48 protein-coding genes and 3 tRNA genes (1 of these 51 cut by a window edge) are annotated in these 55,534 nt (G+C 73.0%); 26 read left to right on the top strand and 25 right to left on the bottom strand.

Annotated elements, in window-relative coordinates:
* Nucleotides 1-121: 121 nt before the first annotated feature.
* From QSJ97_RS13305 to QSJ97_RS13315, 3 genes are all read left to right on the top strand, one after another.
* Nucleotides 122-1,543: an MBOAT family O-acyltransferase gene (locus tag QSJ97_RS13305; RefSeq protein ID WP_285672266.1), complete on the top strand. Its 1,422-nt coding sequence runs from the start codon at nucleotides 122-124 to the stop codon at nucleotides 1,541-1,543.
* Nucleotides 1,544-1,546: 3 nt separating this feature from the next.
* Entirely contained in the window at nucleotides 1,547-2,833 is a 1,287-nt protein-coding gene (locus QSJ97_RS13310; protein WP_285672267.1) for a hypothetical protein, read from the top strand.
* A 97-nt stretch (nucleotides 2,834-2,930) separates the two neighbouring features.
* Nucleotides 2,931-3,761: a universal stress protein gene (locus QSJ97_RS13315; protein WP_285672268.1), complete on the top strand. Its 831-nt coding sequence runs from the start codon at nucleotides 2,931-2,933 to the stop codon at nucleotides 3,759-3,761.
* Here the strand turns inward: QSJ97_RS13315 and QSJ97_RS13320 are convergent.
* From QSJ97_RS13320 to QSJ97_RS13330, 3 genes are all read right to left on the bottom strand, one after another.
* A complete protein-coding gene (locus tag QSJ97_RS13320; protein ID WP_285672269.1) occupies nucleotides 3,758-4,495 on the bottom strand; it encodes a glutathione S-transferase family protein in 738 nt (245 codons plus the stop codon). The two genes, QSJ97_RS13315 and QSJ97_RS13320, sit on opposite strands and share 4 nt — an antisense overlap.
* Nucleotides 4,492-5,703 carry a CaiB/BaiF CoA transferase family protein gene (locus QSJ97_RS13325; RefSeq protein WP_285672270.1) on the bottom strand — a complete coding sequence of 404 codons (1,212 nt, stop codon included), beginning with the start codon at nucleotides 5,701-5,703 and terminating at the stop codon, nucleotides 4,492-4,494. The genes QSJ97_RS13320 and QSJ97_RS13325 overlap by 4 nt, the downstream gene beginning before the upstream one ends.
* A gap of 90 nt (nucleotides 5,704-5,793) precedes the next feature.
* Nucleotides 5,794-8,112 (bottom strand): adenosylcobalamin-dependent ribonucleoside-diphosphate reductase, encoded by a 2,319-nt coding sequence (locus QSJ97_RS13330; protein ID WP_285672271.1) that lies wholly within the window; start codon nucleotides 8,110-8,112, stop codon nucleotides 5,794-5,796.
* Nucleotides 8,113-8,612: 500 nt separating this feature from the next.
* On the opposite strand from QSJ97_RS13330, the gene QSJ97_RS13335 reads away from it, so the two are divergent.
* On the top strand, nucleotides 8,613-11,039 hold the full coding sequence (locus QSJ97_RS13335; RefSeq protein WP_285672272.1) for a YjbH domain-containing protein: 2,427 nt from the start codon (nucleotides 8,613-8,615) through the stop codon (nucleotides 11,037-11,039).
* Nucleotides 11,036-11,728 carry a YjbF family lipoprotein gene (locus QSJ97_RS13340; protein WP_285672273.1) on the top strand — a complete coding sequence of 231 codons (693 nt, stop codon included), beginning with the start codon at nucleotides 11,036-11,038 and terminating at the stop codon, nucleotides 11,726-11,728. The genes QSJ97_RS13335 and QSJ97_RS13340 overlap by 4 nt, the downstream gene beginning before the upstream one ends.
* A 45-nt stretch (nucleotides 11,729-11,773) precedes the next feature.
* On the opposite strand, the gene QSJ97_RS13345 is transcribed toward QSJ97_RS13340, so the two are convergent.
* On the bottom strand, nucleotides 11,774-12,085 hold the full coding sequence (locus QSJ97_RS13345) for a hypothetical protein (protein ID WP_285672274.1): 312 nt from the start codon (nucleotides 12,083-12,085) through the stop codon (nucleotides 11,774-11,776).
* Between the two features lie 48 nt (nucleotides 12,086-12,133).
* Nucleotides 12,134-13,153 carry a pseudouridine synthase gene (locus QSJ97_RS13350; RefSeq protein WP_285672275.1) on the bottom strand — a complete coding sequence of 340 codons (1,020 nt, stop codon included), beginning with the start codon at nucleotides 13,151-13,153 and terminating at the stop codon, nucleotides 12,134-12,136.
* 156 nt (nucleotides 13,154-13,309) lie between these two features.
* On the opposite strand from QSJ97_RS13350, the gene QSJ97_RS13355 reads away from it, so the two are divergent.
* A complete protein-coding gene (locus QSJ97_RS13355; RefSeq protein WP_285672276.1) occupies nucleotides 13,310-14,302 on the top strand; it encodes a glutathione S-transferase family protein in 993 nt (330 codons plus the stop codon).
* 68 nt (nucleotides 14,303-14,370) lie between these two features.
* On the opposite strand, the gene QSJ97_RS13360 is transcribed toward QSJ97_RS13355, so the two are convergent.
* The 7 genes from QSJ97_RS13360 to QSJ97_RS13390 form a co-directional block, all read right to left on the bottom strand.
* Nucleotides 14,371-14,865, bottom strand: a complete 495-nt coding sequence (locus tag QSJ97_RS13360; protein ID WP_285672277.1) for a hypothetical protein — start codon at nucleotides 14,863-14,865, stop codon at nucleotides 14,371-14,373.
* Nucleotides 14,862-15,548, bottom strand: coding sequence for a DsbA family oxidoreductase (locus tag QSJ97_RS13365; protein WP_285672278.1), 687 nt, complete (start codon nucleotides 15,546-15,548; stop codon nucleotides 14,862-14,864). The genes QSJ97_RS13360 and QSJ97_RS13365 overlap by 4 nt, the downstream gene beginning before the upstream one ends.
* A gap of 119 nt (nucleotides 15,549-15,667) precedes the next feature.
* Nucleotides 15,668-17,224, bottom strand: a complete 1,557-nt coding sequence (locus tag QSJ97_RS13370; protein ID WP_285672279.1) for a class I adenylate-forming enzyme family protein — start codon at nucleotides 17,222-17,224, stop codon at nucleotides 15,668-15,670.
* A 46-nt stretch (nucleotides 17,225-17,270) separates the two neighbouring features.
* Nucleotides 17,271-18,086 carry an SDR family NAD(P)-dependent oxidoreductase gene (locus QSJ97_RS13375; protein ID WP_285672280.1) on the bottom strand — a complete coding sequence of 272 codons (816 nt, stop codon included), beginning with the start codon at nucleotides 18,084-18,086 and terminating at the stop codon, nucleotides 17,271-17,273.
* Nucleotides 18,087-19,619, bottom strand: coding sequence for a class I adenylate-forming enzyme family protein (locus QSJ97_RS13380; protein WP_285672281.1), 1,533 nt, complete (start codon nucleotides 19,617-19,619; stop codon nucleotides 18,087-18,089).
* Between the two features lie 149 nt (nucleotides 19,620-19,768).
* The gene (locus tag QSJ97_RS13385) at nucleotides 19,769-20,908 is read right to left on the bottom strand and encodes a 2'-deoxycytidine 5'-triphosphate deaminase (protein WP_285672282.1); all 1,140 of its coding nucleotides are present in this window, start codon (nucleotides 20,906-20,908) and stop codon (nucleotides 19,769-19,771) included.
* A 119-nt stretch (nucleotides 20,909-21,027) separates the two neighbouring features.
* Nucleotides 21,028-21,104, bottom strand: a tRNA-Pro gene (locus tag QSJ97_RS13390).
* A 441-nt stretch (nucleotides 21,105-21,545) separates the two neighbouring features.
* On the opposite strand from QSJ97_RS13390, the gene QSJ97_RS13395 reads away from it, so the two are divergent.
* Nucleotides 21,546-22,010: a hypothetical protein gene (locus tag QSJ97_RS13395; protein WP_285672283.1), complete on the top strand. Its 465-nt coding sequence runs from the start codon at nucleotides 21,546-21,548 to the stop codon at nucleotides 22,008-22,010.
* Between the two features lie 209 nt (nucleotides 22,011-22,219).
* Here the strand turns inward: QSJ97_RS13395 and QSJ97_RS13400 are convergent, their stop codons facing one another.
* From QSJ97_RS13400 to QSJ97_RS13410, 3 genes are all read right to left on the bottom strand, one after another.
* On the bottom strand, nucleotides 22,220-23,368 hold the full coding sequence (locus QSJ97_RS13400) for a slipin family protein (protein WP_285672284.1): 1,149 nt from the start codon (nucleotides 23,366-23,368) through the stop codon (nucleotides 22,220-22,222).
* A 436-nt stretch (nucleotides 23,369-23,804) separates the two neighbouring features.
* Nucleotides 23,805-23,871, bottom strand: a tRNA-Gln gene (locus tag QSJ97_RS13405).
* Nucleotides 23,872-23,874: 3 nt separating this feature from the next.
* Nucleotides 23,875-23,956, bottom strand: a tRNA-OTHER gene (locus tag QSJ97_RS13410).
* A gap of 434 nt (nucleotides 23,957-24,390) precedes the next feature.
* On the opposite strand from QSJ97_RS13410, the gene QSJ97_RS13415 reads away from it, so the two are divergent.
* A complete protein-coding gene (locus QSJ97_RS13415) occupies nucleotides 24,391-24,594 on the top strand; it encodes a hypothetical protein (protein ID WP_285672285.1) in 204 nt (67 codons plus the stop codon).
* Between the two features lie 98 nt (nucleotides 24,595-24,692).
* Here QSJ97_RS13415 and QSJ97_RS13420 read toward each other — a convergent pair whose 3' ends face one another.
* The 3 genes from QSJ97_RS13420 to QSJ97_RS13430 form a co-directional block, all read right to left on the bottom strand.
* A complete protein-coding gene (locus QSJ97_RS13420; protein ID WP_285672286.1) occupies nucleotides 24,693-25,985 on the bottom strand; it encodes an NAD(P)/FAD-dependent oxidoreductase in 1,293 nt (430 codons plus the stop codon).
* Nucleotides 25,986-26,046: 61 nt separating this feature from the next.
* A complete protein-coding gene (locus QSJ97_RS13425; RefSeq protein WP_285672287.1) occupies nucleotides 26,047-26,523 on the bottom strand; it encodes a GNAT family N-acetyltransferase in 477 nt (158 codons plus the stop codon).
* A gap of 4 nt (nucleotides 26,524-26,527) precedes the next feature.
* A complete protein-coding gene (locus QSJ97_RS13430; RefSeq protein ID WP_285672288.1) occupies nucleotides 26,528-27,919 on the bottom strand; it encodes an aspartate aminotransferase family protein in 1,392 nt (463 codons plus the stop codon).
* A gap of 119 nt (nucleotides 27,920-28,038) precedes the next feature.
* Here QSJ97_RS13430 and speB point away from each other — a divergent pair, with 119 nt between their 5' ends.
* From speB to QSJ97_RS13450, 4 genes are all read left to right on the top strand, one after another.
* Nucleotides 28,039-29,037 carry an agmatinase gene (gene speB, locus QSJ97_RS13435; protein ID WP_285672289.1) on the top strand — a complete coding sequence of 333 codons (999 nt, stop codon included), beginning with the start codon at nucleotides 28,039-28,041 and terminating at the stop codon, nucleotides 29,035-29,037.
* Nucleotides 29,034-30,386 carry a glutamine synthetase family protein gene (locus QSJ97_RS13440; RefSeq protein WP_285672290.1) on the top strand — a complete coding sequence of 451 codons (1,353 nt, stop codon included), beginning with the start codon at nucleotides 29,034-29,036 and terminating at the stop codon, nucleotides 30,384-30,386. The genes speB and QSJ97_RS13440 overlap by 4 nt, the downstream gene beginning before the upstream one ends.
* Nucleotides 30,387-30,631: 245 nt before the next feature.
* The gene (locus QSJ97_RS13445; protein ID WP_285672291.1) at nucleotides 30,632-31,132 is read left to right on the top strand and encodes a ParB/Srx family N-terminal domain-containing protein; all 501 of its coding nucleotides are present in this window, start codon (nucleotides 30,632-30,634) and stop codon (nucleotides 31,130-31,132) included.
* Between the two features lie 189 nt (nucleotides 31,133-31,321).
* Nucleotides 31,322-33,376, top strand: coding sequence for a hypothetical protein (locus QSJ97_RS13450; protein ID WP_285672292.1), 2,055 nt, complete (start codon nucleotides 31,322-31,324; stop codon nucleotides 33,374-33,376).
* A gap of 24 nt (nucleotides 33,377-33,400) precedes the next feature.
* Here QSJ97_RS13450 and QSJ97_RS13455 read toward each other — a convergent pair whose 3' ends face one another.
* Nucleotides 33,401-34,183 carry an IclR family transcriptional regulator gene (locus QSJ97_RS13455; protein ID WP_285672293.1) on the bottom strand — a complete coding sequence of 261 codons (783 nt, stop codon included), beginning with the start codon at nucleotides 34,181-34,183 and terminating at the stop codon, nucleotides 33,401-33,403.
* 343 nt (nucleotides 34,184-34,526) lie between these two features.
* Here QSJ97_RS13455 and QSJ97_RS13460 point away from each other — a divergent pair, with 343 nt between their 5' ends.
* From QSJ97_RS13460 to QSJ97_RS13510, 11 genes are all read left to right on the top strand, one after another.
* The gene (locus QSJ97_RS13460) at nucleotides 34,527-36,062 is read left to right on the top strand and encodes a 3-hydroxyacyl-CoA dehydrogenase (RefSeq protein WP_285672294.1); all 1,536 of its coding nucleotides are present in this window, start codon (nucleotides 34,527-34,529) and stop codon (nucleotides 36,060-36,062) included.
* A 24-nt stretch (nucleotides 36,063-36,086) separates the two neighbouring features.
* Entirely contained in the window at nucleotides 36,087-36,782 is a 696-nt protein-coding gene (locus QSJ97_RS13465) for an SDR family NAD(P)-dependent oxidoreductase (RefSeq protein WP_285672295.1), read from the top strand.
* Nucleotides 36,779-38,869, top strand: coding sequence for an acetate--CoA ligase family protein (locus tag QSJ97_RS13470; RefSeq protein ID WP_285672296.1), 2,091 nt, complete (start codon nucleotides 36,779-36,781; stop codon nucleotides 38,867-38,869). The genes QSJ97_RS13465 and QSJ97_RS13470 overlap by 4 nt, the downstream gene beginning before the upstream one ends.
* Nucleotides 38,866-39,861 carry an NAD(P)H-dependent flavin oxidoreductase gene (locus QSJ97_RS13475; RefSeq protein ID WP_285672297.1) on the top strand — a complete coding sequence of 332 codons (996 nt, stop codon included), beginning with the start codon at nucleotides 38,866-38,868 and terminating at the stop codon, nucleotides 39,859-39,861. The genes QSJ97_RS13470 and QSJ97_RS13475 overlap by 4 nt, the downstream gene beginning before the upstream one ends.
* Nucleotides 39,858-40,244, top strand: a complete 387-nt coding sequence (locus tag QSJ97_RS13480) for a Zn-ribbon domain-containing OB-fold protein (protein ID WP_285672298.1) — start codon at nucleotides 39,858-39,860, stop codon at nucleotides 40,242-40,244. Before QSJ97_RS13475 ends, QSJ97_RS13480 begins: the two co-directional genes overlap by 4 nt.
* Before the next feature lie 3 nt (nucleotides 40,245-40,247).
* Entirely contained in the window at nucleotides 40,248-41,420 is a 1,173-nt protein-coding gene (locus QSJ97_RS13485; protein WP_285672299.1) for an acetyl-CoA acetyltransferase, read from the top strand.
* Nucleotides 41,421-41,431: 11 nt separating this feature from the next.
* Entirely contained in the window at nucleotides 41,432-42,631 is a 1,200-nt protein-coding gene (locus QSJ97_RS13490) for an acyl-CoA dehydrogenase family protein (RefSeq protein WP_285672300.1), read from the top strand.
* Nucleotides 42,632-42,642: 11 nt separating this feature from the next.
* Nucleotides 42,643-43,770 (top strand): acyl-CoA dehydrogenase family protein, encoded by a 1,128-nt coding sequence (locus QSJ97_RS13495; RefSeq protein WP_285672301.1) that lies wholly within the window; start codon nucleotides 42,643-42,645, stop codon nucleotides 43,768-43,770.
* A gap of 20 nt (nucleotides 43,771-43,790) precedes the next feature.
* Complete coding sequence (locus QSJ97_RS13500) at nucleotides 43,791-44,744, top strand: ABC transporter transmembrane domain-containing protein (RefSeq protein ID WP_285672302.1); 954 nt, start codon at nucleotides 43,791-43,793, stop codon at nucleotides 44,742-44,744.
* 143 nt (nucleotides 44,745-44,887) lie between these two features.
* Nucleotides 44,888-46,252 (top strand): glutamine synthetase family protein, encoded by a 1,365-nt coding sequence (locus QSJ97_RS13505; RefSeq protein ID WP_285672303.1) that lies wholly within the window; start codon nucleotides 44,888-44,890, stop codon nucleotides 46,250-46,252.
* Nucleotides 46,253-46,273: 21 nt separating this feature from the next.
* Complete coding sequence (locus QSJ97_RS13510) at nucleotides 46,274-47,017, top strand: sulfotransferase-like domain-containing protein (RefSeq protein ID WP_285672304.1); 744 nt, start codon at nucleotides 46,274-46,276, stop codon at nucleotides 47,015-47,017.
* Here the strand turns inward: QSJ97_RS13510 and QSJ97_RS13515 are convergent.
* The gene (locus QSJ97_RS13515; RefSeq protein WP_285672305.1) at nucleotides 47,009-47,965 is read right to left on the bottom strand and encodes an aminotransferase class IV; all 957 of its coding nucleotides are present in this window, start codon (nucleotides 47,963-47,965) and stop codon (nucleotides 47,009-47,011) included. The two genes, QSJ97_RS13510 and QSJ97_RS13515, sit on opposite strands and share 9 nt — an antisense overlap.
* Nucleotides 47,966-48,121: 156 nt before the next feature.
* On the opposite strand from QSJ97_RS13515, the gene QSJ97_RS13520 reads away from it, so the two are divergent.
* Nucleotides 48,122-49,312: an APC family permease gene (locus QSJ97_RS13520; RefSeq protein ID WP_285672306.1), complete on the top strand. Its 1,191-nt coding sequence runs from the start codon at nucleotides 48,122-48,124 to the stop codon at nucleotides 49,310-49,312.
* Between the two features lie 5 nt (nucleotides 49,313-49,317).
* On the opposite strand, the gene QSJ97_RS13525 is transcribed toward QSJ97_RS13520, so the two are convergent.
* The 3 genes from QSJ97_RS13525 to QSJ97_RS13535 form a co-directional block, all read right to left on the bottom strand.
* Nucleotides 49,318-50,925 (bottom strand): MFS transporter, encoded by a 1,608-nt coding sequence (locus QSJ97_RS13525; protein ID WP_285672307.1) that lies wholly within the window; start codon nucleotides 50,923-50,925, stop codon nucleotides 49,318-49,320.
* 148 nt (nucleotides 50,926-51,073) lie between these two features.
* Nucleotides 51,074-51,484, bottom strand: a complete 411-nt coding sequence (locus tag QSJ97_RS13530; RefSeq protein ID WP_285672308.1) for a universal stress protein — start codon at nucleotides 51,482-51,484, stop codon at nucleotides 51,074-51,076.
* A 139-nt stretch (nucleotides 51,485-51,623) separates the two neighbouring features.
* Nucleotides 51,624-52,220, bottom strand: coding sequence for a TetR/AcrR family transcriptional regulator (locus QSJ97_RS13535; protein WP_285672309.1), 597 nt, complete (start codon nucleotides 52,218-52,220; stop codon nucleotides 51,624-51,626).
* 89 nt (nucleotides 52,221-52,309) lie between these two features.
* Between QSJ97_RS13535 and QSJ97_RS13540 the strand changes: the two genes are divergently transcribed.
* Nucleotides 52,310-53,149, top strand: a complete 840-nt coding sequence (locus QSJ97_RS13540; protein ID WP_285672310.1) for an NAD(P)H-binding protein — start codon at nucleotides 52,310-52,312, stop codon at nucleotides 53,147-53,149.
* A 21-nt stretch (nucleotides 53,150-53,170) separates the two neighbouring features.
* Nucleotides 53,171-53,590 carry a DUF4345 family protein gene (locus QSJ97_RS13545; RefSeq protein ID WP_285672311.1) on the top strand — a complete coding sequence of 140 codons (420 nt, stop codon included), beginning with the start codon at nucleotides 53,171-53,173 and terminating at the stop codon, nucleotides 53,588-53,590.
* Here the strand turns inward: QSJ97_RS13545 and QSJ97_RS13550 are convergent.
* Entirely contained in the window at nucleotides 53,547-55,097 is a 1,551-nt protein-coding gene (locus QSJ97_RS13550) for a TRAP transporter large permease (RefSeq protein WP_285672312.1), read from the bottom strand. The genes QSJ97_RS13545 and QSJ97_RS13550 overlap by 44 nt on opposite strands.
* Nucleotides 55,094-55,534, bottom strand: the 3' portion of a protein-coding gene (locus tag QSJ97_RS13555; protein ID WP_285672313.1) for a TRAP transporter small permease subunit. It continues 63 nt past the right edge of the window; only the last 441 of its 504 coding nucleotides appear in the window; its start codon lies off the right edge, out of view; it ends in the stop codon at nucleotides 55,094-55,096. The genes QSJ97_RS13550 and QSJ97_RS13555 overlap by 4 nt, the downstream gene beginning before the upstream one ends.

Raw genomic sequence — 55,534 nt, forward strand, 5'->3', positions numbered from 1 at the left:
CCGCCACCGGCCCCCGGCACCGGCCCTGTCCCGGCCCCCGGCCAGTCCGATTGACAGCCCCTGCCGCCGTCACTAGAAGCGGATTTCGACGCGCGTTATGCCCGCCCCCGGGAGGGCCCGCATGGTCTTTTCCAGCATCGAGTTCCTCTTCCTCTTCCTGCCGGCCTTCCTCGCGCTCTACTTCCTCGATGCGCGGCTGGCGAACCCGGTGCTGCTGGTCTTCTCGCTGCTGTTCTACTTCATGGGCGAGGGCATCTTCCTGCTCGTCATGCTCGCCTCGATCGCGATGAACGCCGCCGCCGGGCGGCTGATCGCCGGGGCGCTGGAGGCCGGCCGCCGGCCCCGCGCGCAGCTCTGGCTCGGCCTTGCCATCGCCGGCAATCTCCTGCTGCTCGGTTACTTCAAGTATCTCGGCTTCGTCGTCGCCGAGGTGCTCGGCATCGAGGGCTCGGCGGCCGAGGGCATCCACCTGCCGCTCGGCATCTCCTTCTTCACCTTCCAGGCGATCAGCTATCTCGTCGATCTCTACCGCGGAGACTGCCGGCCCGAGCGCTCGGCCCTGCGCATCGGGCTCTACATCTCGATGTTCCCGCAGCTCATCGCCGGGCCGATCGTGCGCTTCGCCGCCGTCGCCGAGGCGCTGCAGGCGCGCTCGGTCACGCTCCGCCACCTCTATTTCGCGCTCGCCTTCTTCGCCACCGGCCTCGCCGCCAAGGTGCTGATCGCCGATGCCGTGGCGCCGGTGGCCGACGGGGTCTTCGCCGCCGATCCGCGGCAGCTGCGCGCCGATGCCGCCGCCATCGGCATCCTCGCCTATACCCAGCAGATCTATTTCGACTTCCTCGGCTATTCGCTGATGGCGGTGGGGCTCGGCTTCCTGCTCGGCTTCCGCTTCCCGCGGAACTTCGACCATCCCTATGTCGCGGCCAGCGTCACCGAGTTCTGGCGGCGCTGGCACATCTCGCTCTCGAGCTGGTTCCGCGACTATGTCTACATCCCCCTCGGCGGCAACCGCCGCGGCGCGGCGCGGACCTATCTCAACCTCTGGATCGTCTTCCTGCTGACCGGGCTCTGGCACGGCGCCGCCTGGACCTTCCTCGCCTGGGGCATCTTCCACGGCGCCTTCCTGGTGCTCGAGCGGGCCGGCTGGGGCGCGGTGCTGGCGCGGCTGCCGCTGGCGCTGCGGGTCGGCTACACGCTGCTCGCGGTGATGGCCGGCTGGGTGCTGTTCCGGGCCGAGAGCTTCAGCGGCGCGCTCGGGATGCTGGAGGCGCTCGGGCGCCTCGAGGCGCCGGTCCCGGCGGCGGCGCACCTGACCAACGAGGCGCGGATCACGCTGCTGCTCGGCCTCGCCTTCGCCGGGCCCTGGATCGGCCGGCTGCTGGCCCGCGCGGTGCAGCTGCCGGCCTTCGAGCCCTGGCCGGAGCGGCTCGGCGCGGCCCGGGTCGCGGCCGGGCTCGCGCTCTACACCCTGCTGCTCGGGCTCGCGGCGGTGAAGATCCTCGCGGGCAGCTACAGCCCCTTCATCTATTTCCGGTTCTAGGCGATGGCGCCCCGGCCCGCCCCGCTGCGCGCCACAGCCGCCGTGCGCCGCGCGGGGCTGCTGGTCGCCCTGCTCCTCGCCGCGCCGGTGGCGATCGGTCTCCTGACCACCGAGCCGGAGCGCCGCAGCCGCCAGCTCAAGCGCGTGCTGGCGCCGCTGCCCGCCGCGGCGGACTGGGCGGGCAACCCCCATGCCGCGCTCGGCGGCCTCGCGGATTTCGCCGCCGACCGCATCGCCGGGCTGCTCGCGGCCAGCCGCGGCCTCGCCATGCTGCGCCACGAGGTCTTCGCCGACCCGGCGGCGCTCAACGTGGTGCGCAACGGCGACTTCATCTTCGTGGTGGATCACTACCTCGTCGACGGCCGCCGCGACTTCCGGGCGCTCCGCAATTCCTGCCGGCTGGGCGGCCATGGCGAGCCGTGGATCACCGCGCTGGCCGGCCGCGTCGGCGCCCTCGCCCGCGGCGTCGCCGCGCCGGGCCGCCGGATCGGCTTCCTCGCGGTGCCGACCAAGCCGGTGCTCTACTGGGACCGGCTGCCGCCCAGCGTGCCGCCGGAGCTGCGCCGCGCCTGCCGGCGCTCCGCCGAGCGCCAGCCCTGGGCGGCGGCGCTGCACGATCTCGCCCGCGCCGAGGGCTTCGCCTTCGACTACCCGCTCGAGCGCCTTGCCAAGCACCGCGACGAGGCGGATTTCTACCCCCCCGGCAATTTCCACACCGAGGGGATGTCGGCCCATCTCGCGACCTGGTCGCTGCTGGCGCAGCTCTATCCCGGCGAATACCGCCCCGGCGCCCCGGGCTACCGCACCCGGACCGGCACGGCGGACATGAAGGACTTCCTGCTCTACAGCCGCGAGATCGTCTTTCGCCAGCCCCGCTATGGCCGGCGCGACGCGCACCGCGACGCCGATGCCGAAGCGGCGCTGATCGCCCGTCATCCCGACATCCCGCGGCTGCAGGTCTATCGCCGCGTGCCGGCGGCGATCGGCGGCGACCATTCCGGCCCGCCCCGCCGCGGGCTGGTGATCGGCAACTCCTTCGCCGTGCACACGGTCGCCGATCTGGCCCCCGGCTTCACCGAGACCATCCTGCTGCCGACCAACTTCATGGCGCCGGCAACCGCGCAGCGCCTGTTCGCCGAGATCATCCCGGCGCTCGCCCCGGATGCGATCGTCTTCGTCTTCCACGATGCCGGCTTCAAGCGCGAGCGCAACGCCATCGAGCGGCTCGCCGACGCGCTCCGCGCCGTGCAGGCCGAGGCCGAGGCCGAGGCCCCGGTCGTACAGCCCTGAAACCCCGTTGATGCAGGTCAAGCCGGCGCTCCGGCCGGTTGTGCTAGACTTGCCGCCGGCCCGGGGAGAGCCCCGGCCGCGCCAGGGGAGCATCTCGATGAGCTACAAGTCCTTGCTGACCTACACCGCCCATGGCGGCCAATGGGAGCGCCGCCTCGAGCATTCGCTCGACCTCGCGACGGCGCTGGACGCCCATCTCACCGTGCTGGCCTTCGCCTTCGCCGTCGACCTGCCGCCCTACACGGTGGCCGACCCGGTGGGTGCGGTGCTGGTCCATCCCGACGACACCGCGCGCGAGGATGCCGATGCCCATGCCCGCGAGATCGGCGAGCGGATCGCCCGCGCCGGTGTCCGCGGCGATGCCGAGCCGGTGGTCTGCGCCCGGCCCGCCCTGCCGCGCGAGCTCGGCGACCGGGCCAAGTTTGCCGATCTGGTGGTGCTCGACCGGCCCTATGGCGAGGGCGCGGCGCCGAGCGAGGCCGATGCGCTGGAGGGCGCCCTGTTCGACGGCGACGCCCCGGTGCTGATCTGCCCGGACGGGTTCGACGCGCGCAACCTCGCCGGCCCCGCGCTGATCGCCTGGAACGGCAGCCGCGAGGCGCTGCGCGCGGTGCGCCGCTCGATCCCGCTGCTGCGCCGCGCCACCTCGATCGAGATCGACATCTACGATCCGCCGGCCTACCAGCCCGACCCGGGCGAGCGCATGGCCACGATGCTGGCGCGCCAGGGGCTCGATGTCGAGGTCTCGCTGCAGCGCCGCGGCGGCGACAGCACCGCCGAGGCGATGGCGCGGCGGTCGATGGAGACCGGCGCGAGCCTCATGGTGATGGGCGCCTACAGCCATTCCTGGTTCCGCGAATGGGTGCTCGGCGGCGTCACCCGCGAGGTGCTGGAGACGGTGCCGCTGCCGATCCTGCTGTCGCACTAGTCGGTGGCCGTGCCTCCGGGGCGCGGGCCGAGCAGGTGGTCCGCCCCCTGGTTGTAGAGCAGCGGCGTGTTCCCGGCGTTGCGGCTGCCGCGGTTCTGCCGGTCCTTGAAGAGGTCGATGGCGCGGCGCACGGCGGGGCGCTCCTTGATCCGCCCGCGCCAGGCCGCGACATTGGCAAACCGCTCGAGCGAGACGCCGAGGGGTTTGGCGATGAAGGCCCAGGGAAAGGCGATCATGTCGGCGATGGAATAGTCCCCGAGGATGTATTCCCGCCCCTCGAGCCGGCGCTCGAGCACCGCCAGCGTGCGCTCGTACTCGCCCCGGTAGCGGGCGCGGCCATAATCCTGCCCGTCCGGCGCGTAGTTGACGAAATGGCTGAGCTGGCCGCCCATCGGCCCCTGGTTGCCGACCTGCCAGAACAGCCATTCCATCAGCGCCTTGCGGGCCCGGCGGTCGCTCTCGGGCGGCGCGAAACGGCCGGTCTTCTCCGCGAGATAGAGCAGGATCGCGCCGGATTCGAAGACGCTCACCGGCTCGCTGCCATAGCCCTCCGGCGGGTCCCGGTCGAGGATCGCCGGCATCCGCGCATTCGGGCTGAGCGCGAGGAACTCCGGGCGGAACTGGTCGCCCCCGGCGAGCGACATCAGCCGGGTCTCGTAGGCCAGCCCGGTCTCCTCCAGCATGATGCCGACCTTCCAGCCGTTCGGCGTCGGCGAATAGTGGAACTCGATCATTCGGCCGCCTCCTCCGCCGCGAGGCCCCGCGCCGCGCCGCCGGCCATCAGCGCGGCGATCTCGCCGGCGTCATAGCCCGCCTCGGCCAGCACCGCCGCGGTATCCTCCCCGAGCCGGCGCGCCGGATGGCCGGCCTCGGCCGGGGTCGCGGAGAAGGTCGCGGCCGGCCGGGTCTGGCGCAGGCGCCCGGCCTGCGGATGCTCGATCTCCCGGATCAGCCCGTTCGCCGCGATCTGCGGATGGCGGATCATCTCGGCCCGCGTCAGCACCGGCGCGCAGGGCACGTCCTCGGCCTCGAGCCGGGCGATCCACTCCGCCGTGCCGCGCTTCTCCAGCTCCGACTGGGTGAGCTCGAGCCGCGCCGGCTTGTTCTCCTCGCGCAGCGCCACCGTGGCGAAACGCGGGTCCTCGAGCCAGTCCGGCCGCCCGACCGCGCGGCAGAGGCCGCGCCAGTCCCGGTCCGCATAGGCCGAGACCGCGAGATGCCCGTCGGCGCTGGCATAGATCAGCTCGACGAAGCTCTGGGCCTGGATATCCGGCGTCTCGTCGCCGACGAAGGTGTGCCCGGTCATGTCCGAGGACCAGAGGAAGGCGACCACCGTGTCGAGCATCGAGAGCCGCACATGGGTGCCCTCGCCGGTCCGCGCCCGGGCCAGCAGCGCCGCGGTGATCGCCTGCGCCGCCTGGATCGCGGTCAGCTTGTCCGGCAGGATGGTGCGGATCAGCCGGGGGCGCAGATCGTCCGAGCCGCCCTGCACCGTGGCCAGCCCCGAGAGCGCCTGGATCAGCGGGTCGTAGACCGGCTTGTGCACCCAGGGCCCCTCGTGCCCGAAGCCGGAGATCGAGGCATAGACGAGATCCGGCCGCACCGCGCGCAGCGCCGCCTCGCCGAGGCCGATGCGCTCCGCCACGCCGGGGCGGAAGTTCTGCACCACGACATCCGCGCCGGCCACCAGCCGCTTCGCCGCCTCGACCGCCTCCGGGCGCTTGAGGTCCAGCGCCACCGAGCGCTTGCCGCGGTTGTTGTTGAGGAAGGAGGCGGAGAAGCCGCCGCGCCGCCCGGCCACCTTGCGCGCATGGTCGCCGCCGTCGGGGCGCTCGATCTTGATCACCTCGGCGCCCTGGTCGGCAAGGATCATCGTGGCCAGCGGCCCCGAGATCATGCTCGTCAGATCCACCACGCGAATGCCGCTCAAAGGCCCTGCCATGCGTCCCTCCTCTGCCATGACAGGAACCTAGGCCGCGCCGCGCCGCGGCCCAAGCCCCCGCCGCTCACAAGGCCGCGGGGGCGCGCCGGTTCAGGCGCATTTCGAGAAGCCGCAGTCGAGGCAGACGGCGCAGCCCTCCTGCATCGCCGTGTTGTAGCTGCCGCAGCTCGGGCAGGTGGTCGGCACGCCGCCGCCGGCGCCGGCGCCGCCGCCGCCGAGCGTCACCGTCTCCACCGAGGCGCCCGCCGCCCCGGCCGCGATGCCGCCCTCGCCCTGGCCGATGAAGCCGATCTCGCGCATGTGCTGCTCGATCGCCCCGCCGATCGCGGCGAGGATCGAGGGCACGTACTTGCCCTTCATCCAGGCGCCGCCGCGCGGGTCGAACACCGCCTTCAGCTCCTCCACGACGAAGGAGACGTCGCCGCCGCGCCGGAACACCGCCGAGATCATCCGGGTCAGCGCCACGGTCCAGGCATAGTGCTCCATGTTCTTGGAATTGATGAAGATCTCGAAGGGCAGCCGGCGCCCGCCGAGCTCGATATCGTTCATCGTGACATAGATCGCATGGGGGCTGTCGGGCCATTTCAGCTTGTAGGTCAGCCCCGGCAGCGCCTCCGGCCGCTCGAGCGGATCGGCGAGCCGCACCACGTCGCCCTCCGCCGCCGCGCCGGCCGGGGCGGCAGCGGCCGGAGCGGGCGCCTCCGCCTCCTGCGCTTCCGCCACCGCCAGCACCGCGCCGGTGACCCGGTTGGGCCGGTAGGTGGTGCAGCCCTTGCAGCCCCGGGCATAGGCCTCGGCATAGACCTCCTTGAAGGCCTCGAAGGAAATCTCCTCCGGCACGTTCACGGTCTTGGAGATCGAGCTGTCGACATGGGCCTGCGCCGCCGCCTGCATCGCCACATGATCGGCCGGGGCGAGATCCTGCGCGGTGACGAAGGCCTCCGGCAGCGGCGCATCGCCGTTCTGCCGCCGCCATTCGGCCAGCGCATAATCCTCCACCGTCTCCTCGATGCGGCTGCCATCGGGCTGGATCACCTTGCGGGTGTAGGAGAGCGCGAAGACCGGCTCGATGCCCGAGGAGACATTGCCGGCGAGCAGGCTGATCGTGCCGGTCGGCGCGATCGAGGTCAGCAGCGCGTTGCGGATGCCGTGCTCGGCGATCTCGGCGCGGATGTCGTCGGGCAGCGCGCGGATCATCGGGCGCGCCAGGTACTCGTCGCGGTCGAACAGCGGGAAGGCCCCCTTCTCCGCCGCCAGCCGGGCCGAGGCGCGGTAGGCGGCATGGGAGATCGCCGCGAGCCAGGCCCCGGTCTGCGCCACGGCTTCCGCCGAGCCATAGCGCAGCCCGCAGAAGATCAGCGCGTCGGCGAGCCCGGTGACGCCGAGCCCGATGCGCCGCTTGGCCCGCGCCTCCGCCGCCTGCGCCTCCAGCGCGAAGCGGCTGGCATCGACCACGTTGTCCATCATCCGGACCGCCGTGGCGGTCAGCTCCTCGAGCTCGTCCGCATCGATTTCCGCGTTGTCGGAGAACGGGTTGCGCACCAGCGCCGCGAGGTTGACCGAGCCGAGCAGGCAGGCGCCATAGGGCGGCAGCGGCTGCTCGCCGCAGGGGTTGGTGGCGGCGATGGTCTCGCAATAGCCGAGATTGTTCTGCGCGTTGATCCGGTCGATGAAGATCACCCCGGGCTCGGCATAGTCATAGGTCGCGCGCATGATCCGGTCCCACAGCGCGCGGGCCGGAAGCGTGCGGTAGGTGCGGCCCTCGAAGCGCAGCGCCCAGGGGGTGTCGGCCTCCACCGCGGCCATGAAATCGTCGGTCACCAGCACCGAGAGGTTGAACATGCGCAGGCGCGCGCTGTCCTGCTTGGCGGCGATGAAATCCTCGATATCCGGATGGTCGCAGCGCATCGTGGCCATCATCGCGCCGCGCCGCGAGCCGGCGGACATGATGGTGCGGCACATCGCGTCCCAGACATCCATGAAGGAGAGCGGGCCCGAGGCATCCGCCCCCACCCCGTTCACCGGCGCGCCGCGCGGCCGGATCGTGGAGAAGTCGTAGCCGATGCCGCCGCCCTGCTGCATGGTGAGGGCGGCCTCCTTCAGGCTCTCGAAGATGCCGCCCATGCTGTCCGGGATGGTGCCCATCACGAAGCAGTTGAACAGCGTCACCGCGCGCCCGGTCCCGGCCCCGGCGAGGATGCGGCCGGCGGGCAGGAAGCGGTGCCCGGCCAGGGCCTTCGCGAAGGCCGGCGCCCAGGTCTCCGGCGCCGCCTCCGGGGCCGCGAGCGCCGCCGCGACGCGCCGATGGGTGGCGTCCAGCGTCGCATCCACCGGGCGGCCGTCGGCATCCTTCAGACGGTATTTCATGTCCCAGATCGCCTCGGCGATCGGAGCGTGGAATTCGGTCATGTCGCCTCCCGAGGTTAAGGAACATATCAGGAACATCTGGCCGGGTCAAGCAGGATGGCCCGCAGACAACGTATAGTGGCAGAGCATCGGCACCGCCACAAGATGCGCGGTGCACGGCGAGATCCGGGCAGCCGGCACCGCGGCAGCCGCCGCACCGGGCTCGCCGCGGGCCGGCCGGCATGGCGGCGTCTCCTTCAGGCTTCCTTAACCATGATCCGCTATCCCTCGGCAGGTGGCGGAGACGGGCGGCGCGCCCCGGCGGCAACCATGGAGCAGGATGGGAGGAGCGACAGCGATCTGAAAGCAGCCCCGGGGCACCTCGCGGCCGGTGCGGGCCGGGCCGGCCGGCGGCCCCGCCTCCCCCGCACCAGCGCGGCAAAGCGCTGGACGGGGATTCGCCGCCTGAGTAAACTCGGCGCGAGGCAGGAGGGCAGATGGCAGGCGAGCACGGAACCAACCGTCGCCTTGCTCCGTTGGCGTGGGCGCTGGCGGGGGCTGCGTTGGCATGCGTTCCGGCAACCGCACCCGCCGAGGTGCCGCTGCCGCCCGAGCGGCCGAGCCACAACCTCTTCGGCGTCACCGGGCTGATCGACACGCCCACCGCCCAGATGCAGCCCGATGCGCAGATCTCGCTGACCTCCTCCTATTTCGGGGGGTTCTACCGCAACACCGTCTCCTTCCAGGTGCTGCCCTTCCTCGAGGGCGCCTTCCGCTACAGCGTGCTCGACGAGTTCTTCCCGGACGACAGCGTCCGCCGAGCGCTCTACGACCGCAGCTTCGACGTGAAGCTGCGCCTCGTCGAGGAGGGCGTCTACTGGCCGAGCGTCGCGGTCGGCCTGCAGGATTTCCTCGGCACCGGCGTCTATTCCGGCGAATACGTCGTCGCCTCGAAGGACTTCCTCGGCGGCGATCTCACGGTGACCGGCGGCATGGGCTGGGGCCGCTTCGCCTCGCTGAACGGCTTCAACAACCCGATCGGCTGGTATCTCGACAGCTTCCGCACCCGCGAGGAGCCGCGCTCCGGCGGCGGCGACGTGAATTTCGGCAGCTTCTTCAAGGGCGATGCCGGCTTCTTCGGCGGCGTCTCCTGGCGCACCCCGCTCGACGGGCTGTCACTGAAGATCGAGTATTCCAACGACGCCTATACCCGCGAGCAGGAGTTCTCGGATTTCGACCAGTCGATCCCGATCAATCTCGGCATCGAGTACCGGCCGACGAGCTGGGCGGAGATCGGCGCATACTACATGTATGGCCAGGAGTTCGGCCTGCGCCTCACCCTCTCGGGCAACATCCTCGACCCGGCCTTCGGCGCCGAGGACGAGCCGGCGCCGCTGCCGGTGCTGCCCCGGCCGGTGGACGATGCCGCCCGCGCCCGCGCCGCGGCCGAGCTCGGCGAGGTGCGCGACCTGATCGACGGCGCCCGCAGCTCCAGCTTCTTCGGCGAGGCGCCGATCGCCGGCGTCACCGTGGAGGAGCGCCTCGGCGGCGTGCGCTGGGCCCGCGCCCGGCTCGCCGCCTCGGCCGACCATGCCTGCCCGGTGACCGAGGCGCGGGCGATCGACGCGGAATACGGCGTGGTGGACGCGGTCTCCTTCGAGACCCCGGACGGCGCGGTGGTCTGCACCCTGGCGCTGCGCCCGGCGGGCGAGACGGCGATCCGCCTCACCCGCCGCGCGGCGCTCGACTACCCGACCGGCTGGGCCGGCGACCCGGACCGGGAGGCGGCGATCCGGGCGCGGCTGGCCGAGGACATGGCGGGCAACGGCGTCCGGCTCGTCGCGCTCACCCTCGAGCCGACCGCCGCGACGCTGTTGATCGAGAACGACCGGTTCAACCAGATGCCGCGGGCGATCGGCCGCGCCGCGCGCTCGATGGCGCGGGTCCTGCCGCCCTCGGTGGAGCGCTTCGAGATCGTGCCGGTGGAGGCCGGCGTGCCGACCGTGACGGTGGCGTTCGCCCGCTCGGTGCTGGAGGACCGGGTCGACCGGCCGGATGCGGCGCATCTCACCTGGTCGACCGCCGAGGTCACCGATGCGCCGCGGCTCTCGGGCGCGGCGCTCGAGCAGGCCCTCGGGGCGTATCCGCAGCTCGCCTGGGCGATCGAGCCGCTGATCCCGGTCTCGCTGTTCGATCCGGACGAGCCGGTGCGCGCCGACCTGCAGCTCGCGATCTCGGGCAGCGTCGCCTTCGCCCCGGGCGCCTCGGTCACCGGCACGCTGACCAAGCGCATCGTCGGCAATCTCGACGACATCACCCGCACCTCCGACAGCACGCTGCCGCATGTGCGCTCGGATTTCGCGGAGTATCTCGACGAGGGCGATCCCGGCCTCACGCGGCTGACCGCGGACTATGTGACCAAGCTCGCGCCCTCGGTCTATGGCCGGGTCTCGGGCGGCCTGCTCGAGCGGATGTTCGCCGGCATCCAGGGCGAGCTGCTGTGGCGGCCGGCCGACCAGTCCTGGGGCGTCGGCGGCGAGATCGCCTATGTCCGCCAGCGCGATTTCGACACGCTGTTCGACCTGCAGGCCTATGACGTCGTCACCGGCCATGTCTCGCTCTACTGGGACACGCCGTTCCACGGGCTCTCGCTGCAGCTCGATGCCGGGCGCTACCTGGCGGGGGACTGGGGCGGCACGGTCGGCGTCAAGCGGCGCTTCTCCAACGGCTGGGAGATCGGCGCCTTCGCCACCTTCACCGATGTCTCCTTCGACGAGTTCGGCGAGGGCAGCTTCGACAAGGGGATCTATGTCTCGATCCCGCTCAACTGGACCCTGCCCTACGAGAGCCGCTCGCGGCTCGCCTCGGTGATCCGGCCGCTCTCGCGCGATGGCGGGCAGCGGCTGCAGATCGCCAACCGCCTGAACCCGCTGGTCGAGGATCTCGGCAGCGGCCCGCTGGCCAGCCGCTCGGAAGGGTTCTGGGAATGACCGGGGCGCGCGCAGCCCTGGCCGCGCTGCTGCTGGGCGGGCTCCTCGCCGGTTGCTCGTCGCAGGGGCCGACCGATCTCGGCAAGGTCGGGCTGCTGGCCTGGGATGCGGTTGCGCCGGCGCCCGAGGCGCCCGCCCCGCTGCCCGACCGCGCCGCGCTCGAGGCCACCGGGGCGGCGGTGATCCGGCTGGCAGGCAGCGCCGGCCCGCCGGGCTATGTGGCGGCGCTGGCGGACAATGGCGGCTATGTCACCTATCAGGACGCCGCCGGCCGCGCGGTGGTGCTGCACGGTGCCGCGATCGCCCGCACCCACGGCTTCGGACACGACCTGACGGGCCTGCGCACCGCCCGCGAGGACCCGGTGAGCCATCCGCGCCCGCTGATCGCCTGGCCCGGCCAGGTGGTGCGCGAGTACCAGTACCGGGTGAAGGACGGCGCGGCCTATTCCGTCGTGCTGACCTGCCTCTTCGAGCGCGGGCCGCGGCAGCATATCGAGATCCTCGGGCGGCGCCACCAGGTGGTCGAGGTGGCGGAGCGCTGCGCCAACCACCGCCGGCGGGTGGAGAACCGCCACTGGGTCGAGGCGGAGACCGGGCGGATCTGGCGCAGCGCGCAGTGGATCGGCCCCTTCGAGGACCCGCTGACGCTGGAGATCGTCACGCCCTACCGCCCCGCGCGGCGCTGGTAGGTCCGCCCGCGCGCCGGCGGCCTGCCCGGCCGTCAATCGCTGCCGTCAGTCGCCGCCGGTATAGGGCAGCGGGATGGTCTCGCCGCTGCCGCCGGTGTTGAGCAGGCCCAGCGTCGCGCCGAGAAGGAGCGACGGCGCCGTGGGCTCGACCTTGCGGCCGGGGATACGGCCCGCGAGCGCCGGGTCGAGCGGCGCCGCGGCGAGCCCGCCGGCCTGCACCTCCGCCATGGGCGCCGGAGCCAGAGCCGCGGTCTCGGGCAGGGGTTCCTCCGCCGCCACCGGCAGGCAGAGGAACGCGGCCAGCAGCCCCGCCCCGAAGGCGGCGCGCAGGCCGGATCGCGTTCTTGCGGGCACCATCGTCGCGGGCTCCCTTGCTGCTCGCGCGAAGCCTAGCACGGGCCGGCCTCAGCGCCCAGCCCGGCCGCGCCCGCCCGGGCCGCCGGATCGCGGGCCCTGCCCGCCGCCCCTGGCCGGCCCCTTCGCCGGGCCGCCGCCGGGGCCCCTGCCGGGCGCCTTCCCGGCCGGCCTTCCCGACCCCGTCGCGGGGTCCTTCCCGGCCGGCCTTCCCGGCCCCTTCGCGGGCGCCTTCCCGGCGGGCTGTCCCGGCCCCTTCGCGGCAGGCTTCGGCCCCGGGCCGCCGGCGGATTTCGGCCGCGCGCCCTCGGGCCGCGCCGGCCGCGCGAGGCCGAGCTGGTCGGCCAGCACCCGCGCCTTCACCTCCTCCACCGCGCCCTCGGCCAGGTCACCGAGCTGGAACGGCCCGTAGCTCACCCGGATCAGGCGGTTGACGGTGAGCCCCAGCGCCTCGAGCGCGCGGCGGATCTCGCGGTTGCGCCCCTCGCGCAGGCCGATGGTGAGCCAGGCATTGGCGCCCTGCTGGCGGTCGATCGCCACCTGCATCGGCTGGAAGCGCTCGCCCTCGACCACGATGCCGCGGCCGAGCGGCGCCAGCATCGCCTCGGTCGGGCTGCCATGCACCCGCACCCGGTAGCGCCGCAGCCAGCCGGTGGAGGGCAGCTCGAGCCGGCGTTTCAGCTCGCCGTCATTGGTCAGCAGCAGCAGCCCCTCGGAGGTGAGGTCGAGCCGCCCCACCGACATCACCCGCGGCATCTCCGGCGGCAACCGGTCGAACACCGTCGCCCGGCCCTTCTCGTCGCGCGCCGTGGTCACCAGCCCTGCCGGCTTGTGATAGCGCCAGAGCCGTGCCGGCTCGGCCTCGGCCAGCGGCTGGCCGTCGACCTCGATGCGGTCGCGCCCGGTGACGTTGAGCGCCGGGCTGTCGATGCGCCGTCCGTTCACGCGGACCCGGCCCTCGGCGATCATGCGCTCGGCCTCGCGGCGCGAGGCGACGCCGGCCCGGGCGAGGCGCTTGGCGATGCGCTCGCCCTCGGGCGGCGCGGATGGGGTGTCGGGGGTCTCGGCCATGCGCAGCCACTAGCAGAGCCCGCGCCCGCTGGCCAGCGCCGCCGCCGGCCCGCGGCGCCGTCCTTCACGCTGGCGCAAGGGTCTTTTGAGCGCCCGCCGGTTTTTCGCGGCGGCGCGGCGGCTAGGTGAAGGGGCAGGCAAACCGAGGAGGACGCGATGGGCCTGCTGATCGACGGCAAATGGCACGACCGCTGGTACGACACGCGGAAATCGGACGGCAAGTTCGTGCGCGACAGCGCGAAGTTCCGCAACTGGGTGACCGCGGACGGCGCCCCCGGCCCCTCCGGCGAGGGCGGCTTCCGGGCCGAGAGCGGGCGCTATCACCTCTATGTGAGCCTGGCCTGCCCCTGGGCGCATCGCACGCTGATCTTCCGCAGCCTGAAGGGGCTGGCCGATCACGTCACCGTCGATGTCGTGCACCCGCTGATGCAGGGCGAGGGCTGGACCTTCGACACCGGGCGCCCCGGCGCCACCGGCGACAGCCTCGGCGGCCGGCGCTTCCTGCGCGAGGTCTATACCGATGCGGTGCCGGAGGCCTCCGGCCGCGTCACCGTGCCGGTGCTCTGGGACAAGGCCCGCGGCACCATCGTCTCGAACGAGAGCGCCGAGATCATCCGGATGCTCAACAGCGCCTTCGACGGCATCACCGGCAACCGCGACGACTACTATCCCGCACCGCTTCGCGACGAGATCGACGCGGTGAACGCGCGCATCTACGACACGGTGAACAACGGGGTCTACAAGGCCGGCTTCGCGACCACGCAGGCGGCCCACGAGGAGGCGGTGCGCGCGCTCTTCGAGAGCCTCGACTGGCTGGAGGCGCGGCTCTCCGCCCGGCGCTATCTCATGGGCGACCGGATCACCGAGGCCGACTGGCGGCTCTTCACCACGCTGGTGCGCTTCGATGCGGTCTATGTCGGGCACTTCAAGTGCAACATCCGGCGGATCGCCGACTATGCCAGCCTCTCGGGCTATCTGCGCGAGCTCTACCAGTGGCCCGGCATCGCCGCGACGGTGAGCCTCGACCACATCAAGTACCACTATTATGCCAGCCACCAGACGATCAACCCGACCGGGCTGGTGCCGCTGGGCCCGGCGCTCGAGCTCGGCGCGCCGCATGGGCGGGACCATCTGAGGCGCGCCGCCTGACGCGCGGCAGTCAAAACGGCCGGGCACGGGCGCCCGGCCGGCTCATCCGCCCGCAATGCGGGGCGCGGTCAGCGGAAGGCGACGAGGAAGAGCGCGGTCCCGACCAGCATGATCGCCTGCAGCCCGATCAGCCAGTTGTGCGAGGCGCCGAGGCGCTGGATCTCCGAGGCCACCGCCTCCTCGCCGCGATTGCGTGCCGCGGCCACGCGGTGCTGCGCCTCGCGGATCTGCAGCCGCGCCGGCTCGGTCTGGATCACGAAGACCCCGGCCAGCAGCAGGTAGAAGGCGAGCGTGGAGTAGAGCCCCATCCCGATCAGCTTGAGCCCGGTCACCGCCGCGACGATGCCGACCAGCATCAGCACGAGGAACCGCGGCCCGGCGACCCGCGGCCCGCCGGCGACCTTCCGGGCCTCCTCGTCGGAGATCCGGTTGGCGCAGTTCATCAGCGGGCACAGCCGGCGCGAGGCGAAGGACCAGACCACGAAGGCCGCGAGCACCGGCACCGCGCCCCAGGCGACCGGATCGGCCGACAGCGCGCGCAATTCGTCGACAAGCATGTTCATGGCGTTGCTCCTCCCGGTGCAGCCCCGTCCCCGTTCCCTGCCTCTGCCTCGGCGATCGCGGCGGACAGCTCGCGGATCACCCGGACCCAGGTCTCGGTCTCCTGCGCGCCCTGGATCACGTAGCGCCCGTTGATCACGAAGCAGGGCACCCCGCTGACCCCCATGCGCCGGGCCTCGTCGTCCTCGGCCGCGAGCTCGGCCCGGTCGGCCTCGCCCTCGAGCAGCCGCGCGACCACGGCGCCGTCCATGCCGGCTTCCCCGGCGATCGCGGTGAGCACCTCGGGCGCGGAGATGTCGGCGCCCTCGACGAAATAGCTGCGGAACAGCCCGTCGGCGACGGCGTTCTGCACGCCCTCGGCCTCGGCCCAGCGCAGCAGGCGGTGCGCGTCCAGCGTGTCCGGCGTGCGGCGGATCAGGTCGAAGCGGGTCTCGAGCCCGCTCTCCCGCGCCACCGCCTCGATCCGGCCATAGATCCGGTCGGCGCCCTCGCGGCCGCCGAACTTGGCGTCGAGATAGGCCTGTCGCTCCATCCCCTCGCGCGGCATGTCCGGGTTGAGCCGGAAGATGCGCCAGCGGCGGATGAACGGGTCATGGCCCAGCTCGGCAATGGCGGCATCGAGCCGGGCCTTGCCGATATAGCACCACGGGCAGATCGGGTCGGAGATGATGTCGAGCGGGATCATGGCGCAAAGATAGGCGATGCGGCGGCCCGCGGAAAGGCCGGAGCGCCGCGGCGCGCGCCCGCGTGAGGCAGGTTTGCGCCTGCGTCAAGGCTCGGACCGGGGCGCCTCGCCGGGCTCGCTCAGCCGGTGTCGCGGCGATGCGCCGCCACCAGGCTGCGCCGGATCACCTTGCCGTTCGGCGTGCGCGGCAGCGCCGGCACCTCGATCCAGAGCTTGGGGATCTTGTAGCCGGCAAGCCGCCCCGCCGCCCAGTCGGTCAGCGCGGCCTCGCCCGGCCAGCCGCCGCGCGGCACCACGAAACCCGCGATCAGCGCCAGGTCGGCGCGCACCGGCAGCTCCGCCACGGCGATCTCGGCAACGCCGGGATGCGCCTCCATCGCCGCCTCGACCTCGAGCGGGCTGACCCGGTAGCCGAGCGCGGTCATCACCTCGTCGGCCCGGCCGAGATGGGTGACATAGCCGTCGGCATCCATCCGCGCCCGGTCGCCGGTCAGGAACCACTCCCCGGCCATCGCCGCCGCGGTGCCGGCCGCATCCTGCCAGTAGCCGAGCATCAGGCCGGGATCGCGGCGCGAGACGGCGAGCATCCCCTCGGCGCCCACGGCCGCCGGCGCGCCCGCGGCATCGACCACCGCGACGCGCCGCCCCTGCTGCGGCCGGCCCGCGGTGCCGGCACGGGGCGCGACCGCGGGGCTCGAGGAGACATAGGTGGAGATCTCCGACATCCCCAGCGCCTCGTAGAGCGGCTTGCCGGTCGCCTCCGTCCAGGCCGCGGCGAGCGCCTCGGGCATCTTCTCCCCGGCGGTCAGCCCGTGGCGGAGCCCGGCGAAGCTCGCGTGCAGCGCCCCCCCGGCGCGCAGCATCTGGCGGTAGACCCCCGGCACCGCGGCGAAGATCGTCGCGTTCTCGGCCGCGGCGAGGCGCGGCCAGATGCCGGCATCCCGCGGGCCGGTGTGGATCACCGTGGACGCCCCCGCCGCCCAGGGGTCGATCAGGCCGGCCCCCAGCGTGTAGGTCCAGTTGAAGGCGCCGGCATGGAGCACCCGGTCGCCCGGCTCCAGCCCGTACCAGCCCTGCCACATCATCCTGCGCGCCCAGGCCGAGCGCTGCGCGTGCAGCACCCCCTTGGCGCGCCCGCCGGTGCCGGAGGTGAAGATCAGGAAGGCCGGGTCCTCGGCGCCGGTATCCGCGAACTCCGCGGGCGGGCCGGCGAGGCGCACATCGAGCCGGTCGAGCGGGATCGCCTCGGCGCCCTCCGGCAGCGGCGGCGCCGCGCCCTCATGGACGGCGAAGCGCGGGCCGACGGCCTCGGCCAGCGGTTCGAGCTCGTGCGGGGTGAGCTGCGTCGAGACCGGCACCGCCACGCCCCCGGCCGCCACCGTGGCGAGAAAGAGCAGCGGGAACTCGACCCGGTTGCCGATCGCCAGCAGCACCCGGTCGCCGCGCCCGAGCCCGGCCGCAAGCAGCCCGCCGGCCAGCGCCAGCACCCGCGCCTCGAGATCGGCATGGCTCCAGCGCTCCGGCGGGCCCTCGGCGCCGACGACGCTGAGCGCGATCTCCCCGGCCCGCGGGCCGCGGGCGGCGGCGAGCGCATGGGCGGCCAGGTTGAAGCGCGCCGGGCAGGGCTCGGGCGGGCCGGCATCGAAGAGGCTGAGGGCGGGATCGGGGAGACACATGGCCGGCACCTTTCCACGCCCCGACGCGCCGCGCAACGTGGCTGCGCTATTGCGCCGTCCAGCCGCCATCGACCGGGATCGACGTGCCCGTCACGTTGTGCGCGATCGGCGCGCAGAGCCAGAGCGCCAGCGCACCGATCTCGGCCGGGTCGGAGGTCCGCCGCGAGGGCTGTTTCTCAGCGAGCAGCGACGCGATCCCCGCCGCCCGGTCGCCGCCATGCGCCGCCGCACGCGCCTCGATCTGCGGCGCGATGATCGCCGTCTCGGTCCAGCCCGGGCAGATGCAGTTGACCGTGACGCCGCCGCTCTCGCGGCTGCCGGCGCCGGCATATTCCAGCGCCGCGACCCGGCTCAGCCCGACCAGCCCGAACTTGGAGGAGACGTAGGGCGCCTTCTCCACCGAGGCGACCAGCCCGTGCACCGAGGCGATGTTGACCACCCGCCCGTAGCCCCGCGCGGCCATCGCCGGCAGCGCCCGGCGCATGGTGTGGAACGGCCCGGAGAGGTTGACCGCGAGCACCGCGTCCCAGATCTCCGGCGTCGCCTCGGCCAGGCTCACGGTGCGCTGGATGCCGGCATTGTTGACCAGGATGTCCACCCCGCCCCAGCCCTCGGCGGCATCCATCATCGCGTCGATCGCGGCGGGATCGCGGAGATCGGCAGCGAAGCGCCGGACCTCCGGCGCCCCCGCCCCGGCCAGCGCCGCCTCGGCCGCGGCGAAGCCCTCCGGCTCCGCCAGCCCGTGCAGCCCGATGCGCGCGCCGGCGCCGGCCAGCGCCTCGGCGATGGCCAGCCCGATGCCCTGCACCGAACCGGTGACCAGCGCCCGCCGGCCCTCGAGAAACCGCCCCATGCCCTGCATTCAGCCCTCCTCCTCATCGAGCCGGCGGCGGAGCTCGGTCTTGAGCACCTTGCCGTAGTTGTTCTTCGGCAGCGCCGGCAGCACGCGGTAGTCCTTGGGCCGCTTGAAGCGCGCGATCTGCTCGAGACAGAGCCGGTCGAGCGCCGCCGGGTCGATCTCGCGCCCCGGCGCCGGCGCCACGAAGGCCACCACCTCCTCGCCCCAGTCGGCATGGCGCCGGCCCACCGCGGCGGCCTCGGCGACATCCGGATGGGTCAGCAGCACCTCCTCGATCTCGCGGGGATAGATGTTGGTGCCGCCGGAGATGATGACGTCCTTCGAGCGGTCCTGCAGCGTCAGGAAGCCGTCGGCGTCGAGCCGGCCCATGTCGCCGGTCCAGAGCCAGCCGCCCTTCAGCGTCGCGGCGCTGGCCTCGGGGTTCCGCCAGTAGCCCGGCATCACCGTGGCGCCCCGCACGAGGATCTCCCCGGTCTCGCCGGCCGGCAGCGCGCGCCCCTCGGCATCGGCCACGCGCACCGAGACGCAGGCCTGCGCCAGCCCGACCGAGGCGAGCCGCTCGCGCCAGCGCGGATGGCTGCGGTCGGCCACCAGCTCGCGGGCGAGCGCGGTGATGGTCATCGGGCTCTCGCCCTGGCCGTAGATCTGCACGAAGCGCGGGCCCATCACCGCCACCGCCTCGACGATGTCGGCCAGATACATCGGCCCGCCGCCATAGACCACCGTGCGGATGCCCTCGCCGCCGGCGCCGGCGGCCCTGGCGCGGTCCACCAGCCGGCGCACCATCGTGGGCGCGGCGAACATCGAGACATCGCCGAGCCGCGGCGCCAGCGCGAGGATCTCGTCGGCCTCGAAGCCGCCCGAGCCCGGCACCGCATGGCGCGCGCCGCGGAGCACGTGCATGAAGTTGTAGAGCCCCGCGCCATGCGAGATCGGCGCGGCATAGAGCGCGGCGTCGGACTGGTGCACGGCATCGACATTCGCGAAATAGCTCAGCGCCATCGCCTGCAGGTTGGCGGCGGTGATCATCACCCCCTTCGGCTTGCCGGTGGTGCCCGAGGTGTAGAACAGCCAGGCCATGTCGCCGGGGGCCATGGGGTGCGGCGCGTGCAGCGGATCGCCCCCGGCCAGCGCCTCGTAGGCGGGGCTCCCGGCCATCACGATTTCCTCGAGGCATCCGGGCGCCACCGCGGCCAGCCCGTCGCCCGGATCGGCGCTCGCGAAGGCCAGCCGCGCGCCGGCGTTCTCGACGATCCAGGCCGCCTCGCGCGGGTGCAGCTTGGCATTGATCGGCACCGCCGCGGCGCCGGCGAACCAGGCGCCGTAGAGCGCCTCGAGATAGGCCGGGCGGTTCTTCATGAAGATCGCCACCCGGTCCCCCGGGCGGATGCCGTGGCGCGCGGCCAGCCCCTGCCCGATCGCCGCCGCCCGCCGGGCAAAGCCCGCGTAGTCGGCCTCCAGCGTGGTGTCGGTGAGCAGCGCCGGCGCCCCCGGCCAGCGCCGCGCCGCGCGCGCGAGCCATTCTGCCGGGTTCATCGCGCGCCCCCGCGCCGGTCCCCGTGCCGAACCCCGCGCCCGACCCCGTGCCCGATCCTGTGCCCGGTCCTGTGCCCGATCCCGCTCCCGTGCATCCCGCTCCCCTTCTCCGCCGCCCGCTCCGGGGCGCCGGCGAGGATAGCGCGGGCTCAGGGGCTCTGGAAATGCTTGGAGAGCTTGAGCGCCTGGCCCTGGTAGTTGGACCCGATGTCGCGGCCATAGAGGAGATCGGGCCGCGCCCGCATCCGCTCATAGACCAGCCGGCCGACCATCTGCCCGTGCTCGAGCGCGAAGGGCGCCTCGTGGCAGCGCACCTCGAGCACCCCGCGCGAGCCCTGCCCGCCGGCCTCCCTGTGCCCGAAGCCAGGGTCGAAGAAGCCGGCATAATGCACCCGGAACTCCCCCGCCACGGCCATGTAGGGCACCATCTCGGCGGCGGTCGCCGGCGGCACCGAGACCGCCTCGCGGCTGACCAGGATGTAGAAGGCGCCGGGGTCGAGGATGATCCCGCCGCTCGCGGTCTGCGCGCGCACCGGCTCCCAGAACGCCCCGACCGGGTAGTGCCCGATGCGGTCGAGGTCGATCAGCCCGGAATGGCGCCGCGCCCGCCAGCCGACGGTGCCGTCCGCCGCCTGCGGGCTGAGATCCACCGAGAAGCCGAGCCCGCCGTCGATCAGCGCCTCGTCGGTATCGACCAGCGGCTCGGCGCGGTGGAGGGCGCGCAGCGCCTCGTCGGCGATCACCGCATGGCCGGCGCGCAGGCGCAGCTGGTTGAGCCGGGCGCCGGGGCGGACCAGCACCGAGAAGGTGCGCGGGCTGATCTCGACATGGAGCGGGCCGGCATAGCCGGCCTCGACCCGGTCGAACTCCGCCTGGCGGTCGCCGATCAGCCGGGTGAAGAGATCGAGCCGCCCGGTCGAGCTCTTGGCATTGGCGGCGGCCGAGACGCCGGCCGGCAGCGCCAGCCGCTCGGCCAGCTCGACGACATAGACGCAGCCGGTCTCCAGCACCGCGCCGGGGCCGAGATCGATCTCGTGCATGGCGAACTCGGCCAGCCGGTCGGACACCGTGGCGCGGCGCCCGGCGAGGAAGCTCGCCCGCACCCGCCAGGCGCGGCGGCCAAGGCGGAGATCGAGCGATGCGGGCTGGATCTGGTCGGCCAGCAGCCCGGGCTCGGCGGCGAGCGCGCCGCTGGCGGCCAGCGCGCGCAGCTCCTGCGCCGGCAGCACGCCGGAGCGGGCGGCAAATTCGTCGGCTGTTGCGATCGGATCGGGGCTGGCGGCGCTCATGGGGGTTCGGGCTCTCCCAGATGCGCCCCCGCCCAGAGGCGGGACCGGCGCGGATCGTGCCGGTCGATCGGCCTGCGCCACCACGGCGGGCCGGGATGCCCGCCGCAGATGGCGGGCGATGGTCGGGCCGGCGGGACTCGAACCCACGACCTTCCGTCCCCCAGACGGACGCGCTACCAGACTGCGCTACGGCCCGTGACAGCGCTGCTCTACCGTGCGGAGCGCCGGGGATGCAAGCGCTAACTCGCGGCGATGCGGGGTTTCGCGGCCGGCGGCGCGAAGGAATCTGCCGGCGGCGCGCCCGCGGCCGCCCGCCCGCGGGCCCCGTGCCCCGCCCACCCCTGCACCGGCGTGCCCGGCAGAGGCGCTCCGCCCCCCATCCGCGCGGGGCCCGCGGGCGGGCGGGCAGCGTTGCGCGGCTCCCATCGGCGCTGGCGTTGCGGCGGACGGGCCGGCGCGATCCCCGCAGCCTGCGCCGCCGGCCGGGCCGGAAGGGGATGCCGATTTCACGGCAAGGCGCATCCTGTGCGCCGCAGCGCTCGCGGCAGGTCTCGCCGGCTGCACCACCAGCCATGTGGCGATCACCTGCGATCCCGGACGCACCGCCCCTTCGGCAGCCGATCCGGCGCAGTCGGTGGTGCTCGGCAGCTTGGCGGATACCCGCGGCCATGGCGCCCACTGGCTCGGCGCGATCCGCGGCGGCCTCGGCAACCCGCTGAAGACCCTCGAGACTGCCGGGCCGGTCGGCGCGGTGGTGCGCGCGGCCATCGCCGCGGGGCTCGCGGCGCGGGGCATGGCGGCGACGGCGGGCACCGCCGCCGCGGGGCGGCCGAGCATCACCATCCTCCGGTTCGACTGCAACCAGGTGGCCCGGAAGGAGGCGCATATCGACCTCGACGTCCGGTTCGCCTTTCCGGAGACCGGGGCCGGGCTCCGGCGCCGGCGGATCGTCGCCGACCGGGGGGCGGGCAGCGTCATCACCTTCGATGCGGGGATCTGCGCCGGCGTCGAGGATCTTCGCGCGCTGGCCAACGCGGTGCTGCAGGAGGCGGTGGACCGGATGCTCGACGACCCGGCGCTGGCCACCGCGCTCGCCGCCTGAGCGGCAGCCACCCGTCGCCGGCCCCCGCATTCCGCCCTCACGGCACCGCGGCGCCCGTGCGGGCCGGCCCGGCGCGCCGATGCGCGGTGCCGCGCGCAGGCGCCTCCCCGGGCTGGGGGCTTCCGCTCGGGCGCTGCCGGGCGCCGTCCTCTCCGGGGTGGGTGGGGCCCGGGGAGGCGCCTGCGCCCCCGGGCCCCGTGCTGCCGGCCTCAGCCCTGCAGGCGGACCACCTCGTCGAGCAGGCCGCGGGTGCCGCTGTGCACCGTCAGGCTCTCGACCTTGCCGGCGATGCTCTCCAGCGCCTCGAGCTCCTTGAGGCGCAGCATCACCGGGTTCTCGGCCATCACCTTCGCGGTGTTGAGCAGCGACCGCGTCGCGGCCGTCTCCTCGCGGCGGCGGATGACATTGGCCTCGGCCTCCTTCTCCGCCGCCACCACGCGGTTGAGGATCTCGCGCATCTCGCCCGGCAGGATCACGTCCTTCAGCGCGATCTCGCCGATCTCGAGCCCGATCTCCGCCATCTCGGCGCGCACCTTGCCGGCCGCCTCGGCATCGACATGCACCTTCTCCTCCAGCAGCTGGTCGAGCGTGCGCGCGCCCAGCGTCCGGCGGAAGGCGAACTGCAGCGCCCGGTGCAGGGCATCCTCGAAGTCGCGCACCGCCGAGGCCGCCCGCTCCGCATCCACCACCCGCATCTGCGCGGCGATGTTGACCCGGAGCGTCACCCGGTCCCGCGTCAGCACCTCCTGGCCGTTCACGTCGACCCCGCGCCAGCGCATGTCGACGAGGCGCACGGTGACCTGGCGCCCGGTCTGCCAGAAGAGATGCACCCCCGGCTCCAGCAGCCCCATGTGCCGCCCGCCGATGGTCAGCAGGCCGAGCTGGCCCGGCTCGACGGTGGCCTTGACCACCTGCGCCTGGAAGCCGCCCCGCTCGATCTCGGCCCGCAGCGCCTCCGGCACCTCGAGCCGCTCGCCGATCGGCCAGCGGCGGATCTCCCAGGGCCCGGCATCGCGCCACACCGTGAGCCGCGTCTTCGGCGCCAGCGAGAGCGCGTGCAGCGCGCCGTCGCGGAACAGCGCCGCCGCCTCGCCCTCGCCCGCCTGCAGGGTGACCAGATGCGCCTCGGCGAGGTCCGGCCGCTCGCGCAGCAGCACCCGCTCGAAGCGCGAGGCGAGGTTGGGGCTCGCATCGATCGCGTGGCGCTCCACCGCGAGGCTGCGGCCGCGCGCCGGCAGCCGGTGCTCGCCCGGGCCGAGGATCGCCTTGAACCGGCCGTTCTCGAGCAGGATCGCGCGTTCGGTCTCGCTGAGCAGGACCCGGGTCCGGCCCAGCATCCAGTCGATGAGCCACTGCATCTGTCGTCTCCTTCGATGGCCTCCCGTTGGTCCGGGGGGTAATGGCGGGCGGAGCCTCCGTCTCTCCGCCGCGGATGGCAAAATCGGGGTCTGCGGTTGGAATTTCCGGTCGTCGGGTCGGCGTCGTCGGGTCGTCGGTCGTCGGTCGTGGTCGTCGGTTGTCGGAGAAGCCCGGGGCCGGCCGCGCGGCGCCGCCGGCGGACCCGGGCAGAGCGGGCCGCGCGGAGCCGGGGCGGGGCGCCAGCCCGGGGCCGAAGCCCCGCCCTGCCGCCTGACCCCGGCCCGGCGCGGCCATCGGCCGGGCACAGGCCCTTGGCACCGGGCGGCACCGGCACGGCACGGCGCCCGAAGGCATCGCCCCGCCCCGGCCCCGCCAGGCCGGCCCCGAACCCCGTCGTCGTGTAACCACCTGGTAGGTGGCGGCTTTTCAGGCCGCTGATGGCAGGAGTCGAACCTGCTACACCCAGATTCAAGGTCCGGTGCTCTACCCAATGAGCTACATCGCTTGGTGCAGATAGAGGGAGTCGAACCCCCCGGGCTTGCGCCCAACGGGCCGGAGCCCGCTGCCCTCCACAGGGCATTATCCGCGTTGCCCCTTCCGCCGGCCGTCCGGCCCCGGCATACGGACGCGCCAGCGGCGGCCGCACCGGAGGAGGGTTCGGGAACTCCGCCCAAGGGGGCTCGGAACCGTCGTTCGGGAGGGCTCTCTTCGCCGAATCGCCGCCGCCGATCAATCCGCCGCGGCGGGCTGCCGCAGGGATCGCGCCGACCTGTTGCAGGCAGGCCCACACTGAGACCAATTTGCAACAAATGCCGCATGTGCAAAATCCACCGTCGGTTCCGGGCTTGGAACGCGTGATGTTCGGACACATTTTTTCAGCCGTGCGACGGATCTGTGATCGGGTTGCGTAAACCGCATATCAGGAATGTGTGCCGTAAATTGCCATCGGGCGGTGATGGGATACGATGAGTTCAGCGGGCGAAGGAAACGCCCCACGCTGTTTGCCAGAGGCAGGTGACCCATGTGTAGAGCGACGGAGTTGCTGGAGCAGCTCTCGGAAGACGAACGACAATCCCTGTGCCGGATCCGCCGCGGCGCCTGCGCCACCGCGATCCCCAACGATCACGCCGAGAAGCTGATCCGCCTCGGGCTGGCGGAACTGGTCTGGGGTGACCAGATCCTCACCCGACAGGGCCGGCGCGCGGCCGAGATGGCCGCCGGCTGAGCGCCGGGCCGCCCGCCTCCAGGCCCCGCAGGCAATGCGCGGCGTGGCGGAGGGCGGCCGGGCGCCGTTCCCGGCCCCTGTTCCTGCCCCTGCCCGGCTCAGAGCCGGTCGCGCAGCGCATACCATGTCATCGCCGCCGCCAGCAGCGGGGCGCGGAACCAGTCGCCCCCCGGAAAGGCCGGGGTCGGCAGGCGCGCCATCACGTCCCAGCGCTCGGCGGTGCCGGCGATCGCCTCGGCGGCGATCAGGCCGCCCATGGTCGCCATGTGGATGCCCGAGCCGGACCAGCCGGAGATCGCCCGCATGCCCTGCCCGAGATCCTGGAAGGCCGGCATCCGCGTGCCGGTGATCGCCAGGGTGCCGCCCCAGGCATGGGTGTGGGGGATGCCGGCGAGCTCGGGATAGATCTCCGCCATGGCCCGGCGCACCAGCCGCGGGATGTCGCGCGGGAAGCGCCGGCCATAGCTCTCGCCGCCGCCCCAGAGCAGCCGCAGATCCGGCGTCAGGCGATAGTAGTTCAGCACGAACTTGGTGTCGCAGACCGCGACGCGGCCCGGGTTGATCCGGTCGGCGGTGGCGCGGTCGAGCGGCTCGGTGGCCAGGATGAAGTTGTTGATCGGCATCGAGCGCGCCTGCACCCGGCCCTCCAGCCCGTCGAGATAGCCATTGCAGGCGAGCAGGATGTGCTCTGCCGCCACATGGCCCGCCGCGGTCTCCACCCGGCCGGGCGCGATGCGGGTGACGCGGCTGCGCTCGAGGAGCCGTGCGCCGGCCCCCTCCGCCGCCCGCGCGAGCCCGAGCGCCAGCTTCAGCGGATGCAGATGCGCGCCTTCCGGCTCGTGGAACCCGCCATGGTAGCGCGTGGTGCCGAGCCGCGCGGCGACCTCCTCGCGCGAGAGCGCGACGATGCCGGCATGGCCCCAGTCCCGCGCCGCGGCCTCCGCCCATTCGGCAAGCTCGCGGGCATGGGCGGGCTTCCAGGCGGCCTCGACATAGCCCGGCATCAGGTCGCAGTCGATCGCGTGGCGGTCGATCAGCTCCCGGACCAGCCGGTTCGCCGCGACGGCGATCTCCCAGGCCCTGGCGGCGGTCTCGCGCCCGCAGAGGCGGACATAGTCCGCCATCTCCGCCCGCGGGCCGACGCCGAGCTGCCCGCCATTGCGCCCGGAGGCGCCCCAGCCCATGCGGTTGGCGTCGAGCAGCACGGTGTCATAGCCGCGCTCGGCCAGGTGCAGCGCCGCCGAGAGCCCGGCATAGCCGCCGCCGACGATGCAGACATCCGCCTTCGCCGCCCCGGCCAGCGCCGGGCGCTCGGGGATCTCGCCGACGCTCGCGGCATACCAGGAGGCGGCATGCTCCCCCGGACGGTCATTCGCGGTCAGATATCCCATAGCCACCTTTCGAATTCCGGTGCGGCGCCCGAGGCCGGCGCGCGGGGCCTGCCGGGAGCGCTCAGCCGCCCTCGAGCGCCGGGGCATAGCGGAGCGGGCCGCCCTTCCCCTCCAGCCCGCCGAGATCGAGCGCCATCAGGTGGCTCGCCGGCCAGCGGCTCCCGAAGGGCGCGGCGGCCGCGAGGCTGAAGCCGAAGCGGGCGTAATATGCCGGCTCGCCGAGCACGAAGACCCCGTTCCAGCCGCGCGCCGAGGCGCGGTCGAGCCCCTCGCGCACCAGCGCCGCGCCGATCCCCTGGCGCTGGCAGGCGGGATGCACCGCGAGCGGCGCCAGCCCCAGCGTGCCGGCGGGCGCGGCCATGCGCGAGAAGGCGATGTAGCCGAGCGGTGCCTCCTCGGGCGCGGCGACCAGCTCCAGCACCATGTCCCCGGCGAGGCGGAGGGCGGCGACGATGCCGGCCTCCTCGGTGCCGGCGAAGGCCGCGCCGAGCAGCGCCGCCACCGGCGCCCGGTCCGCCACCCGCAGGGTGCGGATCATCGGCTCAGGTCTCGCCGGCGCGGGCCTTGGCATCGGCCAGGTCGTCGAGGGTCCGGGCCGCGCGCTCCGCGATCATGTCCGCCTCCTCATGGGTCAGGCAGAGCGGCGGCGCGATCAGCAGCGTGTCGCGGGTGGCGCGCATCACCAGCCCGTTGGCCAGCGAGAGCTCGCGCGCCTCGGTGCCGGTCCGGCCCTCCTCGGCGAAGCGCGTGCGGCGTTCCTTGTCGCGCACCAGCTCGAGCGCCCCGATCAGGCCCACCATGCGCGCCTCGCCGACCAGCGGATGCTCGCCCAGCTTCAGCCAGCGCTCCTGCAGATAGGGGCCGATATCCTCGCGCACGCGGTCCACCAGCCCCTCCTCGCGCAGGATCGCGAGATTGGCGAGCCCGGCGGCGCAGGCCACCGGATGGCCGGAATAGGTGTAGCCATGGGCGAACTCGCCGGCCCGCTCGATCACCGGGCCGGCCACCCGGTCATGCACCAGCACGCCGCCCATCGGCACGTAGCCCGAGGTCATGCCCTTGGCGATCGGCATCAGGTCCGGCTTGATGCCGAAGGTCTCGGAGCCGAACCAGCGCCCGGTGCGCCCGAAGCCGCAGATCACCTCGTCGGCCACCAGCAGGATCTCGCGCTCGGCGCAGATCCGGGAGATCTCGGGCCAGTAGGTCTCCGGCGGGATGATGACGCCGCCGGCGCCCTGGATCGGCTCGGCGACGAAGGCGCAGACATTCTCCGCGCCGATGCGGTCGATCGCGCTCGCCAGCTCGCGGGCCCGGCGCAGGCCGAAATCGGCCGGGCTCTCGCCGGGCTCCGCCTCGCCGAACCAGTAGGGCTGGCCGATATGGTGCACCCCGGCGATCGGCAGGCCCGACTGCGCGTGCATGAAGCTCATGCCGCCGAGCGAGGCGGAGGCCACCGAGGAGCCGTGATAGCCGTTCTTGCGGGCGATGAAGGTCTTCTTCCTCGGCCTGCCCATCACGTCCCAGTAGACCCGGGCGAGGCGGAACACCGTGTCGTTCGCCTCCGAGCCCGAATTGGCGAAGAACACCTTCGAGAAACCCTCCGGCGCGACCTCCGCGATCGCCTGGGCGAACTCCGCCGCGGGCGGATGGGTGCACTGGAAGAAGGTATTGTAATAGGGCAGCACCTTGGCCTGCTGATACATCGCCTCGGCGATGCGCTCGCGCCCGTAGCCGACATTGACGCACCAGAGGCCGGACATGCCGTCGATCAGCCGCTCGCCCTCGGTATCGGTCAGCCAGATCCCGTCGGCACCGGCGAACACCCGGCTGCCGCGGGCGTTGACCTCCGCCATGTCGGTCTGCGGATGCCAGTGATGCGCGGCGTCGATCGCCTGGTACTCGGCGGTGGGGCGGAGGTTGCGGGGGCTGTCCATGCGGGTCTCCGGGGCTGCTGGAGCACAGAAGGTGCGGGCCCGCGCGGGTGCCGTCAAGGGGCGTGCCGCTTGCGCAATGGCGGGGGCTGTGCTTTGGCATTTCCCGAGTGGAGGAGCCGATGACCGACCAGGACCAGCCCGCGACCGACCAGCACCGCACCGAGCCGGCGCTCGACCGCGGCCACCGCCATGCCGCGGCGATGTGGGCCGGGGCGACCTCGTTCTGCCGCCTGCCCTATGCGGGCGATCTGGCGGGGGTCGATCTCGCGATCGTCGGGCTGCCGGTGGATGCCTTCGTCTCAAACCGCCCCGGCACCCGGCTCGGGCCGCGGGCGATCCGCGCGGCCTCGGCGATGCTGGCCTGGGAACGCGCCTGGCCCTCGGAATTCGACCCCTTCGAGACGATGCGGGTGGCGGACTGGGGCGATGTCAGCTTCGACTATGGCCAGCCGGCCGGGATCCCCGGCGAGATCGAGGCGGCGCTCCGCGCGATCCATGCCGCGGGGCCGGCCACGCTCTGCCTCGGCGGCGACCATTTCGTGGCCTATCCGAGCCTCTGCGCCCATGCCGCCCGGCACGGCGCGCCGCTCTCGCTGATCCAGTTCGACGCGCATACCGACACCTGGGGCGCGGAGGGCCGCGAGCAGCACCGGCTCGACCATGGCACCATGTTCCGCCGCGCCGCCGAGGAGGGGCTGATCGACCCCGCGAGCTCGATCCAGATCGGCATCCGCACCACCAACGACACGCCGATGGGCTTCACCATCCGCGATGCCGGCTGGGTGCACGAGAACGGCCCGGACGCGGTGGTCGCGGAGATCCGCCGGGTGGTGGGCGACCGGCCGGCCTATCTCAGCTTCGACATCGACTGCCTCGACCCGGCCTATGCGCCGGGCACCGGCACCCCGGTCTGCGGCGGGCTCTCGAGCTGGACGGCGAAGGAGTGCCTGCGCCGCCTCGGCCTCGCCGGGGGCACGCGGATCGTCGGCATGGATCTCGTCGAGGTCTCCCCGCCCTTCGACCATGCCGAGGTGACCGCGCTGGCCGGCGCCACCCTGGCGCTCGAGATGATCTGCCTCTACGCGCGCCTCACCGGCCGCGCCGGGGCCGGCGCATGAGCGGCTTCGCCGAGGCGCTCGCCCGGCTGCAGGCGGCGATGCCCGATCTCGAGGCGGCCGAGGTCTTCGTCAGCGATCTCAACGGCGTGCCGCGGGGCAAGCTGATCCCGGCCTCCAAGCTGAAGGGCCTCGCGAAGGGCGGCGTGAAGATGCCGGTCTCCTCGCTCGGGCTCGACATCTTCGGCGCCGACGTGCCCGAGAGCGGCACCGCGATCGAGCGCGGCGACCCGGACGGGCTGCTGCTGCCGGTGCCGGAGAGCCTCGCGCCGATGGGCTGGGCGGCGCGGCCGACGGCGCAGCTGATCTGCACGCTCACCGAGGAAGACGGCAGCCCCTGCGCCTATGACCCGCGCTCGGTGCTGGCCGGGGTGGTGGCCGAGGCGGCGGCGCGCGGCATCATCGCGACCATGGCCTTCGAGCTGGAGTTCTACCTCGTCGATCCGGCCCGGCCGACGCCGCCGCCGGGGCCGGACGGCGAGCCCCTCTCCCGCACCCGCGCGCAGATCTACGACCTCGAGCGGCTGCGCGCCTTCGAGCCGGTGATGGCGCGCATCACCGAGGCGGCCCGCGCCGCCGGCGCGCCGGTCGAGACCGCGATCGCCGAGTTCGGCCCCGGCCAGTTCGAGGTCAATCTCGTGCATGTGGCGGATCCGCTGGCCGCCGCCGATCATCTGGTAATCCTGAAGCGCGCGGTGCGCGGCGTCGCCCGGGCGGCGGGGCTCGATGCCAGCTTCATGCCGAAGCCCTATGGCGAGCAGGCGGGCTCGGGGCTGCATGTCCATCTCTCGCTGAAGGGGCCGGATGGGGCGCTCTTCGATGCCGGCGACGGCCCCGCACCCGCGCCCCGGGCAGGCCACGCGCTGGCCGGGCTGATCGCGCACATGGCCGATGCGATGCTGATCTTCGCGCCGCATGCCAATTCCTATCGCCGGCTGATGCCGGGCTCCTATGCGCCGCGGGCCGCCGCCTGGGGGCTCGACAACCGCGGCGCCGCGCTCCGGATGCCCGAGACCGCCGGCCCCGGCGCGCGCATCGAGCACCGGGTGAGCGGCGCCGATGCCAACCCCTATCTCGTCGCCGCCGCGGTGCTGGCCGGGGCGCTGGCCGGGCTCGAGGCCGGCCTCGCGCCGCCACCGCCGGTGCCCGCCGAGGCCGATCTCGGCGACGGCCTGCCGCTGCCGCTGACCTGGATCGAGGCGGAGCGCGCGCTGGCCGAGAGCCCCTTCGTGGCGCGCTGGCTCGGCGCGGAGTTCGCGCGCATCTTCGCCGCGATCAAGCGGCAGGAGCGGGCGACGCTGCTCGCCCGGGTGCCCGACACCGAATACGACGCCTATCTGCGTACGGTCTGACCGGGCCCGCCCCCGGGCCGGGGCGCTGCAACGGAAATGTCACTGGACCTTCCCCCCGGGGAAGGCGAGAAACCGGGCTGTGCGTTGTCTGCATGCGGGCGTGCGGCGGGGTGTGCGGCGATGCCCGCATTCCGGGCCGGAGCGCCGGCCCGTCACGCATGTATGGTTTGCCTCAATCCCAGATTCGGCATAGTTGTATAGTCAACATCCCGATCACCCCCCGAAGGCTCGCCGAATTGGATCGCATGCCAGCCCCGAAAGTCCAGTATCTCCGCAGCGCCGAGGACATCGACCGGATCTCCTTCCAGGACGGTCTCGCCGCGGTGGAGGTGCCGTTCGACCTGCTGCCGGCGCTGCCGCTCTCGAACGACGAGCGCTTCGCCAGTCCGCGACTTGCCCGGCTGATCCGCTCGATCCGCCAGACCGGCTATTCCTCCACCGCGCCGATCATCTGCCGCATCGGCATGAAGGGGCGCTGGGTGGTGGTGGATGGCGGCCACCGCATCACCGCCGCGCGCAAGCTGGGCCGGCCCTGCCTCGCCAACCTGTTCCGCCGGCGCGTCGGCACGCTGTATTTCCTGCTCTTCACCACCGAGGGGAGCTGGCGCAAGGTGCGCGCGATCATGGATACCGGGCTCGACACCGCGGCCGCCGGCACCCTGCCGCCGGCCGAAGCGGGCGAGCCCGGAACGCCGGGTGCGACACCGCCGGAGGCCGGCTCCGCGCCGGGCACCGGGCGCTCCTGAGCCGGCCCGCGCCGGCGCCAGGGGGGACGCCGCGGCAGCCGCATCGCGAGAGGGTTGCGAGATCGACGGGAGACGGCCCTTAAGGTTGTCACCCCCCGGCAATCTGCTAATCTCCGCTCCAAGTTGCATCGTGGTGTCCTCCACGGCGAGCGTTGAGCAGGCGCCGGTCAACAAAATCGGGAGCACGGCATGACAGGACGGTCGGGACAGGGTCTCGCGATCATCGCGGTCGCTGCATCGCTCGCCATCACAGCGGGCACCGAACGCGCCAGCGCCCAGTCGCGGCAGATCCCCTGCGGCGAGTTCTACGACGTGCAGCCGGGGGACACCCTGCGCGAGATCGCGCTCGACGCCTATACGGTGGGCAACTACCAGATCATCTTCGACGCCAATCGTGACATTCTCTCCACCCCCTCGCTGCTGCTCGTCGGGCAGCGGCTGTTCATCCCCTGCCTCGACGGCTCCGGCCCGCGCACGCGCCAGGAGGCCGAGACCCGCAAGGTGCAGGAGCAGCAGGCGATCCTGCAGCCGCCCGAGCCGAGCGCCGAGCAGTTCGCCCTGCCCGCCCCGGTGCCGCAGCCGAGCGAGGAGGAGCTGTTCGGCACGGAAGCCGAGAGCACGGAGGCGGCCGAGAGCACGGCAGAGGCCGCGGCCGGGGGTGCCGAACCGGCGCCGGCCGCAGCGGTCCGCGCGCGGCCGCGCCGGGTGGTGCGCACCGAGGTGATCCCGCAGCCCGAGACGGTGCGCCTCGCGATGCTCGAGGCGGCGACCTCGGCGCCGCGCGCCGAGCCCGGGCGCCAGCCGATCCAGCCCGGCATCGGGCCGCAGCCGGGCGCCGGTGCCCCGGCCGCGCAGCCCGCCGCGACCACGCGCCAGACCGCGCGCCAGACCACGCTGCTGCAGCCGGCCCGGGCCGGCGGGCAGAGCCTGCAACCGGGCCTGCCGGCCCCGCAGCCCGGCGGAACCGGCACGGGCACGGGCTCGAGTTCCGGCACGACGACGAGCCGGCCGGCGCCGGCCGGCACCCTGCAGCCGGCGCCCGGCGCCTCGGCCGCCGGCCCGCGCATCGGCAATGTCCAGCCCGCCCCCGGCGCGCGCGGCACCTCGAGCGTGCAGCCCGCCCCGGGCGCCAGCGGCGCGGCCGGCAGCAGCATCCAGCCCGCCCCGGGCAGCAGCGGCGGCGCCGGCGATCGGCAGTCGGGCCTGCCCGCCGGCGGTCAGGCCTCCGGGGCCGCGGCGTCCGATACCTCGGCCGGTGCCGGGGCCGCCGATGCCGCCCCGACGACCGGCTCCGGCGAGAGCGGCGGCTTCGATCAGCCGGTGACGGCGCGGCTGCTGCCCGAGAGCGCCCCGCGGCCGCTGGCCCAGCCGGCGCCGGATCAGCCGATCCCCCGCCTCGCCCTGTCGCTCGACAGCGGTTTCGGCTCGATCGGCGGAGCGGCCGCGCCCAACCCGGATGCGCCGGCCCAGGCCGCCGCCGCGGCACCTGCAAAGGCTGCCCCGATCCGCCTGCTGACGGGGAGCTACCCGCCCTATACCGGGCAGGACCTGCCGGAGCGCGGCATGCTGACCGATGTCGTGCTGCGCGCGATCGAGACCGCCGCCCCGGCGGCCGAGACCCAGGTCGCCTTCATCAACGACTGGAATGCCCATCTCTCCATCCTGCTGCCGCAGGGGGCCTTCGATCTCGGCTTTCCCTGGCTCAAGCCGAATTGCGACAAGCCCGACCTGCTGAACCAGGAACTGCGCAGCCGCTGCACCGACTTTGCCTGGTCGCAGCCGCTGCACGAGGTGGTGATCGGCTATTTCGTCAAGTCCGGCACCCCGCTCGAGGCGGTGCACGATCAGGCTGAGCTGGCCGGGCTGACCTTCTGCCGCCCGGCGGGGATGCAGCTTTTCGACCTCGAGCAGCGCGGCCTCGGCGCCGATGCCGTCACCCTGGTCACGCCGGATACCGCGGCCGAGTGCCTCGCGGGGCTCGTCGCCGGCGAGATCGACGTGGTCAGCCTCAGCGTGACGCAGGTCGAGGGCGAGCTTGCCGAGGCCGGGCTCATCGGCCAGGTCGCCGAGCTGCCGGAGCTGGCGGACATCCTGACGCTGCACGTGATCAGCCCGCGCTCCAGCCCGCTCGGGCAGAGCCATCTGGCGCTGATCAATCGCGGGCTCAGCGAGATGCGCGAGAGCGGCGAGTGGTTCGAGGTGGTCTCGCGCCACCTCGCCGGCTTCACCACCGGCACCCAGTGAGGCGGCGCCCTTCGCCGGGGCGGCTCAGCGGTTCAGCGCCGGAGGCAGGCCGAGGCCGCGCGCCATCTCGGCCAGCGCCGGGCCGATCTCCTCGGTCAGCAGCTCGCGCGGCACCGCGAAGGACGGCCCGCCCGCATTGATCGCGAAGAGGTCGTCGCCCTCGAGCGGCAGCACCGGCACCGCCACCGCGTTGACATCCGGGATCCAGTTGCCGAACCCGGTGCAGAAACCATGCGCGGCGAGCGACTGGCGCGCTTCCTCCACCGCGTCGCGGATCGCCGGCATGTCCGCCGGCACCCGGTCGGCCAGCGCGCGCAGCAGATAGTCGCGCTCGGCCCCCGGCAGGCAGGCGAGGATCGCCCGGCCCATCGCCGTCGACTGGATCGGCAGCCGTGCGCCGACGGTGCGCGAGAGCGTGATCGTCTGGCCGCCGCGGGCAACCTCGAGATAGACCACCGAGAGCCGGTCCCGCGCGCCGAGCGCCACGGTTATGCCGGCCCGCTTGGCGAGCTCCTCCATCAGCGGCCGGGCGCGCTCGCGCAGCTCCACCCCGGCGAGCATGGCATAGCCGAGCGCCAGCACCCCGGGGCCGAGGCGAAAGCTGCCGGTGCGCGTCGAGGGCAGCAGGTAGCCGAGCTCGATCAGCGTATGGGTGAGGCGCGAGACGGTCGGCTTCGGCAGGCCGGTGCGGGCGGCGATCTCCTGGGTCGAGAGCACCGCATCCATCGGCCCGAAGCTGCGCAGGATCTCCAGCCCGCGCGCCAGCGAGGTGACGAACTGCCGGTCGCGGGTCTCCCGATCGCCCATCTCAGCCTTCCTGTTGCCGTCCTGCCGCCGGTTCCGTTCGCCAAGCATGGGCCAGGAACGCCCCGGCGCAGACGAGGCCGAGCGCCGCAGGAAGCCGATTTCCGCGCCGCGGGCTGGCTCGTCGCGGAGCGGAGACCATCGCAACCCACGAAACATGATTTTGCACTGCAAGGTATTTGTCAACGACCGTCCGGACTGCCGCCGGCTTTCTCCGCACGCATGGGCGGCCGCTTACGGCCGGCACGGGCTCACGTTTCGTAATGCAGAAATATGTTTCGCCGAGCCACGAGATGCTGTCAGATCGGAGGCAGGGACGGGAACAGGTCCGCGGGGAGGAGACGGAATGGTATCGGCGGGCGCATCCGCATCCGATCCGGTGGCCGGTCCCGTTGTCGGCATTGTCGGCGCGGGCGCGATGGGCCAGGGCATCGCGCAGGTCGCCGCGCAGGGCGGGCTTCGGGTGCTGCTGCAGGACGCCCGCGCCGGCGCCGCGGCGGCCGGGCGCGAGGCCGTGGCCGCCCGTCTCGCGCGCCTCGTGGAGAAGGGCCGGATCAACGCCGCGGCCGAGAGCGCCGCGCTCGCGCGCATCGAGGCCGTGGCCGGGATCGCCGAACTCGCCCCCGCCGGGCTGGTGATCGAGGCGGTTGTGGAGGATCTCGAGGTCAAGCGCGCGGTGTTCCGCGAGATCGAGGCGGCGGTGGCGCCGGATTGCCTGATCGCCTCCAACACCTCGTCGATTCCGGTCCGCTCGATCGCGCGGGATTGCGCGCATCGCGGCCGCGTGGCCGGGATGCATTTCTTCAACCCGGTGCCGCTGATGCGTCTGGTCGAGCTGGTGCGGACGGTCTGGACCTCGGAGGAGACGCTGGCGCGGCTCGCGGCGCTCGGCCGGCGCATGGGCCGCACCCCGGTGGTGGTGCAGGACAGCCCGGGCTTCCTCGTCAATCTCGGCGGGCGCGCCTTCACCACCGAGGCGCTGCGCATCGCCCAGGAGCGGGTCGCGACGCCGGCCGAGATCGACGCCATCATGCGGGACTGCTGGGGCTTTCGCATGGGCCCCTTCGAGCTGCTCGACCTGACGGGGATGGACGTGAACTACCCGGTGACGCGGATCGTCTGGGAGGGCTTCGGCCATGACCCGCGGCTCGCCACCACACCGGCGCACCGGGCGATGGCCGAGGCCGGTCTCCTCGGGCGCAAGACCGGCGAGGGCTGGTATTCCTATGCCGGAGGGCGGGCGGCCGATCCGCCCTCGCCGGACTGGCAGGGGGAAGCCGCCCCCGCGCGCCGCGCGGCGCTGGCCGGAGAGGCGCCGGCGCTGGCGGCGCTCTGCCGGGCGGCCGGGCTCGCGGTGGGTGCGGATGACGGCGCCTGCCCGATCCTGGCAGCGCCCTTCGGCGCCGATGCGACCGCGGTGGCGGTGGAGAGCGGTGCCGATCACCGGCGCCTCGTCTGCCTCGACCTGGCCGGCCCGAACGCCGGGGCGCCCGCGGCGCGCATCACGCTGATGACCGCCCCCGGCGCCGACCCGGCGATCCGCGGCGCGGTGGCCGCGGCGCTGGTCGCGGCGGGGCGCAAGGTCACCGCGATCACCGACAGCCCGGGTTTCGTCGGCCAGCGGATCTGCGCCATGGTGGCCAATCTCGGCTGCGCGATGGCCGAGACGGGCATTGCCACACCGGAGGATATCGACACCGCGATGACGCTCGGGCTCAATTATCCGCAGGGGCCGCTGGCGCTGGCCGAGACGATGGGGCGCGAGCGCTGCCTCGAGGTGCTCGACCGGCTGCAGGCGGTGACCGGCGAGGATCGCTATCGCGCCAGCCCCTGGCTGCGCCGGCGCGCCGCGCTCGGCCTCCCCGTGCAGACGCCGGCCTGAGCGATGGGGCGGGAGACGGTCCTCGTGACGGGCGCGAGCCGCGGCATCGGCCGCGCCATCGCCGAGCGGGCGCTGGCGGAAGGCTACCGCGTGGTCGGCCTCTCGCGCGCCGCCGTGGCGGATGCCGGCTGGCTGCACGAGGAAGTGGATCTCGCGGCCCCGGATGCGCGGGCGCGGCTCGCCGGGATCGCCGCCAGGCACGCGCCCTGCCGGCTGGTCGCCAATGCCGGGATCGTGCGCGCCGGCGCGGTCGAGGCGATCGCGGATGCGGATTTCGACGCCAGCATGCGGATCAACCTGCAGGCGGTGATCTGGTCGGTGCAGGCGGTGCTGCCGGCGATGCGCGCGGCGGGCTTCGGGCGCATCGTCACCCTCGGCAGCCGGGCCGCGCTCGGCAAGCCGGGCCGCGCCGTCTATGCCGGTTCCAAGGCCGCGGTGACCGGGCTGACCCGGAGCCTGGCGCTCGAGCTGGCGCCGGACGGTGTCACGGTCAACTGCGTCGCCCCCGGCCCGATCGAGACCGAGATGTATGCCGAGAACCAGCCCGAGGGCTCGCCGGCGCGGGCCGCCGCCATCGCCCGCGTGCCGCTGGCGCGGATGGGCCGGCCCGCCGAGGTGGCGCATGCGGCGATGCATTTCCTCTCGGATGATGCGGGCTACACCACCGGGCAGGTGCTGCATGTCTGCGGCGGGCTGAGCGTCGGGGGGATGGGCGCGTGACCACGCTCGACGACCTGCTCAACCCGCGCTCCATCGCCATCGTCGGCGCCTCCGACGATCCGACGCGGATCGGCGGGCGGCCGCTCTCGCACATGATCCGCCAGCGCTTCGCCGGGCCGGTCTATCCGGTGAACCCGAAACGCGACCGGGTGCAGGGGCTGCAGGCCTATCCGAGCCTCGCCGAGATCCCGGACGGGATCGACTTCGCGCTGATCGCGGTGCCGGCGCCGCTGGTCGCCGAGCAGGTGCGCCTTGCCGCCGCCAGGGGCGCGAAGACGGCGCTGATCTTCTCCTCCGGCTTCGCCGAGGCCGGCGCCGAGGGCGCCCGGCTGCAGGACGAGGTGGCGGCGGCCGGGCGTGCCGGCGGCATCCGCGTCCTGGGGCCGAACTGCCTCGGGCTGTTCAACGCCGAGGCCGGGTTCTACCCCACCTTCTCCTCCACCATCGACCGCGCGACGCCGGTGCCCGGCGGCATCTCGATCGCCAGCCAGTCCGGCGCCTATGGCAGCCATATCTACATGGCCAGCCATGCCCGCGGGCTCGGCATCCGCTACTGGGTGACCACCGGCAACGAGGTCGATGTGAGCACGCCGGAGGTGATCCGCCTGCTCGCCGAGCATGACGACGTGCACACCATCATGGCCTATGCCGAGAGCGTGAAGGACGGGCCGGCCCTCGTCGAGGCGCTGGAGACCGCGCGGGCCAACCGCAAGCCGGTGGTGATGATGAAGGTCGGCCGCTCCGCGGTGGGGGCGGCGGCGGCATCCTCGCACACCGCCTCGCTGGCCGGGGAGGACGCGGTCTATGACGCGGTGATCCGCCAGCACGGCGCCTGGCGCGCCCGCTCCACCGAGGAGATGCTCGACCTCGCCTATGCCGCGCGGCCGCGGATCTATCCCGCCGGGCGCCGGCTCGGGCTGGTGACGATCTCCGGCGGCGCCGGGGTGCTGATGGCGGATGTGGCCGAGGCGGAGGGGCTCGATGTCGCGCCGATGCCCGAGCAAAGCCAGGCGGAGATGCGCGCGATCCTTCCCTTCGCGGCGCCGCGCAACCCGGTGGACGTCACGGCGCAGCTCTTCAACGACCTTTCGCTGATCCCCCGCTTCACCCGCACCATGCTCGACCGCGGCGGCTATGACGGGATCATCGGGTTCTGGACCTCGGTGGCCGGCTCGCCGATCCTCGGCCGGCCGCTGCTCGCGCATCTGACCGAGACCATGGCGGACTACCCGGACCGGCTGTTCCTGCACGTGATGCTGGCGCCGGAGGAGATCCGCGCGGCCTACGAGGCAGCCGGCTTCCCCTGCTTCGAGGACCCGAGCCGCGCGGTGATCGCCATGGGCCTCCTGATGCGCTTTGCCGAGGCCTTCGCCGCCGGGCGGCCGGAGGCGCCGCCGCTGCCGGCGCCGGCCGATCTCGGCGCCGGCCCGCTCGGGGAGCGCGAGGCGAAACGCCTACTGGCCGCGGCGGGCCTGCCGATGGTGCCGGACCGGCTGGCCACGACGCCGGAGGAGGCCGCCGCCGCGGCGCGCGCGCTCGGCGGACCGGTCGCCATCAAGCTCGCCTCGCCGGACATCGCGCACAAGACCGAGATCGGCGGCGTCGCGCTCGGCATCGAGGCCCCCGCGGCCGCCGCCGCCGCGCATGAGCGGATCGTCGCCGCGGCGCGGCTCGCCCGGCCGGAGGCGCGGGTCGCGGGCACGCTGGTCTCGCCGATGGTGAGCGGCGGGGTCGAGTGCCTGCTCGGCGCGCGGAACGATCCGGTCTTCGGCCCGGTGGTGGCCTTCGGCCTCGGCGGCATCTTCGCGGAGGTGCTGCGCGACGTCTCGCTGCGCCGCGCCCCCTTCGGGCCGGCGGTGGCCCGCGAGATGATCGCCGGGCTGAAGGGCGCGGCGCTGCTCGCCGGCGCGCGCGGCCAGCCGCCCGCGGATCTGGCGGCCCTCGCCGCCACGATCTCGCGCTTCTCCGCCTTTGCCGCCGCCAATGCCCACCAGATCGAGAGCGTCGAGATGAACCCGCTGCGTGCCCTGCCGGAGGGCTGCCTGGCGCTCGACGCGCTGATCATCCGCCGGGAGGACCCTGCATGACACTGCCCGCCCCGCTCCGCGATCTCCGGTTGCCGGTGATCGGCGCGCCGATGTTCATCGTCTCCGGCCCGGAGCTGGTGATTGCCCAGTGCACGGCGGGCATCATCGGCAGCTTCCCGGCACTCAATGCGCGCGAGGAGGCTGGCGAGCCGCCGATGCTCGAGACCTGGCTGGCCCGCATCACCGAGGCGCTCGACCGGCACGACCAGGCCAATCCGGACCGCCCCGCCGCCCCCTTCGCGGTGAACCAGATCGTGCATCGCTCCAACGAAAGGCTGCAGCGCGACGTCGAGATCTGCCACCGCTGGAGGGTGCCGGTCTGGATCACCTCGCTCGGCGCGCGGCCCGAGGTCTACGAGGCGGCGCATGACTGCGGCGCCATCGTGCTGCATGACGTGATCGACAACCGCTTCGCCCGCAAGGCCATCGAGAAGGGCGCCGACGGGCTGATCGCGGTGGCCGCCGGGGCGGGCGGGCATGCCGGCACCTGGTCGCCCTTCGCGCTGGTGCAGGAGATCCGCACCTGGTTCGACGGGCCGCTCGCGCTCTCGGGCTGCATCGCCACCGGCGGGAGCGTGCTGGCGGCGCGGGCGATGGGGGCGGATCTGGCCTATGTCGGCTCCGCCTTCATCGCCACCGAGGAGGCCCGCGCCGATCCCGGCTACAAGCGCATGATCGCCGAGGGCGGCGCGGCAGACATCGTCTACACCAGCCATTTCAGCGGCGTGCCGGGGAACTACCTGCGCCCCTCGATCGCGCAGAACGGGCTCGACCCCGACACTCTGCCGGAGCGCGACCCGGGCAGCATGGACTTTGCCGCCGGCAGTTCGCGGCCCAAGGCCTGGAAGGATATCTGGAGCGCCGGACAGGGCATCGGCGCGGTGCGCGAGACCGTGCCGGCGGCGGCGCTGATCGACCGGCTGGCGCGGGAATACCGCGCGGCGCAGGCCCGGCTCGCGCCCGCCGCCGTCAAACGGGAGGAAACGGCATGAGCGACGACACCCGCGATCCCGGCCCCGAGGCGCGCTTTCGGGCCTATCTCGCCGAGGGGCGCTTCATGATCCAGCGTTCGGCCTCCACCGGCATGCATGTGTTCTATCCCCGCGTCGCCGTTCCCGGCAGCGGCGAGACCGATCTCGACTGGGTCGAGGCGAGCGGCCGCGGCACCGTCCATGCCACCACCTGCAACCGCCGGCGCCCGGAGCAGGGCGGCGACTACAACGTCGCGCTGATCGATCTCGCGGAGGGCCCGCGGATGATGGCGCGCGTCGAGGGCATCGCGCCGGATGCGGTGCGCATCGGCATGGCGGTCGAGGCCCGGATCGGCGAGGCGGACGGCGCGCCGGCGGTGGTCTTCGTGCCGGCGGAGGGCTGAGCCATGGCGCAGTCCCTGCGCGGCAGCGCCGCCTGTGTCGGGCTCGCCACCGCGGGCGTCGGCGAGGCCCCCGGCCGCAACGCCATGGAGCTGATGGCCGAGGCGGTGATCGGGGCGCTGGCCGATGCCGCGATCCCGCTCGCCGCGGTCGACGGGCTCTTTGCCGCCACCGCCTTCCACTCGATGGCGGCGATGTCGCTGGCCGAGCATCTCGGCATTCGGCCCGCCTTCTCCGACGGCTCGAACATCGGCGGCGCCTCGGGCATGGCCCATGCGCTGCTGGCGGCGATGGCGCTCGAGGCCGGGCAGATCGACGTCGCGGTGATCGCCTACGGCTCCAACCAGCGCACCGCGGGGGGCTTCCGCTCGGTCTCCGAGCCGATGCCCTTCGAAGCGGAATACGGGCCGCGCAATCCGATCACCGCCTATGCGCTGGCGGCGAGCCGCTACATGCACGAGTTCGGCGCGACGCGCGAGGATCTGGCGGCGGTCGCGGTGGCGGCGCGGGCCTGGGCCAATCTCAACCCCGAGGCGGTGATGCAGGGGCCACTGACGGTGGCCGAGGTGACCGGGGCGCGGATGATCTCCGACCCGCTCGGCAAGCTGGACTGCTGCCTCGTGACCGACGGCGCTGCCGCCTTCGTGATGACCCGCGCCGACCGCGCGCGCGACTGCCCGCATCTCCCGGTCCACCTGCTCGGCGCCGCGACCGAGCACCATCACCGGATGATCTCGGCGATGCCCAGCCTCACCACCACCGCGGCGGCGGCCAGCGGGCCGCGGGCCTTCGCCATGGCGGGCTATGGCCCGGCGGAGATGGACACGGTGCAGGTCTATGACGCCTTCACCATCAACACGCTGCTGTTCCTCGAGGATCTCGGCTTCTGCGCCAAGGGCGAGGCAAAGGATTTCATCGGCGGCGGGCATATCGCGCCCGGCGGGGGGCTGCCCGTCAACACCAATGGCGGCGGCCTCTCGGCGGTGCATCCGGGGATGTACGGCCATTTCGTCACCATCGAGGCGATCCGGCAGATCCGCGCCGCGGCCGGCGGCGCGGAAGGCCCGCGCGGCGAGGGAGGCTGGATCCCCAGCGCCAGGCTCTCGCTGGCGCATGGCAATGGCGGCGTGCTGGCGAGCCAGGCAACCACCGTCTGGGGCCACCCGGACACGCTCTGAGGAGGACGGCCATGGATCTCGACCTCTCGCCCGGGGAAGCCGCCTTCCGCGACGAGGTGCGCGCCTGGCTGGCCGCCGCCCTGCCCGCCCGCATCCGCGACAAGGTCCGCGCGCAGAAGCGCCTCACCAAGGCCGATCACGAGGCGTGGCACGCGCTGCTGGCGGGCCGCGGCTGGCTCTGCTTGCACTGGCCGCGGGCGCTCGGCGGCGCCGGCTTCACCCCGGTGCAGAAGCACATCTTCGAGGCGGAGATGGTCGCGGCCGACGCGCCGCGCATCGTGCCGTTCGGGCCGAACATGCTGGGGCCGGTTCTCATCGAATTCGGCACCGCGGCGCAGAAGGCGCATTGCCTGCCGAGGATCCTCTCGGGGGCCGACTGGTGGTGCCAGGGCTATTCCGAGCCGGGCGCCGGCTCGGACCTCGCCTCGCTCGCGACCCGGGCGGTGCGCGAGGGCGACCACTACATCGTCAACGGCCAGAAGACCTGGACCACGCTCGGCCACCACGCCAATGCGATGTTCGCGCTGGTGCGCACCGATCCGGCGGCGCCGAAGCCGCAGCAGGGGATCTCCTTCCTGCTGATCGACATGGCGAGCCCCGGCGTCGAGGTCCGCCCGATCGTCACGCTCGACGGCGAGCACGAGGTCAACGAGGTCTGGCTGACCGATGTGCGGGTGCCGGTGGAAAACCTCGTCGGCCGCGAGAACGACGGCTGGACGGTGGCGAAATACCTCCTCGGCTTCGAGCGCACCGGCCTCGCCGGCACCGCATTCTCCCGCCAGGGCTTCGAGCATCTGAAGCGCATCGCCCGGATCGAGCAGGCCGATGGCCGCCCGCTGGCCGAGGACCCGGCCTTCTCGCTGCGCATGGCCGAGGTGGAGATCGACCTGATGGCGATGGACGTGTTCAACCTGCGCATGGTCTCGGCCGCCAATGCCGGCGAGGCGATCGGGCCGGAGGCCTCGCTGATCAAGATCAAGGGCACCGAGCTGCGCCAGCGCATCACCGATCTCCTGCGCCGCGCGGTGGGGCCCTATGCGATGCCCTTCGTGCCGGAGGCCTTCGACGAGGGCTACAACGACGCGCCCATCGGGCCCGGCCATGCCGCCCCGCTCGCGCGGCAGTATTTCAACATGCGCAAGCTCTCGATCTATGGCGGCTCGAACGAGATCCAGAAGAACATCGTCGCCAAGACGATGCTCGGGCTCTGAGGGGGGCGGCGATGGAGTTCACACTTTCCGAGGAGCGTCGGATGCTGGCGGAGACCGCGGCGCGCTACCTGCGCGAGCGCTATCCGCTGGAGCTGCGCCATGCCAATGCGGCGCGGGCGGAGGGCTTCTCGCCGGCGCAGTGGCGGGAGATGGCCGAGCTCGGCCTGGTGGCGGCGCTGCTGCCGCCGGAGGCCGGCGGGCTCGGCGGGGCGGGCGCCGACATCGCGCTGGTCTTCGAGCATCTCGGGCGGGCGCTGGTGGTCGAGCCCTTCCTGGCCACCGGCGTGCTCGGGGCGACACCGCTCTGGCGCCTCGGGGGGCCGGAGGCAGGCGCGCTGCTCGAGAGCGCGGCGGCGGGAGCTACCTTGCTGGCACTGGCGCATGGCGAGCCGGAGGGGCGGTATGCGCCGGCCCATGTCGCCACCACCGCCCGGGAAGGCGCCGCGGGCTGGCGGCTCGCCGGGCGCAAGGCGGTGGTGCTCAATGGCGATGCGGCGGCGCGGCTGGTGGTCTCGGCACGGGTTTCCGGGGCGCTGACCGACGAGGACGGGCTGGCGCTCTTTCTGGTGGAGGCCGGGGCGCCCGGCCTGACGCGCCGCGGCTATGGCACCGTCGAGGGTGGCCGGGCCGCCGAGATCACGCTGGAGGACTGCCCCGCCGCGCCGCTCGGCGCTCCCGGCACCGCGTTCCCGGTGATCGAGGAGGTGCTGGCGCGGGCCTGCCTCGCGCTCTCCGCCGAGGTGCTGGGCCTTGCCGAAACGGCAAAGGGCATCACCCTTGAGCACATGCGCACGCGAAAACAGTTCGGCCGGCCCATCGGGCAGTTCCAGGCCCTGCAGCACCGGATGGTCGAGATGGTGCTGGAGATCGAGCAGCTCCGCTCGGCCGTGATGCTGGCGGCGGCCCGGCTGGGCGCCCCGCGGCGCGAGCGCGAACGGGCGGTCTCGGCGGCGAAGAACCTCGCCGGCCGGGTCGGCCGGCTGGTGGCGGAGGAGTGCATCCAGATCCATGGCGGCATCGGCATGACCTGGGAGCACGCCCTGCCCCACTATGCCAAGCGGCTGGTGATGATCGACCACCTCTTCGGCGACAGCGACCACCATCTCGCCCGCTTCCGCGATCTCGGCATGGCCGGCTAGGCAGCGGAGCGGCACGCCCCATGTTCAACATCCCGCCGCGGGAGATCCCGCGCACCGGCGACGACAGCCCGGTCGCCAGCCTCTGGGCCTATGTGCTGCGGATGACCGGGCGGCACCAGCTCGCGGCCTGCCTCGCGGCGGTGGCGATCGCGGTGCTCGGCCTCGCGCCGATCGAGCTGCAGCGGCGGATGATCGACGACGCGATCTCGGTGGGCGACGCGCGGATGCTGGTGACGCTGGCGGCGGTCTATGCCGCGGTGGTGGTGGTGCACAAACTGGCGAAATGGCTGTTCGGGCTCTACCAGGGCTGGCTCGGCGAGAGCGCCGTGCTCTACACCCGCCGCCATCTCCTCGGGCTCTACCGGGCGCGGGCTGCGGAACGCGGCGCCCGGCCCGGCGAGGCGGTGAGCGTCATCAATGCCGAGGTCGACAAGCTCGGCAGCTTCGTCGGCCAGGGGCCGAGCCAGGCGGCGGCCAATGCGGCGATGCTGCTCTCGGTGCTGGCCTACATGCTGGCGGTGGAGCCGCGGATCGCGCTGCTCGGGCTCGGCCTGCTGGTGCCGCAGCTGCTGCTGGTGCCGCTGATCCAGCGGAAGCTGAACGCGCTGACCGAGGAACGCCTCGGCATGCTGCGCGAGCTCGGCGACAGCATAGCCGACGAGAGCGCCAACGGCAGCGGCCCTGACCCGGAGGGCGAGCGCCGCCTCGACGCGATCTATGACAACCGCATCCGCTTCCTGTGCTGGAAGCATCTGATGAAGGCATTGCTCAACCTGCTGAACCAGCTCGCGCCGCTCGGCGTGCTGGTCTGGGCCGGCTGGCTGGTGATCGAGGGCGAGACCACGGTTGGCGTGGTGGTGGCCTTCCTCTCGGGCTTCGAGCGGATCTCCGGCCCGGCGCGCGAGCTGATCGCGCTCTACCGCACGGCGCAGCAGGCCGCGGTGCAGCACCGCATGATCGGCGCCTGGATGTGAGCGCTTCGGCCGCTGCCATGGCTTGCATGGGCGGCAACGATCCTCTCTATCATCGCAGGCAGACACGCGGCACGCCGGGCATCTCCCGCAGCGGCGCACTCCGGAACGGCAGGAACGGCAGGAACGGCAGGAAGGGCAGATCCATGAGCGGCTTGATGACATTCGACAGCCTGAAGGCGGCGGTGGCGGAGGGGCGGATCGACACCGTGCTCACCTGCATCGTCGACATGCAGGGCCGGCTCATGGGCAAGCGCTTCGTCGGGCATCATTTCGTCGAGAGCGCCTGGGAGGAGACCCATTGCTGCAACTACCTGCTGGCAACGGATCTCGAGATGGCGACGCCGGACGGCTATGCCGCGACGAGCTGGGCCGCCGGCTATGGCGACTACGTGATGAAGCCGGACCTCGCCACGATCCGCCCGCTGCCCTGGCTCGAGGGCACCGCGCTGGTGCTCTGCGACGTGCTCGACCATCACAGCCATGCGCCGGTGCCGCATTCGCCCCGGCAGGTGCTGCAGGCGCAGGTGGCGCGGGCCGAGGCGATGGGCTTCACCCCGGTGATGGCGACGGAGCTCGAATTCTTCCTCTTCGAGCAGAACCTGCGCGAGATCGCCGCCGGCGGCTTCCGCGAGCTGCGCCCGATCTCGGACTACAACGAGGACTACCACATCTTCCAGACCACCAAGGAAGAGGCGGTGATGCGCCCGCTGCGCAACCATCTCCATGCCGCGGGCGTGCCGGTGGAGAACACCAAGGGCGAGGCCGAGGCCGGGCAGGAGGAGCTCAACATCCGCTATGGCCCGGCGCTCGATGCCGCCGACCATCACACCATCGCCAAGCACGCGGTCAAGGAGATCGCCTGGGCGCAGGGGCATTCGGCGAGCTTCCTCGCGAAATGGGCGGCCGACCGGGTGGGCAGCTCCTCGCATGTGCACCAGTCGCTGTGGCGGGACGGGGCGAACGTCTTCTTCGACGAAGCGGCGCCGCACGGCATGTCGGAGACCATGCGCCACTACATGGCCGGGCAGATCCGTTATGCCCGCGACCTGACCTTCTTCCTCGCGCCCTATGTCAACAGCTACAAGCGGTTCCGCGCCGGCTCCTTCGCGCCGACCAAGACCGCCTGGTCGGTCGACAACCGTACCGCGGGCTTCCGCCTCTGCGGCGAAGGCACCAGGGCGGTGCGCTCGGAATGCCGGATCGGCGGGTCGGATCTCAACCCCTATCTCGCGCTCGCGGCGCTGCTCGCGGCCGGGCTCGCCGGGATCGAGGAGCAGCTCGACCTCGGCCCCGCGACCACCGGCGATGTCTACGGGAACCGCGACGTGCCGGAGGTGCCGCGCACCCTGCGCGCCGCCACCGAGACGCTGCGCGGCTCGGCGATGCTGCGCGCCGCCATGGGCGATGCGGTGATCGATCACTACACCCGCTGCGCCGAATGGGAGCAGGAGGAGTTCGACATCGCGGTCACCGACTGGGAGATCGCCCGCGGTTTCGAGCGGGCCTGAGCCGGCAGGGGGGAAAGACAGATGCGGATCGTGATGTGGTCTGGGCCGCGGAACCTCTCCACGGCGATGATGCGCAGCTTCGGCGCGCGGGCCGATACGGATGTCGTCGACGAGCCCTTCTATGCCGCCTATCTCGCGATCACCGGGCTTGACCACCCGATGCGCGCGGAGATCCTCGCCGCCGGCGAGACCGACTGGCGCCGGGTCGCGGCGCGGCTCTCCGAGGCGCCGCCGCCGGGGCGCCTGCGCTACGAGAAGCACATGGCGCACCACATGGTGCCCCAGATCGATCTCGGCTGGATCGCCGGGGCGAAGGTCGCCTTCCTGATCCGCGATCCGCGCGAGGTGGCGGCGAGCTATGCCGCCAAGCGCGAGGCCTTCACGCTCGACGATCTCGGCATCGACCGGCAGGCGGAGCTGTTCGCGGCCTGCACCGAGATGCTCGGCACGGCCCCGCCGGTGGTGGATGCCGCCGATATCCGCCGCGCGCCGGAGCCGGTTCTGCGCGCGCTCTGCGCGGCGCTCGGGATCGGCTTCGACCCGGCGATGCTGGCCTGGGAGCCGGGGCCGCGGGAGACCGACGGCATCTGGGCGCCGCACTGGTACGCCGCGGTGAACCGCTCCACCGGCTTCGCGCCGCCGCCCGCCCGGCCGGGCCCGCCGGCATCGCCGGAGCCGGAGATCGCGGCGATGCTGGCGCCGGCGATGGAGAGCTACCGCGCGCTCTCGGCGCGGGCCCTGCGCGGCGAGGAAACCTCAGCCTGAGGCCGCCCCGGCGGCCTCGACCTCGCGCCGGATCAGCGCCTTGTAGAGCTCGCGGATGCGCCGCGTCACCGGGCCGGCGCCGCCGCTGCCGATCGGCCTGCCGTCGATCTCCGCCACCGGGGTCTGCGCGCCGAAGGTGCCGGTGACGAAGGCCTCCCCGGCGCCATAGGCATCGACCAGCGAGAAGTTGCGCTCGAAGACTGGAATGCCGTGCTCGCGGCAGAGGTCGATCACCTTCTGCCGGGTGATCCCGTTCATGCAGTAGTCCCCCGTGGAGGTCCAGACCTCGCCCCGGCGGACGATGAAGAAGTTGCAGGCATTGGTCGTGTTGACGAAGCCGAAGGGGTCGAGCATCAGCGCCTCGTCGGCGCCGGCCTGCACCGCGTGGTTGAGCGCGATGATGCAGTTCAGCTTGGAATGCGAGTTGAGCTTGGCGTCCTGGGTGAGCGGCAGCCCGCGGTGATGCGGCACGGTGTGCAGACGGATGCCACGCTGGCCGAGATCCTCGCGCGGCCGGGAATGCTCGGCGATGATCACCACGGTCGGGCCGTAGATGCTGAGATGCGGGTGCTGGAACGGCTTGCGCTTGCGCCCGCGGGTGACCATCAGGCGGATGTGCACGTCGGTCGTCATGCCGTTGGCCGCGAGGGTGTCGAACACCGCCCGTGTCAGCTCGGCGCGCGACATGCCGATATCCAGCGCGATATAGACGGCGGCCTCGTAGAGCCGGTCGAGATGCTCGGCCAGGAAGGGGATCGTGCCGTCATGCAGCCGCAGCCCCTCCCAGACGCCGTCGCCCAGCATGAAGCCGCTGTCATAGACCGAGACCACGGCTTCGCGGCGATGCCGGAGCTCGCCGTCGACATAGATCAGGATGTCCTCGTTGCGGGCATCCTCCTCGGCCTCGTGGGTGGAGACATGCGTATCCGTCTTGGGGGCGTCGATCATGGCTACTCCGCTTGATGGCGAGGCCCGGCAGACAGGGCGGACCCCTGCCCGAGCGCTAGCAAGCGCGGTGATCTCGATCAAGGCGCAGCGCCGCCCGGCCGGTATGCTGGGCAGATGGAAACAGCAGCCCGAGACGCAGGGAACGGGGCACCGGGCGTGCCGACGCTGAGCCGCCGGCTCGGCGTGACGCTGCTCACGCTCTATGGCGTCGGGGTCATGGTCGGCGCCGGGATCTACGTGCTGATCGGCCAGATCGCCGGGCTCGCCGGGCCGCTGACGCCGCTCGCCTTCGTCGTCGCCGGGCTGGTGGCCGGGCTCTCGGCCTGGTCCTTCGCCGAGCTCTCGGCGCGGGTGCCGGAGAGCGCCGGCGAGGCGGCCTATGCCGAGGAGGCCTTCGGCCAGCCCTGGCTCTCGATGCTGGTCGGGTTCGGGGTGATCGCGGTCGGGCTGATCTCGGCGGCGGCGATCCTGAAGGGCGGCGCGGGCTATGTGCTGGGGCTGGTGGAGCTGCCGCGCCGGCCGCTCGAGCTCGGCATCCTGGCGGTGCTGGGGCTGATCGCCGGCGCCGGCGTGATCGCCTCGGTCTCGGTCGCGGCGGCGCTGACGGTGATCGAGATCGTCGGGCTGCTGGTGGTGGCGGCGGCGGGGCTGGCCGCCCCCGCGGCGCTGTCGCTCGGCGAGATCGGCGGGGCGGCGCTGGCGCCCGGGCCGGGGCTGGCGGTGATCCTGCCGGCGGCGCTGCTCGCCTTCTTCGCCTTCGTCGGCTTCGAGGACATGGTGAACATGGCCGAGGAGACCGTCGAGCCGGCGCGCACCATGCCGCGGGCGATCTTCCTTGCGGTGGCGATCACCACGCTGCTCTACGGGCTGATCGCGGCGGCGGCGCTGCATGCGGTGGCGATCCCCGAGCTGGCGGCGAGCGAGCGGCCGCTGGCGCTGGTGTTCGCCGCCGGCACCGGGTTCAGCGACCGGCCGATCATCGCGGTGGCGATCCTCGCCACGCTGAACGGCGTGCTGGTGCAGATCGTGATGGCGGCCCGGGTGCTCTACGGGCTCGGGCGGCGGCGCCGGCGGCTCGCCTGGTTCTCGGCGCTGAACCCGCGGCTGCGCACGCCGCTGCGCGCGACCGCGGTGGCGGTGGCGGTGGTCGCCCTGCTCACCCTCGCCGCCCCGATCGAGACGCTGGCGGCGACGACCTCCTCGATGCTGCTCTGCATCTTCAGCGTGGTGAACGCGGCGCTGCTGGTGCTGAAACGGCGCGGCCCGCCGCCGCCGGGGGCGCCGAACGCGCCGGTCGCGGTGCCGGTGCTCGGCATCCTCAGCTCGCTGGCGCTGCTGCTGCTCTGAGCCGCTCAGTCGGCGGTGCGGTAGCGCGAGAGCTGCACCACGAGGATCGCCCCGAGCGGCGCCACCACCCCGATCAGCGCCACCACGACCAGCAGCATGCCGAGCGCGGAATAGTCCGCCGCCACGGTCTCGGTCTCCCGCGTCACGACGAAGACGGCGTTGAGATGCTTGGTCAGCAGGCTCGAGGCGGAGAGCGCGAGATTGGTGAAGGAGGCCATCACCGCGAAGAAGGTCGCCTTCAGCTCCACCGGCGCGTTGCGCGCGATCCAGGCCAGCATCGGAATCATCGCGACCTGGCCGAGCGGCGATTCGATCGCCGTGTCGAGGATCGCGATGAAGCGGGCATCGACGATGCCGGCGGTATGCGCCGCGGTCCATTCGTGCAGGCCGTAGTAGAGCCCGATATTCGGCAGCGACAGCACGCCGCCGACCAGCGTCAGCAGCGCCACGATCCTGGCGATCGACCAGGTCGCCATCAGCGGCCGCAGCACCACCATGCCGAACAGCGTCAGGCAGGAGGTGACCAGCGACAGCACCGAGAGGAAGCGCTCGTCGAAGCGCAGCACGTCGATCTCGAACCAGGTCAGCCCCGGCCCCGGCAGCGGCACCGCGCGGAAGACGAAGATGATCGCCGCGGTGCCAACCAGCGCCCGGGCGCGCTCCACCGGCAGCACCCGGGTCAGCCGGCCGATCAGGAACAGCACCACGCCGAGCGTGGCGGCAAAGACCAGCTCGGCCGAATAGGGGATCTCCGAGGTGCCGAGCCCCAGCGACAGCACGACGAAGGCGCCGCCGCCGGCGAAGATCGCCCAGTCCGGCCGGGTCCGCTCGGCCGGGGCATAGACCAGCGCATCGACCCGCGCCTCGGCCAGGCCGGCGGCCCGCAGCGCCGCCGCCCGGCGCCGGCCCAGCACCGCGGCGACCGCGACGCCGGTCACCGAGAGCACCGGGATGGCGAGCGCGATCAGGTAGATGTCGGCATAGGTTCCGGCCTTCTCGGCGGCGCTCATCTCCGCCACGTCGTCGAACATGAAGATGTTGAGCGCCGCCACGCCGACCAGCCCCGAGATGATCGCGAAGCGCCCGAGCGTCTGCATGGTGGTGTGGGCGCGCTTGCTCTCGGCCTCGCCGATCGGGTTGCCCTCGCGGTCGTGCTCCGGCACCGCCTCCACGGTCATCGCATCGGCGACGACGTCCTGCACCACATAGCCGCTCGGTGCCAGCAGCACGCTGGTCACGTACCAGACCTCGACCGGCAGCACCGCCGCCATCGCCGCGCGCTCGGCGATCAGCCCGTACATGATCAGGAGGCTGGCCGCGATCAGCGCGGCGCCGAGCAGCACCAGCGCCGCCTTGCGCCGCCAGATCAGGTCGACCAGATGGCCGAGCGGCATCTTCAGCACCCAGGGCAGGCCCGCCCAGAAGGTCAGCCCGGCGAGAAAGCTCGCGTCGAGATCGAGATGGTCCTTCACGAAGAAGGCGCCGACCACCGAGGTCAGCCCCGCCACCCCGGCGGCGAAATAGACCATCAGCGGCGGCAGGAACGACCAGCGCATCTCGCGCGCGAGGTCGACGAAGGTCCGCTCGATCCAGCCGCCGACAGCCCTGGCCATGCTCTCCCTCCGCTCCGGCCCGCCTGCCCGCATTGAGACCGGCGGCCGGCCGGGATGCAAGTGCCGGCGGCCCGCGCCCCGGCATCCGCGCCCGCGCCGCGGCGGGAGCGTGGCAGACGCTCGCACCGGGCAGCGGCGCGCCGCGCCCTCAGCGCAGCACGTGCACCGAGCAGGGCGCGTGGCGCACCACATGCGCCGCCGTCGAGCCGAAGAACACGTCCTGGAACTCCGGCCGGTGCGAGCGCATCACGATGCAGTCGATCCCGTGCGTCTCGGCATAGTCCACGATGCTGCGCCCGCCATGGCCGCCCTGCAGCGCCGTCCGCGGCGCGCCATCGAAGCGGGCGGCGACGCCGGCGAGCATGTCATGCGCATCCGTCCGGCTGCGCTCCAGCACCTCGGGCGGGATATGCACCAGGGCCATCTGCGGGATCTCCTCGATCACGTGCAGCAGGGTGACGGCGGCGCCGTCGCCCTGCAGCGCCGCGGCGATGGCGAGCACGCGGTCGGTTTCGGTGCCGTGATCCTCGGCGATGGGGATGAGGAGATTGTTGTACATCGCGACCTCTTGCTGGCGGCCCGAGCCGGCAGCGGCACCGGGCCTGCGGGTTGCGGAGCCGGACGCCGGGGCGCCGCCGCTCCATTCCCCCCGAGGCTAGGCGCGCCGCGCCGGGATGTCCTTGCGTTGGGTCAAGCCGTCAGCCCGGCGGCGGCGCCAGCATCGCCTGCCGCGCCAGCGCCCCGATCCGCCGGAGATAGAGCTCCTGCGACCAGCCGCAGACCCGGGTCAGGTGCTCCCAGTTGTGTACTGAAAGGATGGCGGAGAGCAGGTCGGTCGCCTCCTCCACCGACTGCCCCGGCGCGAGCCGCCCGTCCCGCGCCAGCGCCGCCACTGCCGCGTGGCAGCCCTCGCGGATCGCCGCCAGCCGGCCCTCCCAGGCGGCCCGCGCCGCCGCATCGGTCCGGCCGAGGGCGATCAGCGCCCGCGCGACGCCGTGGATCTCGGGAATGTAGCCGCCCCAGGCCGCGACGAAGGCATCGAGCCGGGCCTCGCCGCTCCCTGCCGCCCGGCTCGCCGCGAGCCGCGCATCGACCCCCTTCACCGCGTCGACATGCCGGGTCACCGCCACCAGCAGCTCGGCGCGCGTCGGGAAATGCAGATAGACCGCCTGCCGGCTCACCCCCGCCGCCCTGGCGATGTCGGACATGCGCACCTCGCCGCCCTCCGGCGCCTCGAGCAGTTCCCAGGCCGCATCGAGAATGCGGCGCCTGGTTTCGGATCCCTCTCTTGACACCGTGTAAACCTCCGCTTATTTGACACCGTGTAAATTGTCACGATGTCAAGCGCCCGGCAAGCCCCCGCGCGCCGCAAGGGAGAGACCCGATGGACCATCTCGACGAGCCCCGTCCGATCCTCGTGATCGGCGCCACCGGCAAGACCGGCAGCCGCATCGCCCGCAGGCTGGCGGAGGCCGGGCACCCGGTGCGCCGCGGCGCGCGCGGCAGCGCCATCCCCTTCGACTGGGAGCGCCCGGAGACCTGGGCGGCGGCGCTTGCCGGCTGCCGCGCGGCCTATGTCTCCTATTTCCCCGACCTCGCCTTCCCCGGCGCGGCCGAGAAGATCGCGGCGCTGACGGTGGCGGCGCGGGCCGCGGGGATCGAGCGCCTGGTGCTGCTCTCCGGCCGCGGCGAGCATCATGCCGAGCGCTGCGAGGAGATCGTCCGGCAGAGCGGCCTCGGCTTCACCCTCCTGCGCTGCGCCTGGTTCGCGCAGAACTTCAGCGAGGGCTATCTGCACGCGCCGGTGCTGGCGGGGGAGATCGCGCTGCCCGGCGGGCAGGTGCGCGAGCCGATCGTCGATGTCGAGGACGTGGCGGAAGTCGCGGTCGCGGCGCTCACCGGGGAGGGCCATGACGGCGCGCTCTACGAGCTCACCGGCCCGCAGCTCCTGGGTTTTGCCGAGGCCGCGGCGGCGCTCTCGGCGGCGCTCGGGCGCGAGATCGCCTGGCGCCCGATCAGCCTCGCCGATTTCCATGCCGCGCTGCTGCCGCTCGGCGGCGCGATGGTGGCGGAGGTCTTCACCGGGATCGCCCGCGAGACGCTCGACGGCCGCAACCAGTGGCTCGGCGACGGGGTGCAGCGCGCCCTCGGCCGCCCGCCACGCAGCTTCGCCGCATTCGCCCGCGCCGCCGCCGAGACCGGCGCCTGGTCCGACGCCGCCTGACCCCCGAACGGAGAAACCGAGATGAGAATGCCAGACCTCCTCGCCGCCACCCTGTTCCTCGGCGGCGGCATCGCCGTCGGCATCGGCGGGGCCCTCCTGCTCGCGCCGCAGGGCTTCCAGGCCACCCAGGGCATCGCGCTCGGCGCCGACCCGGCGCTGCTGAGCGAGACCCGCGCCGGCGGCGGCGGGCTGCTCGCCATGGGGCTGCTGATGCTGGCCGGGGCGTTCCGCCCGGCCCTCGCCCACGGCGCCGGCACGGTGGCCGCCGGGGTCTATCTCGGCTATGGCCTCGCGCGCTGCATCGGCATGGCGCTCGACGGCTGGCCGGGGGACGGGCTCGCCATGGCCGCCGCGGCGGAGCTTGCCATCGGCGCGGCGGTGCTCGCGGCGCTCCGGCTCAGAACACCAGCCGCGGCAGCCATGTCGCGATCGCCGGCATGAGCCCGATCAGCCCGATGCCGCAGATCTGCAGCAGGATGAACGGCACCACGCCGGCATAGATCTGCCCCGTCGAGATCTCCTTCGGCGCCGCCCCGCGCAGATAGAACAGCGAGAAGCCGAAGGGCGGCGTGAGGAAGGAGGTCTGCAGGTTGATCGCGATCAGCACCGAGAGCCAGAGCGGGTCATGCCCCATCAGGATCAGCGCGGGCGCCACCAGCGGCAGCACGATCACGGTGATCTCGACGAAATCGAGGAAGAAGCCGAGCACGAAGATCAGCAGCATGCAGAACAGCAGCGCCCCGGTGGCGCCACCCGGCATCGCCTCGATGATCGCGCCGATGGTGTCCTCGCCGCCGAGCCCGACGAAGACCAGCGAGAACACGCTGGCGGTGAGGATGGTGGCGAAGATCATCGCGGTGACGGTCATCGTCGAGGTCAGCGCCGGCACCAGCACCCCGCCCCGCCAGGCGCGCCACAGCGCCGCGCCCACCGCCACGAGGGCGAGCGCCGCGCAGGCCGCGTAGAGCAGGCCGAGCGCCAGCTCCGGCGCCCCGGCATCGCTGCGCTGCAGCCGCACCGGCGCCAGCCCCGCCATCACCGCGACGAAGATCAGCGCCCCGGCCCCCGCGAGGATCAGCCAGGGCGTCACCCCCTGGCGCCGGCCGGCCATCAGGATCGCGCCGATGGCGCCCACCGAGGCCGCCTCGGTCGGCGTCGCCACCCCGCCGAGGATCGCCCCCAGCACCGCGACGATCAGCAGGATCGGCGGCACCACCGCGCCGAGGATCTCGAGCGGCGCGGGCGTCGCCTCGAGCCGCTCCAGCGCCGGCGCATCGCCCGGCCTGAGCGCGCCGCGCACGGCGATGTAGAGGATGTAGATCGCCACCAGCGCCAGCCCCGGCATCAGCGCGCTGGCAAAGAGCTGGCCGACGGAGATCGTGTCGATGGTGAACTTGCCCTCGGCATACTGCGCCTGCTGGTAGGCGCTCGACATCACGTCGGACAGGATGATCAGCAGCGTCGAGGGCGGGATGATCTGGCCGAGCGTGCCGGCGGTGCAGACGAGGCCGGAGGCCAGCCGCGGGTCGTAGCCGGCGCGCAGCATGGTGGGCAGCGCGATCATCCCCATGGCGATCACCGTGGCGCCGACGATCCCGGTGGAGGCCGCCAGCAGCGCCCCGACCAGCACCACCGAGATGCCGAGCCCGCCGCGCATCCGCCCGAACAGCCGCCCCATGGTCTCGAGCAGCTCCTCGGCGATGCGGCTCTTCTCCAGCACCGTGCCCATCAGCACGAAGAGCGGGATCGCGATCAGCACGTCGTTGGTCAGCACGCCATAGACCCGCTGGCCGAGCGCGCCGAGCAGCGCGATGTCCATCTGCCCGCTGGCCCAGCCGAGATAGGCGAAGGCGATGGCGACGCCCGAGATGCTGAAGGAGACCGGGAAGCCGAGCAGGATGCAGCCGATCAGCGCGGCAAACATGATGAGGTCGAGATGCGCGATCATGCCGCCGGCTCCCCGAGCCGCAGCAGCGCGCGCAGCAGGCAGGCCAGCGACTGCACCAGCAGCAGCACGCAGAACGCCGGGATCAGCGATTTCAGCAGGAACACCGCCGGGATGCCGCCCACCGAGATCGGCCCCTCGAGCACCGCCCAGGCGTTCACCACCGAGGGCCAGGACCAGTAGAGCAGCGCCAGCATCGAGGGCGCCAGCAGGAAGACATGGCCGAAGGCGTCGATCAGCGCGCGCCGCCGCGCCGGCGCCCGGGCATAGAAGATGTCGACCCGGACATGACCGTCGACCAGCAGCGTGTAGCCCGCGCCGAGCATGAACAGCATGGCATGGCCGTAGAGCACGCTCTCGTTCACCGCGATCGAGCTCACCCCGAAGACATAGCGCAGCAGCACCACGGCGAACTGCACCAGCACCATGGCGAGGGCCAG

The organism is Paralimibaculum aggregatum (genome assembly GCF_030270585.1).
Lineage (GTDB): Bacteria > Pseudomonadota > Alphaproteobacteria > Rhodobacterales > Rhodobacteraceae > Thermohalobaculum > Thermohalobaculum aggregatum.

What these genes read in the sequence shown, in the direction of transcription:
- QSJ97_RS13305 (WP_285672266.1), top strand. Translation starts at nt 122, where the DNA reads ATGGTCTTTTCCAGCATCGAGTTCCTCTTCCTCTTCCTGCCGGCCTTC.
- QSJ97_RS13310 (WP_285672267.1), top strand. Translation starts at nt 1,547, where the DNA reads ATGGCGCCCCGGCCCGCCCCGCTGCGCGCCACAGCCGCCGTGCGCCGC.
- QSJ97_RS13315 (WP_285672268.1), top strand. Translation starts at nt 2,931, where the DNA reads ATGAGCTACAAGTCCTTGCTGACCTACACCGCCCATGGCGGCCAATGG.
- QSJ97_RS13320 (WP_285672269.1), bottom strand. Translation starts at nt 4,495, where the DNA reads ATGATCGAGTTCCACTATTCGCCGACGCCGAACGGCTGGAAGGTCGGC.
- QSJ97_RS13325 (WP_285672270.1), bottom strand. Translation starts at nt 5,703, where the DNA reads ATGGCAGGGCCTTTGAGCGGCATTCGCGTGGTGGATCTGACGAGCATG.
- QSJ97_RS13330 (WP_285672271.1), bottom strand. Translation starts at nt 8,112, where the DNA reads ATGACCGAATTCCACGCTCCGATCGCCGAGGCGATCTGGGACATGAAA.
- QSJ97_RS13340 (WP_285672273.1), top strand. Translation starts at nt 11,036, where the DNA reads ATGACCGGGGCGCGCGCAGCCCTGGCCGCGCTGCTGCTGGGCGGGCTC.
- QSJ97_RS13345 (WP_285672274.1), bottom strand. Translation starts at nt 12,085, where the DNA reads ATGGTGCCCGCAAGAACGCGATCCGGCCTGCGCGCCGCCTTCGGGGCG.
- QSJ97_RS13350 (WP_285672275.1), bottom strand. Translation starts at nt 13,153, where the DNA reads ATGGCCGAGACCCCCGACACCCCATCCGCGCCGCCCGAGGGCGAGCGC.
- QSJ97_RS13355 (WP_285672276.1), top strand. Translation starts at nt 13,310, where the DNA reads ATGGGCCTGCTGATCGACGGCAAATGGCACGACCGCTGGTACGACACG.
- QSJ97_RS13360 (WP_285672277.1), bottom strand. Translation starts at nt 14,865, where the DNA reads ATGAACATGCTTGTCGACGAATTGCGCGCGCTGTCGGCCGATCCGGTC.
- QSJ97_RS13365 (WP_285672278.1), bottom strand. Translation starts at nt 15,548, where the DNA reads ATGATCCCGCTCGACATCATCTCCGACCCGATCTGCCCGTGGTGCTAT.
- QSJ97_RS13370 (WP_285672279.1), bottom strand. Translation starts at nt 17,224, where the DNA reads ATGTGTCTCCCCGATCCCGCCCTCAGCCTCTTCGATGCCGGCCCGCCC.
- QSJ97_RS13375 (WP_285672280.1), bottom strand. Translation starts at nt 18,086, where the DNA reads ATGCAGGGCATGGGGCGGTTTCTCGAGGGCCGGCGGGCGCTGGTCACC.
- QSJ97_RS13380 (WP_285672281.1), bottom strand. Translation starts at nt 19,619, where the DNA reads ATGAACCCGGCAGAATGGCTCGCGCGCGCGGCGCGGCGCTGGCCGGGG.
- QSJ97_RS13385 (WP_285672282.1), bottom strand. Translation starts at nt 20,908, where the DNA reads ATGAGCGCCGCCAGCCCCGATCCGATCGCAACAGCCGACGAATTTGCC.
- QSJ97_RS13400 (WP_285672284.1), bottom strand. Translation starts at nt 23,368, where the DNA reads ATGCAGTGGCTCATCGACTGGATGCTGGGCCGGACCCGGGTCCTGCTC.
- QSJ97_RS13415 (WP_285672285.1), top strand. Translation starts at nt 24,391, where the DNA reads ATGTGTAGAGCGACGGAGTTGCTGGAGCAGCTCTCGGAAGACGAACGA.
- QSJ97_RS13420 (WP_285672286.1), bottom strand. Translation starts at nt 25,985, where the DNA reads ATGGGATATCTGACCGCGAATGACCGTCCGGGGGAGCATGCCGCCTCC.
- QSJ97_RS13425 (WP_285672287.1), bottom strand. Translation starts at nt 26,523, where the DNA reads ATGATCCGCACCCTGCGGGTGGCGGACCGGGCGCCGGTGGCGGCGCTG.
- QSJ97_RS13430 (WP_285672288.1), bottom strand. Translation starts at nt 27,919, where the DNA reads ATGGACAGCCCCCGCAACCTCCGCCCCACCGCCGAGTACCAGGCGATC.
- speB (WP_285672289.1), top strand. Translation starts at nt 28,039, where the DNA reads ATGACCGACCAGGACCAGCCCGCGACCGACCAGCACCGCACCGAGCCG.
- QSJ97_RS13440 (WP_285672290.1), top strand. Translation starts at nt 29,034, where the DNA reads ATGAGCGGCTTCGCCGAGGCGCTCGCCCGGCTGCAGGCGGCGATGCCC.
- QSJ97_RS13445 (WP_285672291.1), top strand. Translation starts at nt 30,632, where the DNA reads ATGCCAGCCCCGAAAGTCCAGTATCTCCGCAGCGCCGAGGACATCGAC.
- QSJ97_RS13450 (WP_285672292.1), top strand. Translation starts at nt 31,322, where the DNA reads ATGACAGGACGGTCGGGACAGGGTCTCGCGATCATCGCGGTCGCTGCA.
- QSJ97_RS13455 (WP_285672293.1), bottom strand. Translation starts at nt 34,183, where the DNA reads ATGGGCGATCGGGAGACCCGCGACCGGCAGTTCGTCACCTCGCTGGCG.
- QSJ97_RS13460 (WP_285672294.1), top strand. Translation starts at nt 34,527, where the DNA reads ATGGTATCGGCGGGCGCATCCGCATCCGATCCGGTGGCCGGTCCCGTT.
- QSJ97_RS13475 (WP_285672297.1), top strand. Translation starts at nt 38,866, where the DNA reads ATGACACTGCCCGCCCCGCTCCGCGATCTCCGGTTGCCGGTGATCGGC.
- QSJ97_RS13480 (WP_285672298.1), top strand. Translation starts at nt 39,858, where the DNA reads ATGAGCGACGACACCCGCGATCCCGGCCCCGAGGCGCGCTTTCGGGCC.
- QSJ97_RS13485 (WP_285672299.1), top strand. Translation starts at nt 40,248, where the DNA reads ATGGCGCAGTCCCTGCGCGGCAGCGCCGCCTGTGTCGGGCTCGCCACC.
- QSJ97_RS13490 (WP_285672300.1), top strand. Translation starts at nt 41,432, where the DNA reads ATGGATCTCGACCTCTCGCCCGGGGAAGCCGCCTTCCGCGACGAGGTG.
- QSJ97_RS13495 (WP_285672301.1), top strand. Translation starts at nt 42,643, where the DNA reads ATGGAGTTCACACTTTCCGAGGAGCGTCGGATGCTGGCGGAGACCGCG.
- QSJ97_RS13500 (WP_285672302.1), top strand. Translation starts at nt 43,791, where the DNA reads ATGTTCAACATCCCGCCGCGGGAGATCCCGCGCACCGGCGACGACAGC.
- QSJ97_RS13505 (WP_285672303.1), top strand. Translation starts at nt 44,888, where the DNA reads ATGAGCGGCTTGATGACATTCGACAGCCTGAAGGCGGCGGTGGCGGAG.
- QSJ97_RS13510 (WP_285672304.1), top strand. Translation starts at nt 46,274, where the DNA reads ATGCGGATCGTGATGTGGTCTGGGCCGCGGAACCTCTCCACGGCGATG.
- QSJ97_RS13515 (WP_285672305.1), bottom strand. Translation starts at nt 47,965, where the DNA reads ATGATCGACGCCCCCAAGACGGATACGCATGTCTCCACCCACGAGGCC.
- QSJ97_RS13525 (WP_285672307.1), bottom strand. Translation starts at nt 50,925, where the DNA reads ATGGCCAGGGCTGTCGGCGGCTGGATCGAGCGGACCTTCGTCGACCTC.
- QSJ97_RS13530 (WP_285672308.1), bottom strand. Translation starts at nt 51,484, where the DNA reads ATGTACAACAATCTCCTCATCCCCATCGCCGAGGATCACGGCACCGAA.
- QSJ97_RS13540 (WP_285672310.1), top strand. Translation starts at nt 52,310, where the DNA reads ATGGACCATCTCGACGAGCCCCGTCCGATCCTCGTGATCGGCGCCACC.
- QSJ97_RS13545 (WP_285672311.1), top strand. Translation starts at nt 53,171, where the DNA reads ATGAGAATGCCAGACCTCCTCGCCGCCACCCTGTTCCTCGGCGGCGGC.
- QSJ97_RS13550 (WP_285672312.1), bottom strand. Translation starts at nt 55,097, where the DNA reads ATGATCGCGCATCTCGACCTCATCATGTTTGCCGCGCTGATCGGCTGC.